The organism is Parapedobacter brassicae (assembly GCF_051400755.1).
GTDB lineage: Bacteria > Bacteroidota > Bacteroidia > Sphingobacteriales > Sphingobacteriaceae > Parapedobacter.
On the sequence record NZ_JBLFFL010000006.1, the window covers coordinates 173,014 to 230,684 of the forward strand.

General features: G+C 50.6%; 46 protein-coding genes (1 of these 46 running past the window's edge). 22 read left to right on the plus strand and 24 right to left on the minus strand.

The annotated features are described in order from the left end of the window. Together ACMGDE_RS16120 and ACMGDE_RS16125 are read left to right on the plus strand one after the other, a co-directional pair. Window positions 1-1,654, plus strand: partial view of a RagB/SusD family nutrient uptake outer membrane protein gene (locus ACMGDE_RS16120; protein WP_436833852.1) — the 3' portion only. Its footprint begins 86 nt before the window's first position; the window shows 1,654 of its 1,740 coding nt (coding positions 87-1,740); its start codon lies off the left edge, out of view; it ends in the stop codon at window positions 1,652-1,654. 29 nt (window positions 1,655-1,683) lie between these two features. Beyond that, complete coding sequence (locus ACMGDE_RS16125; protein WP_436833853.1) at window positions 1,684-2,718, plus strand: Ig-like domain-containing protein; 1,035 nt, start codon at window positions 1,684-1,686, stop codon at window positions 2,716-2,718. Between the two features lie 192 nt (window positions 2,719-2,910). Here the strand turns inward: ACMGDE_RS16125 and ACMGDE_RS16130 are convergent, their stop codons facing one another. Next, a complete protein-coding gene (locus ACMGDE_RS16130; RefSeq protein ID WP_436833854.1) occupies window positions 2,911-3,279 on the minus strand; it encodes a YkvA family protein in 369 nt (122 codons plus the stop codon). Between the two features lie 123 nt (window positions 3,280-3,402). Here ACMGDE_RS16130 and ACMGDE_RS16135 point away from each other — a divergent pair, with 123 nt between their 5' ends. Further along, window positions 3,403-3,723: a hypothetical protein gene (locus ACMGDE_RS16135; RefSeq protein ID WP_436833855.1), complete on the plus strand. Its 321-nt coding sequence runs from the start codon at window positions 3,403-3,405 to the stop codon at window positions 3,721-3,723. 47 nt (window positions 3,724-3,770) lie between these two features. Here ACMGDE_RS16135 and metA read toward each other — a convergent pair whose 3' ends face one another. Next, window positions 3,771-4,715: a homoserine O-acetyltransferase MetA gene (gene metA / locus ACMGDE_RS16140; protein WP_436833856.1), complete on the minus strand. Its 945-nt coding sequence runs from the start codon at window positions 4,713-4,715 to the stop codon at window positions 3,771-3,773. Between the two features lie 83 nt (window positions 4,716-4,798). Then, a complete protein-coding gene (locus ACMGDE_RS16145; protein ID WP_436833857.1) occupies window positions 4,799-5,647 on the minus strand; it encodes a LamG-like jellyroll fold domain-containing protein in 849 nt (282 codons plus the stop codon). 216 nt (window positions 5,648-5,863) lie between these two features. Here ACMGDE_RS16145 and ACMGDE_RS16150 point away from each other — a divergent pair, with 216 nt between their 5' ends. From ACMGDE_RS16150 to ACMGDE_RS16165, 4 genes are all read left to right on the plus strand, one after another. Beyond that, on the plus strand, window positions 5,864-8,524 hold the full coding sequence (locus tag ACMGDE_RS16150; RefSeq protein WP_436833858.1) for a DUF5916 domain-containing protein: 2,661 nt from the start codon (window positions 5,864-5,866) through the stop codon (window positions 8,522-8,524). 76 nt (window positions 8,525-8,600) lie between these two features. Beyond that, entirely contained in the window at window positions 8,601-9,503 is a 903-nt protein-coding gene (locus tag ACMGDE_RS16155; protein ID WP_436833859.1) for an alpha/beta fold hydrolase, read from the plus strand. A 10-nt stretch (window positions 9,504-9,513) separates the two neighbouring features. Next, window positions 9,514-10,251 (plus strand): DNA-formamidopyrimidine glycosylase family protein, encoded by a 738-nt coding sequence (locus ACMGDE_RS16160; protein ID WP_436833860.1) that lies wholly within the window; start codon window positions 9,514-9,516, stop codon window positions 10,249-10,251. Between the two features lie 105 nt (window positions 10,252-10,356). Beyond that, window positions 10,357-11,730, plus strand: coding sequence for a Gfo/Idh/MocA family protein (locus ACMGDE_RS16165; protein WP_436833861.1), 1,374 nt, complete (start codon window positions 10,357-10,359; stop codon window positions 11,728-11,730). A 20-nt stretch (window positions 11,731-11,750) separates the two neighbouring features. Here ACMGDE_RS16165 and ACMGDE_RS16170 read toward each other — a convergent pair whose 3' ends face one another. Together ACMGDE_RS16170 and ACMGDE_RS16175 are read right to left on the minus strand one after the other, a co-directional pair. Beyond that, window positions 11,751-12,620: a class I SAM-dependent methyltransferase gene (locus ACMGDE_RS16170; protein WP_436833862.1), complete on the minus strand. Its 870-nt coding sequence runs from the start codon at window positions 12,618-12,620 to the stop codon at window positions 11,751-11,753. Window positions 12,621-12,710: 90 nt separating this feature from the next. Then, window positions 12,711-13,796 carry a nickel-binding protein gene (locus ACMGDE_RS16175; protein WP_436833863.1) on the minus strand — a complete coding sequence of 362 codons (1,086 nt, stop codon included), beginning with the start codon at window positions 13,794-13,796 and terminating at the stop codon, window positions 12,711-12,713. A gap of 261 nt (window positions 13,797-14,057) precedes the next feature. On the opposite strand from ACMGDE_RS16175, the gene ACMGDE_RS16180 reads away from it, so the two are divergent. Genes ACMGDE_RS16180 through ACMGDE_RS16190 form a run of 3 tightly spaced genes read left to right on the plus strand, consistent with a single transcriptional unit; the run spans window position 14,058 to window position 16,528 of the window. Continuing rightward, complete coding sequence (locus tag ACMGDE_RS16180) at window positions 14,058-14,357, plus strand: Dabb family protein (protein ID WP_436833864.1); 300 nt, start codon at window positions 14,058-14,060, stop codon at window positions 14,355-14,357. A gap of 2 nt (window positions 14,358-14,359) precedes the next feature. Beyond that, the gene (locus tag ACMGDE_RS16185; protein ID WP_436833865.1) at window positions 14,360-15,631 is read left to right on the plus strand and encodes a Tm-1-like ATP-binding domain-containing protein; all 1,272 of its coding nucleotides are present in this window, start codon (window positions 14,360-14,362) and stop codon (window positions 15,629-15,631) included. 36 nt (window positions 15,632-15,667) lie between these two features. Continuing rightward, window positions 15,668-16,528, plus strand: a complete 861-nt coding sequence (locus tag ACMGDE_RS16190; protein WP_436833866.1) for a phosphoenolpyruvate hydrolase family protein — start codon at window positions 15,668-15,670, stop codon at window positions 16,526-16,528. Here ACMGDE_RS16190 and ACMGDE_RS16195 read toward each other — a convergent pair. From ACMGDE_RS16195 to ACMGDE_RS16205, 3 genes are all read right to left on the minus strand, one after another. Continuing rightward, window positions 16,511-17,203 (minus strand): LytR/AlgR family response regulator transcription factor, encoded by a 693-nt coding sequence (locus ACMGDE_RS16195; RefSeq protein ID WP_436833867.1) that lies wholly within the window; start codon window positions 17,201-17,203, stop codon window positions 16,511-16,513. The two genes, ACMGDE_RS16190 and ACMGDE_RS16195, sit on opposite strands and share 18 nt — an antisense overlap. A gap of 8 nt (window positions 17,204-17,211) precedes the next feature. After that, the gene (locus ACMGDE_RS16200; protein WP_436833868.1) at window positions 17,212-18,231 is read right to left on the minus strand and encodes a sensor histidine kinase; all 1,020 of its coding nucleotides are present in this window, start codon (window positions 18,229-18,231) and stop codon (window positions 17,212-17,214) included. A gap of 647 nt (window positions 18,232-18,878) precedes the next feature. Then, window positions 18,879-19,121, minus strand: coding sequence for a hypothetical protein (locus ACMGDE_RS16205; RefSeq protein WP_436833869.1), 243 nt, complete (start codon window positions 19,119-19,121; stop codon window positions 18,879-18,881). Window positions 19,122-19,160: 39 nt separating this feature from the next. Between ACMGDE_RS16205 and ACMGDE_RS16210 the strand changes: the two genes are divergently transcribed. The 4 genes from ACMGDE_RS16210 to ACMGDE_RS16225 all read left to right on the plus strand — a co-directional run bounded on the left by ACMGDE_RS16210 (window position 19,161) and on the right by ACMGDE_RS16225 (window position 26,702). Then, complete coding sequence (locus tag ACMGDE_RS16210; RefSeq protein ID WP_436833870.1) at window positions 19,161-20,945, plus strand: ABC transporter ATP-binding protein; 1,785 nt, start codon at window positions 19,161-19,163, stop codon at window positions 20,943-20,945. Window positions 20,946-21,093: 148 nt separating this feature from the next. Further along, entirely contained in the window at window positions 21,094-22,491 is a 1,398-nt protein-coding gene (locus ACMGDE_RS16215) for an aminopeptidase P family protein (RefSeq protein ID WP_436833871.1), read from the plus strand. A 1-nt stretch (window position 22,492) separates the two neighbouring features. Continuing rightward, window positions 22,493-24,682 (plus strand): S9 family peptidase, encoded by a 2,190-nt coding sequence (locus ACMGDE_RS16220; RefSeq protein ID WP_436833872.1) that lies wholly within the window; start codon window positions 22,493-22,495, stop codon window positions 24,680-24,682. A gap of 358 nt (window positions 24,683-25,040) precedes the next feature. Next, window positions 25,041-26,702 carry a M1 family metallopeptidase gene (locus ACMGDE_RS16225; protein ID WP_436833873.1) on the plus strand — a complete coding sequence of 554 codons (1,662 nt, stop codon included), beginning with the start codon at window positions 25,041-25,043 and terminating at the stop codon, window positions 26,700-26,702. Window positions 26,703-26,710: 8 nt separating this feature from the next. On the opposite strand, the gene ACMGDE_RS16230 is transcribed toward ACMGDE_RS16225, so the two are convergent. Then, complete coding sequence (locus ACMGDE_RS16230) at window positions 26,711-28,603, minus strand: DUF3858 domain-containing protein (RefSeq protein WP_436833874.1); 1,893 nt, start codon at window positions 28,601-28,603, stop codon at window positions 26,711-26,713. Beyond that, window positions 28,600-30,588: a DUF3858 domain-containing protein gene (locus ACMGDE_RS16235; RefSeq protein WP_436833875.1), complete on the minus strand. Its 1,989-nt coding sequence runs from the start codon at window positions 30,586-30,588 to the stop codon at window positions 28,600-28,602. Before ACMGDE_RS16235 ends, ACMGDE_RS16230 begins: the two co-directional genes overlap by 4 nt. A 121-nt stretch (window positions 30,589-30,709) precedes the next feature. On the opposite strand from ACMGDE_RS16235, the gene ACMGDE_RS16240 reads away from it, so the two are divergent. The 6 genes from ACMGDE_RS16240 to ACMGDE_RS16265 all read left to right on the plus strand — a co-directional run bounded on the left by ACMGDE_RS16240 (window position 30,710) and on the right by ACMGDE_RS16265 (window position 37,554). After that, complete coding sequence (locus ACMGDE_RS16240; protein ID WP_090626315.1) at window positions 30,710-31,732, plus strand: rod shape-determining protein; 1,023 nt, start codon at window positions 30,710-30,712, stop codon at window positions 31,730-31,732. Window positions 31,733-31,807: 75 nt separating this feature from the next. Beyond that, window positions 31,808-32,641: a rod shape-determining protein MreC gene (gene mreC / locus ACMGDE_RS16245; protein ID WP_436833876.1), complete on the plus strand. Its 834-nt coding sequence runs from the start codon at window positions 31,808-31,810 to the stop codon at window positions 32,639-32,641. Continuing rightward, on the plus strand, window positions 32,634-33,149 hold the full coding sequence (locus ACMGDE_RS16250; RefSeq protein WP_436833877.1) for a rod shape-determining protein MreD: 516 nt from the start codon (window positions 32,634-32,636) through the stop codon (window positions 33,147-33,149). The genes mreC and ACMGDE_RS16250 overlap by 8 nt, the downstream gene beginning before the upstream one ends. Before the next feature lie 30 nt (window positions 33,150-33,179). Next, window positions 33,180-35,156: a penicillin-binding protein 2 gene (gene mrdA / locus ACMGDE_RS16255; protein ID WP_436833878.1), complete on the plus strand. Its 1,977-nt coding sequence runs from the start codon at window positions 33,180-33,182 to the stop codon at window positions 35,154-35,156. Continuing rightward, window positions 35,149-36,417 carry a rod shape-determining protein RodA gene (gene rodA, locus ACMGDE_RS16260; RefSeq protein ID WP_436833879.1) on the plus strand — a complete coding sequence of 423 codons (1,269 nt, stop codon included), beginning with the start codon at window positions 35,149-35,151 and terminating at the stop codon, window positions 36,415-36,417. The genes mrdA and rodA overlap by 8 nt, the downstream gene beginning before the upstream one ends. A gap of 201 nt (window positions 36,418-36,618) precedes the next feature. Beyond that, window positions 36,619-37,554 (plus strand): sugar phosphate isomerase/epimerase family protein, encoded by a 936-nt coding sequence (locus tag ACMGDE_RS16265; protein WP_436833880.1) that lies wholly within the window; start codon window positions 36,619-36,621, stop codon window positions 37,552-37,554. Here the strand turns inward: ACMGDE_RS16265 and ACMGDE_RS16270 are convergent. Further along, the gene (locus tag ACMGDE_RS16270) at window positions 37,532-37,900 is read right to left on the minus strand and encodes a hypothetical protein (protein WP_436833881.1); all 369 of its coding nucleotides are present in this window, start codon (window positions 37,898-37,900) and stop codon (window positions 37,532-37,534) included. The two genes, ACMGDE_RS16265 and ACMGDE_RS16270, sit on opposite strands and share 23 nt — an antisense overlap. A gap of 5 nt (window positions 37,901-37,905) precedes the next feature. Continuing rightward, the gene (locus ACMGDE_RS16275) at window positions 37,906-40,359 is read right to left on the minus strand and encodes a penicillin acylase family protein (protein ID WP_436833882.1); all 2,454 of its coding nucleotides are present in this window, start codon (window positions 40,357-40,359) and stop codon (window positions 37,906-37,908) included. 83 nt (window positions 40,360-40,442) lie between these two features. On the opposite strand from ACMGDE_RS16275, the gene ACMGDE_RS16280 reads away from it, so the two are divergent. Further along, complete coding sequence (locus ACMGDE_RS16280) at window positions 40,443-40,952, plus strand: hypothetical protein (RefSeq protein ID WP_436833883.1); 510 nt, start codon at window positions 40,443-40,445, stop codon at window positions 40,950-40,952. Between the two features lie 29 nt (window positions 40,953-40,981). Here the strand turns inward: ACMGDE_RS16280 and ACMGDE_RS16285 are convergent, their stop codons facing one another. The 11 genes from ACMGDE_RS16285 to ACMGDE_RS16335 all read right to left on the minus strand — a co-directional run bounded on the left by ACMGDE_RS16285 (window position 40,982) and on the right by ACMGDE_RS16335 (window position 55,821). Then, complete coding sequence (locus ACMGDE_RS16285; protein WP_436833884.1) at window positions 40,982-41,746, minus strand: 3-keto-disaccharide hydrolase; 765 nt, start codon at window positions 41,744-41,746, stop codon at window positions 40,982-40,984. Window positions 41,747-41,758: 12 nt separating this feature from the next. Then, entirely contained in the window at window positions 41,759-43,069 is a 1,311-nt protein-coding gene (locus tag ACMGDE_RS16290) for a Gfo/Idh/MocA family protein (protein WP_436833885.1), read from the minus strand. Window positions 43,070-43,113: 44 nt separating this feature from the next. Continuing rightward, window positions 43,114-43,755 carry a 3-keto-disaccharide hydrolase gene (locus ACMGDE_RS16295; protein ID WP_436833886.1) on the minus strand — a complete coding sequence of 214 codons (642 nt, stop codon included), beginning with the start codon at window positions 43,753-43,755 and terminating at the stop codon, window positions 43,114-43,116. A 135-nt stretch (window positions 43,756-43,890) separates the two neighbouring features. Next, window positions 43,891-44,742, minus strand: coding sequence for an N-acetylglucosamine kinase (locus ACMGDE_RS16300; protein WP_436833887.1), 852 nt, complete (start codon window positions 44,740-44,742; stop codon window positions 43,891-43,893). Then, on the minus strand, window positions 44,739-46,046 hold the full coding sequence (locus ACMGDE_RS16305) for a sugar MFS transporter (protein WP_436833888.1): 1,308 nt from the start codon (window positions 46,044-46,046) through the stop codon (window positions 44,739-44,741). Before ACMGDE_RS16305 ends, ACMGDE_RS16300 begins: the two co-directional genes overlap by 4 nt. 6 nt (window positions 46,047-46,052) lie before the next feature. Continuing rightward, entirely contained in the window at window positions 46,053-48,011 is a 1,959-nt protein-coding gene (locus ACMGDE_RS16310) for a hypothetical protein (protein WP_436833889.1), read from the minus strand. Continuing rightward, window positions 48,004-48,822, minus strand: a complete 819-nt coding sequence (locus tag ACMGDE_RS16315; RefSeq protein ID WP_436833890.1) for an N-acetylmuramic acid 6-phosphate etherase — start codon at window positions 48,820-48,822, stop codon at window positions 48,004-48,006. The genes ACMGDE_RS16310 and ACMGDE_RS16315 overlap by 8 nt, the downstream gene beginning before the upstream one ends. Window positions 48,823-48,873: 51 nt before the next feature. Continuing rightward, window positions 48,874-50,226 (minus strand): aminotransferase class I/II-fold pyridoxal phosphate-dependent enzyme, encoded by a 1,353-nt coding sequence (locus ACMGDE_RS16320; protein ID WP_436833891.1) that lies wholly within the window; start codon window positions 50,224-50,226, stop codon window positions 48,874-48,876. Between the two features lie 16 nt (window positions 50,227-50,242). Beyond that, window positions 50,243-50,917, minus strand: coding sequence for a DUF3823 domain-containing protein (locus tag ACMGDE_RS16325; RefSeq protein ID WP_436833892.1), 675 nt, complete (start codon window positions 50,915-50,917; stop codon window positions 50,243-50,245). Between the two features lie 17 nt (window positions 50,918-50,934). Beyond that, window positions 50,935-52,698, minus strand: a complete 1,764-nt coding sequence (locus tag ACMGDE_RS16330) for a RagB/SusD family nutrient uptake outer membrane protein (RefSeq protein WP_436833893.1) — start codon at window positions 52,696-52,698, stop codon at window positions 50,935-50,937. Window positions 52,699-52,710: 12 nt separating this feature from the next. Beyond that, window positions 52,711-55,821, minus strand: a complete 3,111-nt coding sequence (locus ACMGDE_RS16335; protein WP_436833894.1) for a SusC/RagA family TonB-linked outer membrane protein — start codon at window positions 55,819-55,821, stop codon at window positions 52,711-52,713. A gap of 360 nt (window positions 55,822-56,181) precedes the next feature. Here ACMGDE_RS16335 and ACMGDE_RS16340 point away from each other — a divergent pair, with 360 nt between their 5' ends. Further along, window positions 56,182-56,931 (plus strand): DeoR/GlpR family DNA-binding transcription regulator, encoded by a 750-nt coding sequence (locus ACMGDE_RS16340; RefSeq protein WP_436833895.1) that lies wholly within the window; start codon window positions 56,182-56,184, stop codon window positions 56,929-56,931. 35 nt (window positions 56,932-56,966) lie between these two features. Here the strand turns inward: ACMGDE_RS16340 and ACMGDE_RS16345 are convergent, their stop codons facing one another. Further along, entirely contained in the window at window positions 56,967-57,605 is a 639-nt protein-coding gene (locus tag ACMGDE_RS16345; RefSeq protein ID WP_436833896.1) for a hypothetical protein, read from the minus strand. Window positions 57,606-57,671 lie beyond the last annotated feature (66 nt).

Below are 57,671 nucleotides of genomic sequence, written 5' to 3' on the forward strand. Positions count from 1 at the left end.
ACAGTATGGTCCGGGTGACTCGGAAAGTTTTTGGAAGACAGAAGCGGATGTACGCAAAGGTTTAGATGCGTTTTATGAATATACCAGCATAGAAGAGTGCACCGGACGTGGTACATTTTGGTATGAAAACTGTAGCGACAATATGGTTACCGGACGTATTCATGTGGTATCCGACGGTATTAAAAATTTCACACAAGGTGCGAGCGATGGTTCTTTTGCTACTACCTGGAACGAAATGGTACGTGTAATTACCAAAGCGAATGACGTATTGCGTTATGTTCCAAAAATAGAAACCATTTCGCCGGAGCTTAAAGACAATGCCGTAGGTCAGGGTTATTTTTTCCGTGGATATGGTTATTTGTGGCTCAGCCCTTGGTATGGAGACAATCGTAACGGTGGTATTCCTATCATAACCGAAGAAACAACCATTGACGAATTGGATGCCCCCCGTCCTGCTTCAGTATTGGAAAACTACGATATGATTATAGCCGACTTACGCAAAGCAGGCGAATTGTTGCCTTCATGGTCACAGTTAACCCCTGCCGAACAAGGCCGTCCTCATAAAACTGCTGCTTGGGCTTTTGCCGCACGCGCCGCTTTATACGCAGCCGAATATGATGAGGCTAAATATTACCCTATCGTAATAGAAATGTGTGATAAAATTATCAACTTGACGGGCGCCGATAAACGTGAACTGCATTATTTGGCGGCCGACCATGATTTTGCAGATAAAGCAACCAATTCTTATGGGCTTCCTGCTTCAAACTTCTCCGACTTGTTCAGAATGGAAAATAACTTCTCGAAAGAATATATCTATTCTATTATGGGTAGTGAACTAAGAAGCGGTCCTAAGTTTCACGGTATGAGTTTTGATAACGGCGGTTTTTCGGGCTTCAATACCTGGGGTTATTTTACTCCAACAGCCGAACTTTATGAAGCCTTTGAACCGGGCGACGCACGTCGCGATGCTACTATCATGGCTCCGGGGCAAAGAATCGTTCATCCTACCGGTGCAGGCAGTTTGGTAGGTCGCGAAATTTGGTTGGGTGTACCGGGTAATGCGCCAGAACGGGCAACCGAAGGCATTACTTTGGGGGAAACGACTTCGAGCCCAACGAACCTGCTTAATCGCAAAATGCACTCAATATTTGAAGTAGAAAATGGCTATGGTACAGTGTATAATACCAGTGGTGACTTCCAATCAAACAGATTGGGGACAGTCGTCATGCGTTATGCAGATGTTTTGTTGATGAAAGCGGAAGCTTTGATCTGGACGAATGGTGAAGGCGATGGTGAAGCAAAAGCCCTGTTGAATCAGATTCGTAAACGTGCAGGCTTGCCCGAAAACAGTCCTGCTACTAAAGCCGCTTTGAAAAACGAACGCAGATGCGAATTGGCTTTCGAATTCCTTCCAAGCCGTCATATAGACTTAGTTCGTTGGGGTGATGCTAAAGAAATTTATAGTAAAGCATTACATGGTTATGCTGTTAAGTTCAAGAAAGTCGGCGATGATCCTTATGTATTTGATAATTCTGAAAAGACTGTTGTGTGGCCGGCGCGTAACTTCGACCCAGTTAAGAATCATGTTTTCCCAATTCACACGAGTATCATCGTAAAGAGTCAGGATATCTTGAAACAAAATGAAGGCTGGTAATGAATTGAGGATTTTGAAACAATAACAATATGAAAAAGAAAGTTTTAATATACAGTTTAGGTGGCCTTGCACTGGCATTTTGCCTTTGGGCTTGCGACGATGATTTAGAAATGGCATCGGGAATAACGGTCGATAAAGAGTCTGTTTCAATTATCATTGGGAATAAAACCCAAATCACCGTAGGTAATACACCTGAAGGCTCTTCATTAGACACCCGTGAGATCCAGTGGAAATCGAAGAATGAGGAAATTGCGACCATAACTCAATTTGGCATTCTTACGGGAGTTGAAGAAGGAAATACGGAAATTGAAGTTACTTGGAACGGGAATACCAAGACCATTCCCGTAACGGTTACAGACCCGATTCAGCTGCCTGCCACCAGAAACGGCTCTTGGCTCTTTGATGATGCAAGTAACTTGGTAAAAGCAGAAGTCGGAAATCCGTTGATATACGGACAAAGAACATCGGATACTCGAATTACAGTCGTTCCTACGACTGATTTAAGCGGTTTTTCGGCAATACCAGGACCTTCTGTTCCGTCGGGTAATGGAGCAGTGCGTGTAAAAAAGTGGTGGTTCTTTTCGGCTGCACATGGTATCGCACCTAATGGCGGGGGAGAAAAAGTGAATGAATATACCATTATGATGGACATTCGGTTCGCAGAATCTGCCGGTGGATGGAAAACGTTATTTCAAACAGACATTACAAATAATGATGATGGCGAAGTATTTATAAATGGAAGAAATATGGGTGTAGGAGCAACAGGTTATTCAGAAGGTGATCTGATAACGTATGATACTTGGCACCGTATCGTAATATCTGTAAAATTGGGAGAGCGAATCCAGTACTTCTTGGACGGCACTTTGATTAGAACTTTTGATAATACTGCTTCCGATAACTTATTCAAAGATGTAAGCCGCTTCGCTATAAATCCTACCTGTATTTTTGTTGGGGATAACGATGGAGACGATGGCGAAATTGATGTGGCAGAAATTGCTATGTGGGATATCGCTTTTGACGCTGCCCAAGTGAAGAAGTTGGAAAGATTGATGAATAAACGATAGTTGTAGTTTTTTACTGCAAATTATCCGATTAAATGGATGGACGATCAATCAATCGTCCATTTTCATTTTTAACACAATTTGAAGATATAAATACACCTGGTTCGAGCCCAGGTGGACCACAAAAGTTCATTACTATGGCGTTATTCGTCCCCAAAATAAATATCATTTCAACTTCCAAAGTTCAATGGCATTTTACGTTCCTAGTTTGGCTTGGGTAAAAGCCTTGTATCGCTCGATTTCGTCTGTGAGTTTGGAAACGGCGTAGGCAACAATCGTCACATCATCCATCCACCCCATCAAAGGGATCATATCAGGTATCGCGTCAAGCGGAGAGATAACATAGGCAATCGTCGCGGCGATGATAGACAGGTTCCACTTATTCATGTGATACCGGCCCGCAAACACATCCTTGCCCATTGAAATCAACAGCCGGAATTCATCAACTTTTTCATCCAGATATGCTGATTTGCTTTCTGCCTTAGCCAGGTCATCACCACTGATCTGATGCTTACGGAATAGCTCGAATAGCAGGATTGCTTTATTGAAATAGCCTTTCTTCATGTCTCTATCATTGATAACAGTTACAAAGTTAACTAATTTAGATCAGCGTTTTCCATAGCCGCTTTAAATGCTGATATCGAACGTTAATCCAAATCCCGAAAAAACTGTACCTTCGCGCTAACTATGGGTTTCGCAAAAGAGAGAAAAAAGCTGGAGAAGCTTTCAGAAAAAACTACTGGCCTTCAGCATTATGACGATAAAAGTCTAGCCGTCATTACGGACATATTTGAGCAATATTCACACACGCTAAGGATATTGAAAAACAAAAATGCAGAGGCGTTTAATGACCTTTATTTGAACGAATTGCAACTGATTAAAGAATGCAAAAGATCACTTAAATCAGCGGAAGAAGCGGAAGTCCGTCTAGTTAATTTCATCAAGTATAAAGAGACCTTATTGGATGCGATAACAAAAACAATTCAGGCTTCAACGAATATCGCGTAAATGGAATCGCCATCGAAAAATGCAATGGACCCGGTGAGGATCTGTCACTAACTGTGTTGCTTGATTTCTGCCAGATGCACGATCTCCTTCAAGTCAAACGGGGTTTCCTGATAAACGAAATAATTCAGCCAGTTGTTGAATAGGAGGTTAGCATGGCCGGCCCAACGGACAACGGGTGGGTTTTTCGGGTCGTCTCCCGCATAATAATGCTTGGGCATGTCAATCGGAAGCCCCTTTTCCAAATCTCTTACATATTCCTCATGGAGCGTCCGTGGTGCATACTCCGAATGGCCTGTCAAATAGAACTCCCGACCTCCTCTTGAAGCAATAATAGCCACTCCGGCTTCTTCGGATTTGGACAGGACCGTAACTTCTTCTAAACCTGCAAAATCAGCTTCCGAAATGGTGGTATGCCGACTATGCGGAATGAAGAACTCATCATCGAAACCCCGGAATAATGGATGCCTTTTATCGAGTGCGGTGTGCTTAAAAACACCGAAAGTCTTTTTATCCAATGGAATTTTACCGACATCATAAAAATGGTACAATGCTGCCTGGGAGGCCCAGCAGATATACAGGGTGGAGGTAACATGCTTCCTCGCCCAATCGAAAATCGTTGTGATTTCATCCCAGTACGAAACGTCTTCGAACTCCAGCATCTCCACGGGGGCACCGGTGATGACCATTCCATCGTAATAGTTTTCTGTAACCTCATTAAAACCTTTGTAAAACATTTCCAGATGTTCCTCCGGTGTGTTTTTTGGGGTGTGGGTATCTAAACGAAGAAATTCAACTTCAACCTGTAACGGGTTATTGGACAGCAATCTGATGAAATCGGTCTCTGTCGATATTTTCAGCGGCATGAGGTTGAGTATGATGACACGCATTGGGCGGATATCCTGTGTATTCGCCCGCAAGTTATCCATCACAAAAATATTCTCTTTTTTGAGTTGTTCTATCGCTGGGAGATTGTCTGGTATTTTTACTGGCATGCTATTTTCCTGTACCTGATTTTCAGCAAAAATACGGAGATTTTTTGGGCTTTGGAGATTTTAAGGTCGTGGACGATATGTTGCTAATAGCTCAGGGCATAGTGGCTTTTCAATGCGGCGGCCATTACGTTCAATTCGCGTTGGGTGAGCGGCCGCTCGTATAATAGAAACCTTGCAATTTCGCCTACGAATGATTCTACACCGGGGTGTTCAATGGCGTCCCTCTCCTGGCCGATGGCTAACTTCGACGCATCGGCGGCGGTATCGACAGGGAACGGATGGGTGGCTGCCGGGGTCTCCGGATCATCGATGTACAAGGAGAGCGTGACTACGCCGGTCCCCGCTTCCATGCGCCCGATCAGCAGGTAGTAATCCTCCTGATTGAGCTTCTCTTTGCTTAGCACTTGAGGATTGTTGACATCCCAGCGACCGAACGTCTCCCCGCTCCTACTGCCCATCCACACCCGGTTGTTGTCAGCCAAACCTGCCCAGAATCCCTCGTAATTCCCGCCGTTTCGCAAGTTGCCGAAAAATGAATTTACATCCGGTAGCTCACCGGACTGTTTTCCTGCTTTGATGACACAAAACCAGGTATATCCGCTGCCTGTGACCAGGTGGTCAAATGCGTCCTCTTCTGCCGCTACTAATTCCTGCTTGTTAAAAACGATGGCATGATGTCCGTTCAATTGGTGAATATCCGATTTTAAAAGCGGTCTCCCGGACCCTTTCACCTGACGCCCTTCATCTCTTTTCTCAAACATCTTTACCGGAAATGACGCCTGGTTTACCCATTTATTGACGCGATTATCCGGACCGGTAACGACACCGCTGTCTGCATTCAGGTCGACGATCAGTCCTTTGCTGACGAGCGGGGTATCGATTTTATGGTCAGCTATAACCATCCAAAGGGATAAGAGGGTGAGGAGCATCATAAGGCAATTATTTATATTGGTGTGTCACAAAGAAACAGATATTATGCCGCATTTTCAACCATAGGTCTCAAGCTCGGAACAGCGGATAGGTGGAGCGTGAAGACAAGGTAAAGATAAGGTTACATCGTATCCACTGATATAAATGTACTTCTTATTTAATATTTAATACTTTTGGCCGTAATCATGCAAGGCCTGTAAAAGACATCGGTATCGTTTATGAACTATTATTGTTTCGTGTTTTTCTTTTTTATTATCCAAGCGATATGCCAAGCGCAAGATGAAAGGAAAGAAGTCGTCACGTTTGAAGATGCTTATAAGCGGGTATATCATATTACCAAACTTAATGATGAACGGCCCGCAGTAGATGGCAAACTGGACGAAGACATGTGGCAACATAAAGGGGAATGGTCTGAAAAGTTTTCTCAGGTTATTCCCTTCGAACGTGTGCACACGCCGTCGTGGACGCGTATGAAGATATTCTATGACGATGAGCAGCTCTACATAGGCGTTTATTGTAAAGATGAACACCCCGAGACCATGAACGCGTTTGTCGGGAACAGGGATGACAATAGCAACGGCGACCTGATCAGCATTGCATTTGACACGTATCACGATTACCGTGTGGCCCCGGAATTTAATATAAACCTGGGGGGAAACAAGACCGAACTGACGGTTACGGATCAGCTTTCGGTGAACCTAAGCTGGAATGCGGTATGGGAAGGACGGACGCATATTAACCTAGCGGATTCGTCTTGGACAGCAGAGCTCCGTATCCCGTTTAGCCAGCTGAGGTATAATCAAAAAAATACGGATGGGATCTGGGGATTGCACGTGAGACGCATCATTCGTAGAAATAACGAAGTGCAGAATTGGAGTTTGATCCCGATAAAGAATAATGGGCATGTTTTTTCTTTCGGAGAAATGCACGGCATGACCGATTTGCCAAAGCCCAAGGGAATTGAGTTCCTGCCTTACATGATGGGTAAGCATATCAATGAGCCTAAAATACCCAACAGCCCATTCCAGAAAGGGAGCAAATGGCAAGGAAACGCGGGCCTGGATGCTAAATTTGCATTGAAGGATTTTACGCTGGATGTAACCGTCAATCCTGACTACGGCCAGGTAGAGCTTGATCCATCCGTGATGAACTTGTCTGCCTATGAAGTTTTCTATGATGAAAAACGGCCGTTTTTCCTGGAGGGGAAGCATATTCTAGAGTTTGAAAATAATAGCGACGGCATGATGTTCTATTCGCGCAGGATCGGTGCCATGCCCTCTTATCAACCTCAGGGCATAGACAATATCGAAAACTATGCGAGCACGCCCCGTTTTATTCCCATCATCGGTGCCCTGAAATTGACGGGAACAAATAGAAAAGGGATGACCATCGGGGTGCTGGAGAGTGTCACCGCACAGACTTCTTCAAGGGTGATGCGGAACGGGATATACGACAGCGAGGTAACGGAACCCCTTACGAATTATACGGTGGCGCGGGTGCAGAAAAACTGGGAAGGTAATACGCTATTGGGGGGTATGGTTACCGCTGTAAACCGGAACTTAACCAAAGCGCATCTGCAGGATGCGCTGGTTGAAAATGCATTCACCGCGGGAATGGATGTGACCCATTATTTTGCAAACCGCCTGTATTATGTAGACGCGAAAGGAATGGTTAGCACCTTGCACGGTTCCCCTGACGCGCTGCTGAAAACAAAAATGGATGCCACCCATTATTTCCATCGGGAATCAGGCGCTGATTACCTAAATCTCAGTCCGGACAAACGTGCTTTGCAAGGCACAGGCGGCTACGTAAAGGTCGGGAAGAAGGGAAATGCGCAGTGGAACTTCTCGCAGACGTTCAGCTGGGCGTCGCCGGGGTTTGACCTGAATGACGTGGGGTATATGAAACAGTCGGACTATAAGCTGAATGAGTTGGAAATAGCGTTCCGAAAAACGGATCCCTGGGGCCCTTTCCGGTTTGCAGGGATTAACCTGACCCAGAAAAATGTCTGGAATTATGGCGGGGAGGCGATGAATAATAGTGTGGCCATCCGCTGGCGTAGCTTAAGTATTAAACACCGTGTGGAAATGGATGTGAAGGAATCATTCAGCTGGAATACGGTGGATAGCCGCCGATTAAGAGGGGGACCGGACATGCGGTATCATTCAAATTTTGAGACCAATGTAGTGTTAAACTCGGATCGAGCTAAACGGGTGGTGTTGAAATTGATGTACGACGGCAGGCATTATTTGGATGAGGAAACAGGATATAATCAGATACATCCTAGCATGATTTTCCGCTTAGGGAATCATATCCGCTTGACCGGACAGTTGGACTATGCCTGGAATAAGGATAACCTGCAATACGTAAGCACCATCGTGCCAGCTGACGGTGCCGAAGGTAAAGCGGAATACATCATGGGGCGAATGAAGCAGGAAACTTACGGCGTGACGTTGAATATGCAGGTAAATGTTACCCCCGATATTTCTATTCAGTATTATGGATCGCCGTTTACTTCCGTCGCAAAATATGACAAGTTTAAACTGGCGGCAGATACCCGTTCGCATACCTATGCGGATCGCTTTAGCGAGTTTGCCAGCAATGAAATGGGCTATGAGGATGGCTACTATGTCATTGGCAGCGGCAGCAGCGAACGATCATTCAAAGATCCGAATTTTAGTTTTAACGAACTGCGTTCTAATTTGGTTGCCCGATGGGAATACCTGCCGGGTTCTACACTCTACCTCGTATGGGAACATAGCCAGTCCAATCAGGACGACATTTATTATCCGGGCTGGGGGACTAATCTAGACAGGATGTTTGGGCTGCATGCTACCGATACATTTATGATGAAAATCAACTACTGGTTTAATCTGTAAAGAACAGCGGTTGCCTTAGCTAGTGGAGCCACCGCGGCTAAGCCAAAAGGGCATAAATTTTGAAGCCTTTTTATGGATGAGCAACCCGATTTTGAACAAACGCGTAGCCGTAAACGGAATTGAGATTTATTACCGGGAGGCTGGTAATAAAAAAAATCCCACTGTACTGCTGCTGCACGGTTTCCCGAGTTCATCGGTGATGTTTAAAAACCTGATGATCGCATTGTCAGGCAAATTCCATCTCATTGCTCCGGATTATCCGGGGTTCGGCTTTAGCGACTTTCCGGAAATGAATGCATTCGAATACACTTTCCGGAGTATTGCGGCCTGTATGGAGCAATTTGTCAAAAACATTGAACTGCACGAATTCTTCATCTACCTCCATGATTACGGGTGTCCAATCGGGCTTCGGCTGTGCATAAGCAATCCTGATTGGATCCTCGGCATGATTGTTCAGAATGGCAATGCCTACGAAGCGGGTTTAGGCCCGCAATGGAACGAGACGAAAGATTTCTGGGCAAATCCAACCGAAGAAAAAAAACGGAAGGTGATGTCCTTTTTAAGTAAGGAGGGTGTCAAGATGCAATATACTGCGGGATTGCCGGATCGCTTATTGATTCGGCTCAGCCCCGACCTCTGGACGTTGGACTGGGCACTATTGAGCAGGCCAGGCAATATTGACATGCAATTTGATCTGAATTGTGATTATCAAAACAATATACCGATGTTCGAAAAATTCCAACGCTATTTTAGAAAACATCAGCCCCCCGCATTGATCATCTGGGGTAAATACGATGCTTTTTTTAGCGTTGAAGAAGCGTATTGCTATCAGCGGGACCTACCACACGCGCAACTCCATATCCTTAATGGGGGGCACATGGCGCTGGAAACCAATTTCGAGGAGGTTTGTGGTTTGACAAAAAACTTCATAACGAACGAAGTTGATCATGCCTTAAGCAACCGGCAACGCAAAATATAAGGGGAAGACTATGCCCGAAGGACCGTCAATCGTGATCTTGAGAGAAGCTGTAGCGTCCTTGCATCTGGAAGGAGAAAAGATCCGTTCCGTAGAAGGCAATAGTAAAATTGACCAACAGTTATTGCCGGGGCAGACCGTGCTTGGCTTCCGTTCGTGGGGCAAGCATTTTTTGATCTGTTTCTCAACCTTTACCCTTCGGATCCATTTCCTTTTGTTCGGAAGTTACCGCATCAATGAACGAAAACCGTCTCCAGTCAGATTAAGCTTACAGTTTGCAAACGATGAACTGAACTTTTATGCATGTTCTATAAAGCTCATCGAAAAACCCGTGGATGAAATCTATGACTGGTCGACTGATGTAATGGCGAAGGAATGGAACGCTGCGATGGCCTTAAAAAAGCTAAAAGGATTGCCTCAAGTGCTTTGCTGTGATGCCTTGCTGGACCAAGATATCTTTGCCGGAAGTGGTAATATCATCAAGAACGAAGTGCTATTCCGTATCCGGGTGCATCCCCTGTCTACTTTGGGAGCCTTACCGGAAGCTAAGTTAAATGAAATGGTGCGGGAGGTTCGGCAATATGCCTTCGAGTTTCTCCATTGGAAGAAGGAATTTACCTTGAAGAAGCATTGGTTGGCGCACACCAAAAAAACATGCCCCCGATGCCACATCCCTTTTATCAGAGCCCATACGGGCAAAACTAACAGGCGGAGTTTCTTTTGTGGCAACTGCCAGGTGCTGTACACATGAGATTGGCAGCATGGCAGCTCATCACGGATATAAACTTCCATTTTTCTCCAGTCGAATGCTGATTTTTATAAATTTATCCTAATTTTATAAAAAACAACGTTAACGATGAACAAAAAGCATTCGACATCACGCAGAGAATTTCTGCTTACGGCCGCGACCGCGGCCATCGGTGTGCCGTTTATGTTAGATGCCTCGGCTAAAGCATTTGCTGCATCACCAAATGGAAAACTCCGGCATGCCTGCATCGGCGTCGGCGGCATGGGCGCTTATGACCTTCAAAACTTCAAATCTCATCCGAATGTAGCGATCGTAGCCTTGTGTGATGTGGATGAAAATAACTTAAAAAAAGCCGCGGAGATCATTCCGGGCGCACGCCTTTATACGGATTGGCGCGAGCTTCTCAAAAAGGAGAAAGACAATATCGACTCGGTCAATGTCACGGTACCTGACCATAACCACTTCGTCATTGCGATGAGTGCCATTCAGGCAGGCAAACATGTGTACTGCCAGAAACCCATGTGCCATGATGTTGCCGAAGTACGGGCCTTGACACAGGCATCGGTAAAAGCGGGGGTAATCACCCAATTGGGCACACAGATCGCCGCTTCAATTGGTGACCGAACGGCGGTTCAATGGATCAAGGAAGGCATCATCGGGAAAGTGAAACATGCTTACCTCTGTTCAAACCGTTCGGGGATTGCGGGATACCGGCTCACCGGACCGCGACCTGCACAGGGTCAGGAGGTACCCTCCGGTTTACATTGGGATCACTGGATCGGCACGGCTCCCATGCGGCCTTTCGCAACAACCATCTATCATCCCGGGATATGGCGCACTTGGCAGGATTTTGGCACGGGATGGTCGGGAGATATCGGCTGTCATATCTTTGATGCCGTTTGGAAGGGACTCGACATGAAATCGCCTATATCCGTAGTCGCGGAAGTACAGAAATCCTGGGAAGACTCGCCTGAACGACGGGGTGATACCTGGCCGCAGGGTAACCACATCACTTGGGTATTCCCCGGCAATGCGCGAACGGAAGGGACATTACCGGTGGAATGGTTCGATGGCGAATTCTACCCGCCTGAAGCGGTGCGCGCCTTGTATGACTCCGAAAAATATCCGGAGGAAGCAGCAATGCTGATCGGTACGGAAGGCGCACTGCTCATCCCGCATGGAGGAACGCCGGTATTGCTCCCCGAAAGCAAATTCAAGGATTATCAGTACCCATCGCTGGAAGAACGCAATCATTACCATCATTTTGTAGATGCTTGCTTGGGCGGACCAAAAACGGAATCGCATTTTGCCCAAACGGGACCCATGACGGAGGCAATCCTGTTGGGGACCGTGGCCATACGGGTACCGGGGCAGGTATTGGAGTGGGATGCGACGGGCATGAAATTCCCCAATTATCCTGATGCAGACAAATACCTGCGACGCACATACCGAGAAGGTTGGCAAATCAAGGGATTAAGTTAAAGATGGATGTTGAACCCAAGTCAGTTCTTTTCACCGACAGCTACGATCATTTCGCAGGGACCAATAAAACCAGTCGCCGTTTCAAATTTTTCCAGCGCCTGTTCAATTTCATTCCACACGGCTTGTTTTTCCGAGTCAGTCAAACCGCTCATCATTTGGTGTAGCGCGCCGAATGACTCTTTCTCAAATTGTACGCAAGTTTTTGCTGTCGGTAGCAATACAGGTGAATCAACCAGCACGGAAGTCACATTGCGGAACCCGGCTTGGCCGAAAGCCTTTTCAATCACACCGCTGGCTCCGAGGCTGAATGGCCCCGGCTGGCCGGCTACCGGCGGCGGAAGCTTTGCCCGGTTGCGGATGATTGAAACGGGTACGGAAAAAAATTCATTTTTGTCAGGTGTCGAGTAAACAATAGCCGCTGCCTTGCCACCGGGTTTGAGCACGCGTAACATTTCCCGCAATGCTTTCTGCTGATCGGGGAAATAGATAAGGCCGACCCTGGAGATCACGGCATCAAACGTCTCATCCTGAATGGTCAAATCTTCCCCATCCATTACCCGTGTCTCTATATTGTTCAATCCGGATGTTTTCGCTAGTTTTTGCGCAAATGCCAGTATATCGGGGGATATATCGGTCGCCAGCACATACCCTGAGGGGCCGACCCTTCTGGCTGCCGCTACAGATTGCTCTCCGGCGCCTGCCGCCACATCCAGCACGCGATCATCGGCAGCGATATCGGCCATCTCCAGCATTTTTTCGGTTGCTTTACCAAGCCACTGATGGAGCAGCGGACTCCAGCGATACCAGGCTTCTGCTGCTGCCTGCCACTGTTCAAATGTGGTTCGTTTGTATTTGGCAGCGTCAAACTCAAGTGATTTTGTTGTTTCCATGTTTGTTTTATTTGAAATCAAAATTAGCAGAACAGCTGTGTGCGGTCTACCAGTTTTGGTTCAAATAATAGCACTTTTGAATCAACATAATCATGATATGGAAGAACTGAGCTTTGCAGCCTGGAATGGAAGCATGCCGAAACGCTTTTGAAAACTTTTTGCAAAATAGGAAGGGTTACTAAACCCCGCTTCGAATGCGATTTGGGCAACATTTCCATAATTATCCCTGATCAACCTTAGCGCCTTTTGCATGCGTAGCTCCTGTATAACGCCGTTTGGAGAACAACCGGTGAGAGCTGTTATCATTCGGTATAGTCGCGATCTGCTCATACCCATAGCATTAGCTAAACCGTCGACCGTCAAGGCTCCCCTAGATAGTAAAGCGGCTGACGTTTCGAGGAGAAGGTTTAAAAATTGCTCGTCTTCCCGGTTAAGGACCTTCGATGCATTTTTCTGTCCGAAGTTTTGCAAGCTGATCTCTTCTGTCAGTTCTTTCACTAGCGCGGAAATAAGAACCTGGTTGTTCTGCGCAATATCGCAAAGCCGGTTTGCCAGTTGAATCGCATCGGCAAAAAGATCATGCTGTGCCGTAACGGGCGCTCCGGCACTGATGCCGATGCGAACGTCGGTTGTTTGATCAGTCAGTTTTTGAACGCATTGTATAATACCTGACGCACATTCAATTGCCGATCCGCCAGTGGTAAATACGATCGTTTTGCGGCTGCCTGGCCTATTGACCAAACGGCCATGGGATTGCCTGATGACGTGACGAACATTTTCCTGCAAAATGGAATGCCCTGTAATGGAAATAAAATCAGCAACAAGAATAATTCGGTATCCTGCGTCCAGTGTGCCATCCGCCATCTCGACAATATCAAATTTATTCGCTTTAGTTTCATCTCCCATGAAGGTCATGTAATCGCCTCCCTGCAGCTCGATCACATTACAGGGCATATTACCGTGTGCCTCTCGATGTACCGCAGCGCAGGATTCCTTATCTGGCGCCTCCATTAAACAAAAAACCAACCCGGCTTCTTCGTTGATCCAATATTGCAGAAACTTGACATCATATTTACGTTGCACGGCTAAGTCCGCAATATGATTACGCTTAATTTCATCCACCGTCGGTTTCACTTCATAATCAGAAGCTTGATGCAAATCCATGAAAAGCGGCATATCTTTATACTTTGTTCTAATTTAGAAATAATACTTGAATGTTGCGATTGCGCTCATCTTTTTGTAATATCTGTATTTAACAGCGGACAGCACATAAGGATATAATTTGACTATAAAGAGACACTATATCGTGGCTTTTTTATGGCTTTCTCCTGTATTTTTGCTCCAACGATTATAAAACTATACCGGTTGTGTTGTTCGTTATTCAATGACCGACTGTTTAGCCGCGCAACGGGTTTAAGAATAAAGAATCAATAAATTATGGTCAGACATTTCGGAGTTTTCCAGTTTAAGAAAAATATAGGTGAGGCCCAGATTGCGGAATGTTTCCGTACGATGAAGGCTATGGTCGGAGAGATTCCCGGCCTACTGGATATGGAATATGGACCCTATAGCAGCCCGGAGGGCATGAACGATGGTTTCACGCATGGTTTCCTGATGACATTCGACAACGAATCCTCACGCGATTCCTACCTCCCCCACCCCATCCATGGACGGGCGAAGAATGTGGTGGTCCCCTGCCTTGAACGGGTGGTTGTATTCGATTTCGTAGTCAGGTAGCGATGGACGGGAACAGGAAAGGCGCGGGCGCCATCGTGATGCTGGGCTGCTTTGACACCAAAGGGGAGGATTTTGCCTTTCTGCGGGATCGTATCATCCAACAGGGACAGACCGTTTTCAGCATCAATGTGGGAATCAGGGGGACTACGCCGCTTTTCCCCGTAGACATCGAGGCGGAGGAAGTGGCCGCCGCTGCGGGTTGCACGTTGGGCGAATTGAGGGCGGGTGATGATCGCGGTGTGGCCGTGGAGGCGATCGGCCGCGGGGCGGCCGCGATATTGAAGCGCCTTGTTGACGCCGGTGCGGTGGTGGGTGCCGTGGGAATGGGCGGCGGCGGTGGCACGCATATCGCGCTGACGGCTATGCAGGCGGTTCCCTTCGGTGTCCCCAAGGTATGCCTAAGCACGATAGCCACGAAGGATTTATCACAACAGGTGGGTAGCGCGGACGTTGTGCTGGTACCCGCGGTGGTCGATATTGCGGGGCTGAACAGCATCAGCCGTGTCACCATCGGACATGCGGCATCTGCCATCTGTGGGATGGTTCGGGGCCGATCAGATGACAGCGAGGCTTCCGGACCGGAGCTCAAGGGGCGCATCGCCATCAGCATGTTCGGCAATACGACGGCCTGCGTGAATGCGTGTACGACCCTGCTGCGCGGCATGGGATATGAGGTCTTTTCGTTTCACGCCAATGGCGCTGGAGGGCGCACGATGGAGTCATTGATCGATGGCGGGTATTTCGATGGCGTATTGGATATCACCACCACGGAGCTGGCAGATGAACTGTGCGGAGGGATATGCAGCGCGGGACCGGACAGGCTTATCGCTGCTGCCCGGACGGGCATCCCGCAGGTGGTGGTTCCGGGTTGTCTGGATATGGTTAACTTTGGGACGTTGGGTAGTGTGCCGGCACATTACGACGATAGGTACCTGTACAGCTGGGCTCCCGATGTCACGCTGATGCGTACCGACGAGGAGGAGAACCGGGTACTCGGGGAGCAGCTTGCGAAGAAAGTGAGTGCCTCGCCAAAAGGAACGGCGGTGGTGTTGCTCCCTTCGAAGGGCCTTTCGCAACTGGATGCGGATGGAGGCCTGTTTTACCGTCCGTTGGTCGACCGGGTGTTGTTCGATTCGATACGCGGGCATCTGGACGGCGGTGTGGAGGTGATGGAGACGCCGCTACACATCAACGATGAGGAATTCGCTTCAATGGTGGTTGAGACCATTCTGCGCCTACTCGGTGGAGCACGAAAAGGGAAAAAAATAACATAATGGATTTACGAAAAAGGATATCAAGAAAGCATTATTATGGCCAATAAATGGACGGGGAAAGGTAACCCCTACACGAAACAGGAAGTAAGGGACCGGCTCAAAAAGACATTGGACGTGGGCAAGGCAATCATCGTCGCCGGTGCAGGAACGGGAATCAGCGCCAAGTTCATCGAACGGGGCGGGGCGGATATGATCATCATCTACAATTCCGGCCGGTTCCGCATGGCGGGCCACGGATCGACGGCAGGCCTGATGGCCTACGGGGATGCGAATGCCGAGGCACTGGACATCGGGGAGTTTGAAGTGCTGCCCGTGGTCGACGAGATACCGGTGATCTGCGGCGTGCACGGTTCGGATCCGCGGCGTCGGATGTGGCACCATTTACTGAAGGTAAAAGACATGGGGTTCTCGGGTGTGAACAATTTCCCGACGCACAGCATCATTGACGGCCACTTCCGTCAGGTGCTGGAGGAGACGGGCATGGGCTTCGAGAAGGAGGTAGAGATGGTGGCGTTGGCCACGAAAATGGATCTTTTCTCGATCGTATACGTTGCCACGGCTGAGGAGGCCCGCCAGATGGCCCATGCCGGGGCTGATGCGATCATCTCCCATGTGGGGACCACCATCGGCGGATCGATCGGGGTAACGGGTGCGACCTGCAGCATGGACGAGGCGGTCGAGCGCACACAGGAAATCATCGAGGCTGGAAGGGAAGTCAACCCGAATATATTCTTCCTTGCGCACGGCGGACCGATCATGAGCCCTGCGGATGTGCGCGTGGTGCTCGACCGTACCGATGCACATGGGTTTGTCGGGGCGTCCTCTTTGGAGCGGATGGGTGTGGAGCGCTCGCTTGAAGATTTGACCAGGGAATTCAAATCACTTACGGTAAAATAGCGAATCGATATTTTCTTTGTAAGTATCGCTCCATGGTATTTCGATTTCACCGATGCAGACGAAGTCCCTTTTTATGGTCGTTATTTTGGATACGGATACCAGAAAGGATTTATGTGTGCGAATAAAGGCACCCGGGGGAAGCTTGCCTTCCATCGCTTTCATGGTCATCCGGGTAAGCACGGGTTTCGGAGACGAGTGCAGGTGTATCTTGATGTAGTCCTTCAGCCCCTCGATATAATCGATATCTGCCATGACGATTTTTACCCGGGTGTATTCTACGTTGACAAAGAATTCGAGGGGGGTGCCAATATCGGAAGCATGCATGTTTTTCAATCTGAACAGTTCATCCGCTCTGTTGCATGCTTTCAGAAAGCGTTCGAAACCAAACGGTTTCAAAAGGTAATCGACTACCTGAAAATTGAAACCTTCCAAAGCATATTGCTCGTAGGCCGTGATCAGCACCACCATGGGAGGAGCGCTCAATGACTGTAAGAACTGGAGCCCATTCAACCGGGGCATCTGAACATCCAAGAACATCAGGTCCACCTTCCCGGTCTGTAGCGTTTCCATGGCCTGGAAAGCGCTTTTGCAGGATGCGATCAGCGTTAGAAAAGGTACCTGACGGATGTTGTCCTCCAGCAATTCACGCACCAGCAATTCATCATCAACAATCATACAATTCATCATAACAGATTCAAAATTAGGGTAACATGGAAGCGGTTATTGTGGTCGGTAATGGAGAGGTTGTGTTTGTCCTCATACAGCAGGTTTAGCCGTGACTTGACATTGTCCAGTCCAATGCCTGAGTGCTTATCCTTGCTCGCGCCTTCATTGTCGAATTTATTCCATATCTGGAAGGTCAATATTCCACCGCGCACCAGTAGTTTGATGTCAATGTGGGGCTGATCTGCATAACCCGCCCCGTGCTTGAAGGCATTTTCTACAAAAGGGATCAACAGCATGGGTTCAATTGCATGTTGGCTGGCCTCCACATCGCAGTCAACGTTCCAGTCCACCTGTACTTCGTTGCCGAATCGCAGTCGTTGCAGGGCGATGTAGCTATTGAGGTATTCCACCTCCTTATGGAGTGCTATTTTCCCTTGCGTATCATAAAGCATATAACGCATCAGGTCGGAAAGCATCAACAGCGATGCCTCTAGCCTATCGGATTTCTTTCTGGCAAGGGAAACCAGGTTGGTTAGCACATTGAACAAGAAATGGGGACTGATCTGCGATCGAAGAAATTTGAGTTCAGTGGATAGTTGTGCGGCGTTCCGCTGCTGCTGTTCCCGTTCTGAACGTATCTTATCGATTACCATACGGTATACCACGCTGATCACAAAGATGATGACCGAGGGTATAAAAACGAACTTATAGGACGCTTGATTACTAAGCGTATCTGGAAACCAGGTGATCAAGATCCAGAACTTCAACCGGACCGAAAACATGACCAGCAGTGCGCCCGCTACGATGTAAAGCCACCAAAACCGCCTGGTAAACAACTTTGGGTAGAGATAAAATGCATTGCCGTAAAAAATAACGACATGGATAATCCCGGTTATCGTCAAAAATAGTCCGGGAAGGTAACCTATCTGATACCCGGTATCTGCCGAGGAAACAAAATAGGGAAACAGTAGAAGCAGACTCCAAATGAGAATGTGAAGGATGGTATTGATGTGCTTATGCTTAAACAAGACACGCATGCTTGAGTCAAAATAATTTACGTAAAGATAATTTTATTTGGAATAACCGGGGATGCAGACCGGCATTGAATATACAACGCGGGAACATGTTGCGACAAAAGCGTGATATGTATAGACGTCGGGATCGGGGTAGCCAGAATTCAGCAACTTGTCGCAACATTTGACCTGCTGGTCTATTCGCTCGATTGCGAAGGTATTTCACCTATAGTTTTGTATTGTTGCTGGTCGGTAAAGGAAAGAAAGGACATCTTTCGTTGACCTATAGTAACGATTGACATTTAATAGTTAAGATCATGTTTTTCGGAATTTTCATTTTGACACGCCTATTATTGGTTGCCAGTATGGTGTTTATTGTAGGCTATGTTTTTGGTTCGTTCGCAAAGAGTAGAACACTTACCAAGATTACCAAAGTAGCAACGATCCTGATGATCGTGATACCCATTCTCACGGGTATTTTCTTTATCCGTTCGGGAGGAAGGTTCCATAGCGGAGATCATCAGGCTAATCATGCATGCCAATTTCAGCATCCAGATTCAACCCTGATTAATAAATAACGTTGGACATTCTTGATAAGAACGCATGAAAGGAGCGACAGAACGAAAAATCATTCGTTGGGTGCACATCCTGTTAAGCATACCGGTACTGGGTTATATATACGGGCCGGTTGCTTCTTTAGCATACCCAGCCTTGGTTACTAAATTTATTTTTTTGCCGATCATTGTGCTCTCGGGTTTCTGGCTTTGGAAAGGGCATTGGATTAAGCGGCGGTTTAGAAAGCATCCGCGATAACCGATCAGGCTGTTCGCGGGAATGACAAAACTGCCGTTTTCTGTCTGCCTGTCGTAAAAAATCAGGTTGTATTGGGCAAAAGTTGCCGTTTCTGCTGACATGTCGGAAAAATGGCGGCAAAATTGCCCCTTGTTTTTTGAATGAAACTACTATTATCTTACCTGAGCAGACATAAGGGCCTGATTTTCTTGGCGCTGTTGCTAGCGGCCGTTAACCAAGTCTTTTCCCTGCTGAATCCTTATATTCTGGGCAACCTGATCATCGACCCGTATGCCAATAAGGCGGCGGAGTTCCGTGCACAGGGTGCAGATGCGGCTTTCTATAAAGGTATCACCATTGGCCTGCTGCTGATCATTGGCGTGGCCATGGTGTCGCGCATAGCCAAGGCCTTCCAAGATTATGTCGTTAATGTCGTGATCCAAAAATTCGGCGCCCGGCTGTATACCGATGGCCTGCAGCATGCGCTGCGGCTTCCCTTCCAGGATTTTGAGGACCAGCGCAGCGGCGAAACGCTGTCCGTATTGCAGAAAGCGCGGGCAGACTGTGAAAAGTTTATCACCAACTTTGTCAATGTGTTGTTTGCCACGCTGGTGGGCATCGTCTTCGTGGTGATTGTATCGTTCCAGTTAAGCCCTTCGCTGCCGCTGATCTACCTGGTCGGCGCGGTAACGCTGGCGTTTCTAACCAGCTACCTGAGCAGGAAAATCAAATTTATCCAGAAAAATATCCTCCAAGAAACAAATGCATTGGCCGGCTCAACCACCGAATCGCTGCGCAATATCGAACTGGTGAAGAGCCTGGGGCTTACCCAGCAGGAAATAGGCCGACTGAATACCACCACCATGAAAATCCTGCAGCTGGAACTGCGAAAGGTGAAAAGCATACGGGCCGTAAGCTTTGTACAAGGCACATTCGTCAACTTCCTGCAGCAGTGTATCATGTTTGCCCTGCTGTTCTTTGTGTTCGGGGACAAGATCACGGTAGGGCAAATGATGATGATGCAGTTCTATTCATTTTTCATTTTCGGTCCGCTACAGGAGCTGGGCAACATCATCATGTCATACCGCGAGGCAGAAGCCTCATTAAATAACTTACAGGAGCTGTTCGCCCGGAAGCCGGAGTTTCAGCCGGCCAATCCGGAAAAGATCAACGCCATCATCAGCCTGCGGTTTGACGACGTGCGCTTTCAGCACCAATCGGCCACTAGACCGGCGCTGGAAGGGATATCTTTCGAGGTAAAACGGGGGGAAACCGTTGCTTTTGTGGGTCCCTCCGGCGCAGGCAAGACAACGCTGGTGAAACTGTTGGTAGGCCTGTATCACCCCAGTGAAGGCCATATTTTTTATAACGACTTCCGGGGCGACCGCATCGATTTTGAGGAACTTCGCCACCAGATTGGCTTTGTGACGCAAGATACACAACTGTTTTCAGGCACGATCAGAGAAAACCTCCTCTTTGTAAACCCGGGGGCTACGGATGAGCAGATCATGGATGTGATGCATAAAGCGGCTGGACAAAACATCCTGGCACGGGCGGACAAAGGGTTGGATACGGTGATCGGTGAAGGTGGACTGAAACTGTCGGGCGGCGAAAGGCAGCGGCTGTCCATCGCCCGGGCGCTGTTGCGGCAGCCGCACCTGATGATCTTTGATGAGGCCACCTCTGCCTTGGATTCGATCACGGAAGAGGAGATCTCCAACACGATCCGTCATATCACGGCCGAGCGCCAGCACATCACGATCATGATCGCCCACCGCCTGTCGACCATCATGCATGCCGACCGCATCTTTGTACTGGAAAAAGGGAAAATCGCTGAAACAGGCAGCCACGCCGCATTGCTCGACGCGAAAGGACTGTATTACGCCATGTGGCGGCAACAGATCGGCGAGCGCAAGGCGATAGCGGAGCCGCTCACGTTAGCTTGATCAGCCACCTGCCCCTCAGCCGAAACCAGCTCGAGCGGTCTTTGCAAGATCGCCGGCAATTTCCGCAAACAATTAACCAAAAAACGGTTAACCGTATTGCGTGATAGTGCTTACTTTTATCCGCCATATTTTAGTAGTTTTGGCAATCATGTTTAGTCAGCACACCTACATATCCCGCCGGGAGATACTGGCAAAGAGGGTTTCATCCGGAATCGTCCTGCTGCTGGGTAATGGCGAAAGCCCGATCAATTTTCGGGACAATACTTATCCTTTTCGGCAGGATAGCACATTCCTTTATTATTTCGGTATCCAGTCGCCTCATCTGGCTGCTATCATCGATATCGATGAAAATCGTACGAATATTTTCGGCGACGAGCTGAGCATGGATGAGATCATCTGGATGGGCAGGTTGGAGACCTTGCGGGAAAAAGCTAACAAGACGGGTGTAGTCCATACCCTGCCGTCCAAGGAGCTTGCACGGATCATCCGGGAGGCACGGCAGCATCAGCGGATGATCCACTTCCTCCCACCCTACCGACCCGATAACAGCATCCGGCTATCGCGGCTGTTGGAAATCCCCGTGGAGCAACTCACGCAATCGGCTTCGGTTGAACTGATCAAGGCGACCGTCGCCCAGCGGTCGATCAAGTCTGCGGACGAAATCATCGAAATCGAAAAGGCCGTTAACACGAGCGTGGATATGCATTTAGCGGCTATGCGGCTGGCGCGGCCGGGGATGACCGAACAACGCCTGGCAGCGGAGGTCGACTATATCGCCCAGCAGGCCGGAGGCACGCTCGCCTATCCTACCATCCTGACGGTGCGCGGCGAGGTATTGCATAACCACTACCACGGCAATGTACTGGCCGAAGGACAATTGGTACTGAATGACTCGGGTGCCGAAACGGCCATGGGCTATGCCGGTGACCTGACACGCACCTTTCCGGCGGGCAGGCAGTTTACGTCCCTGCAAAAGGAGGTCTACGAGGTGGTACGCCATGCCCTTTGGACCGCTACCGACGCGCTTAAACCCGGTATCCGCTATCTGGATATCCACTTCTTGGCGTGCCGCACCTTGGTAGCGGGACTGAAGGAGGTGGGACTGATGCAGGGGAATGCGGATGAGGCGGTTGCTGCCGGTGCGCACACCTTGTTCTTCCAATGCGGCACGGGCCACATGATGGGGCTCGATGTGCACGACATGGAGGATCTTGGCGAGCAGTATGTGGGGTACACGGAGGAGTTGCCGAAGGACACCACCACATTCGGACTGAAATCGCTGCGTATGGGTAAGGCACTGGAAGCTGGCTATGTGCTGACGGTGGAGCCGGGCTTGTATTTCATCCCCGAGCTGATCGATCAATGGAAAGCGGAAAACAAGCTCGCTCCTTTCATCAATTATCGTATGGTGGATCACGTTAAGGACTTTAGCGGTATCCGCATCGAGGATAATGTCGTCATCACCGATACGGGGCATCGGCTATTGGGAAAGCCGCTGGCCAAAACGCCGGCGGAGATTGAGGAAATCAGAAATGAAGCGTTTTAATATGAATCATACACGACGGAATTACTTGCGTGGATCCTACATCACGGTATTGCTGGTGTGGGTATGCGGCGTGGCTCAGGCGCAGTTTGGGCAGCGCACCCAATGGTCGGCCGACGGCCAGGCCATTATCAAGGCGGTACAGGGGGAAATCATCCAGGAAAAGGTGACCGATCCCGAGCAGCACACGGTTTTGGTAGCTAAAGCAGACCTCACGCCTGTCGCGGGCGCGGAGCCTCTGGCCATCAGACGCTTTTCCCTCTCGGAGGATGGGAATAAGGTGCTCATCAACACCAACACGAAGCGTGTATGGCGGTATGATACCCGGGGCGATTATTGGGTATACGACCGGCAGGGCAAGACGCTCAAGCAGTTGGGTGCGGACCTCCCCGAATCATCGCTCATGTATGCTAAGCTATCGCCCGATGGACACCGGGCGGCTTATGTGAGCGGCCATAACCTTTATGTGGAAGACATCGGCACCGGGAAAATCACGCCGTTGACGGATGATGGCACCGACCGCATCATCCACGGCACGTTTGATTGGGCGTATGAGGAGGAATTTGGCTGCCGGGATGGTTTTCGCTGGTCGCCAGACGGCAAGAAAATCGCCTTCTGGATCATCGATGCGCGCACCATCCGCCATTTCTTGATGATCAACAATACCGACTCGGCCTATTCGTATACCATCCCTGTGGAGTACCCGAAGGTGGGCGAGGCGCCTAGCGGTGCGTCTATCACGGTGGTGGAAGTCGCTACCGGCGATACCGTCCAGATGGATATACCAGGAGATCCCGTGCAGCACTACCTGCCGCGGATGGAGTGGGCCGCGAACAGTGACGAACTGATCATCCAGCAGCTTAACCGCAAACAGCAGGAAAGCAACATTTATATCGCCAGCGTAGCCGACGGCCAGTGTACACGCATCTACCGCGAAACCGATGATGCATGGATTGACATCAAAGCGCGGTGGAACCATGACGATCCTTCGGGATGGGAATGGATCAATAAGGGGAAGGAATTCATTTGGGTGAGTGAAAAGGACGGCTGGCGTCACCTCTATCGCGTTGACCGCCGTGGCAAGGAAAAGCTGATCACTGCGGGCGACTATGATGTCATCGATATCACCTTGATCGACGAATCTGGCGGATATGTCTATTTTTCGGCTTCGCCGGAAAACGCCACGCAGCAATACCTTTACCGCGTCAGGTTGACGGGCGGCAGGGCTGAGCGCATCACTCCAGAGGGATTGGCGGGCACGCATCAATACACCATCTCTCCCAACGGCAAGATCGCCCTGCATCAGTTCAGTAACCAAGCCGCCTTACACCGCGGCCACGTGGTCAGTCTGCCGAACCACAAGACGCTTGTAGAAGGGCAACGCCATGAAGTGCCGGCAGGTACCCCCAAGGCGGAGTTTTTCAAGGTCACCACGGCAGATGGCGTGGATATGGATGGCTGGATGGTGAAACCCGCCAACTTCGACCCTACCAAGAAGTACCCCGTGGTGTTCTATGTGTATGGTGAGCCCGCCGGACAGACCGTGATGGACACCTACGGTGCCGGCAGTAACCGGCTTTATCAGGGCGATATGGCGGCTGACGGGTATATTTACATGTCGGTGGAAAACCGCGGCACCCCCGCTCCTAAGGGCCGGACATGGCGCAAAGCCATCTATAAAAACATCGGCATCCTCAACATCCGTGATCAGGCCATGGCCGCTAAGGAGATCCTCCAGTGGCCATTTGTCGATTCCTCGCGCGTGGCGGTATGGGGTTGGAGCGGCGGCGGCTCCTCTACGCTCAACCTGCTCTTCCAATATCCCGAAATTTACAAAACGGGCATCGCCGTGGCCGCTGTCGGCAATCAACTGATGTATGACAACATCTATCAGGAGCGGTACATGGGTATCCCCCAGGAAGACCGCGAGCCGTTTATCCAGGGATCGCCCGTGACCCATGCCAGACACCTGCAAGGCAATCTGCTGTATATCCACGGCACCGCTGATGACAATGTACACTATCAGAATGCCGAGTTGCTGATCAATGAACTGATTAAGCATAATCGGCAATTCTCGCTGATGTCTTACCCCAATCGGAGCCACGGCATCAGCGAGGGGGAAGGAACCGGGGAACACCTGTCCACGCTGTATACCCATTTCCTCAAGCAGCATTGTCCGCCGGGGGGACGGTGATTAGCGGTGGGTTTTTGGTCTATTGCTCCACGTCTGGATCCGGGGCGCTTCGCTGCCGCCTCCTAGGCCGTGTCTGCAATAGACATAAACTAGAAGGGGATGTGAGGGTTAGCGGTGGGTTTTGGTCTATTGCTCCACGTCTGGATCCGGGGCGCTTCGCTGCCGCCTCCTAGGCCGTGTCTGCAATAGACGTAAACTAGGAGGGGATGTGAGGGTTAGCGGTGGGTTTTTGGTCTATTGCTCCACGTCTGGATCCGGGGCGCTTCGCTGCCGTCTCCTAAGCCGTGTATGCAATAGGCGTAAAACAGGCAGGGATGTGTGGTTGGTGAAATTGAAATATCTAATGTAAACAGAAAATATGAAGAAGCTCCTTATACTCATTGCCGTACTGGCACTGGCACTGCAAGTAAGTAAAGCCCAGCTGTTTGTGCCTGCAAACAAATTGTTCAGCCGCGCGGATTCGCTGCGGGGGCAGCTTACGCCCTTGCGGACCTGTTATGACATCAATTACTATCACCTTGATGTCAAGGTCGATCCCGACAAGCGGTACATCAGTGGCGCGAACCTGTTCCACTTTACCGCCACGGAAGACTTCTCTCGCTTGCAGGTTGATTTATTCGATAACCTGCGTGTGGATCAGGTGCTTTACCACGGGCAGGAATTGCCGTTTAAGCGGGAATACCATGCCGTATTTATCGATTTTCCTGAGCCCATCCGCCAGGGCCAGGTCGATTCCTTCACGGTACGCTATTCGGGCAATCCCATACAGGCGAAGCGGGCGCCGTGGGACGGCGGCTTTGATTTTAAAAAAGACAGCAACGGCAAGCACTGGATCGCCACCGCCTGCCAGGGATTGGGGGCCAGCGTGTGGTGGCCCAACAAAGACCACCAATCGGATGAGGTGGATAGCATGCTGATCAGCATCAGTGTGCCTAACGGACTGACCAACGTATCCAACGGACGGTTTAGGGGTAGCACGGATCTTGGCGACGGCTATACGCGCTTTGATTGGTTCGTGAGCAATCCCATCAACAATTACAATGTGGCCGTTAACATCGGGGACTATGTACATTTCGCCGATACGTTCAGTGGTGAAAAAGGCGTACTCGACCTCGACTATTGGGTGCTGCGTGAAAACGAGGCGAAAGCCAAGCCGCACTTTGACGCCAATGTCAAGCCCATGCTCCGTGCCTTCGAGCATTGGTTCGGTCCTTACCCCTTTTACGAAGATGGGTATAAACTGATTGAAACGGCTCACTTGGGCATGGAACACCAAAGCGCGGTGGCCTACGGCAATAAATACCAAAACGGCTACCTCGGTCGGGATGGCTCCGGCACGGGCTGGGGCGATAAGTGGGACTTCATCATCATACACGAGTCGGGACATGAATGGTTTGGTAACAACATCACCTCCAATGACCTCGCCGACATGTGGATACATGAAAGTTTTACGAACTACTCGGAGTCGCTCTACATCGACTACCACTTCGGTAAGCAGGCCGGACAGGAATACGTGCATGGCAATCGTCGAGGCATTCAGAACCTATCCCCCATCATTGGTGCCTACCAGGTAAATAATGAAGGTTCGGGTGATATGTATCAGAAGGGCGGCGTGCTACACAACATGATCCGCACCATCGTAGACGACGACGAAAAATGGCGGCAGATCCTGCGTGGTCTCAACAAGCAGTTTTACCACGGGACGGTCGACTACGAAGACATTGTGGATTACATCAGTCAGCAGTCTGGCAAGGACTTGTCCAGCGTTTATGCCCAATACGTACGCCATACGAATATTCCTACCCTGGAGTTTTACTTCCAGCCCGATGGAAAAGCATTTTGCCGCTGGATTGCCGATGTGCCGGATTTCAGCATGCCGGTGCGGATACGTGCCAAAGGTGGCGAATACCAGTTCATTCAGCCCACACGGCGGCTCACACCTATTGCGATTCCGGGATTGACACGCGAAAACCTTGATGTCGACACGTTCAATTTCTATATCGGCGTATTGGTCAACTAACTTGCAGTTTATCGCTTGACCAATACGGCTTTATAACCATCAAGTACGTTCACCCGGTTGATGAATGCGCAGAAGTCCGAATAACGCTCCGGCGGAAATGTACCTTCATTGAGCACGAATTTGCGGTAGTACAGTATCCGATCAGCCTCCTGCTTGACCGAGGCCTGGTAATACCCAAAGGGGCTATCGATTTCTTCCTGCATCGGTCCGGTCATCAGGTCGTATCCTTCGGGCAGCACATAGGTAAGCTGATCTTCGTCGGTATAGCCCCGGTTGATATACACGGGCAGCAGGCGATTCTTTACATCGGGGACGGTGCCCTGCCGGTTAAACCCGTTGGCAACCAAAAAGACACGGCCGTCGTTTTCAGGAGCATATCGATCCAGTGTCACCTCAAACCGCTCCATCATGATCGGCACACCATCACTACGCTTCTCGTAGTCAATGTCCCCGAAACGAATGTGGTCAATGTCATATGCTTCTTTCAGCAACTTCACTTGCGCTGTCCCACTGCTCTCGGCGATGTCCAGGTGATTATCGTATTGCCCCGCAGCAAACTCGGTCTCCACGGTGCCTGTGAGCGTTCCGTCGCTGCCAAGGGTCAATGTAGCCTCCCGGCGTTGCGTACTTGCTTCCACACCGAAGCGCGGCGTACGCAATAGTTTACCGCCCTGTGGTGTACACGCCCACACCAGTCGGTCATCCGTGAACGACCCCAAAAACCCGAAGGGAATGCGCTGACTGGTGCATTCCAGCCAGGTGGTATCCTTTTCAAACGGCAAGCAAAGGATGACGTGATTGCCCTGCTCCATCCCAGCAAAATCAGGTTGTATGCTGCGTTTGGCATTGCCCGCTTCGACGATGCAATAATATGAGGGGATATCCACCGTCTTCAGCAGGGCCTGCATGTAATTGACCAGCCCTTTGCAGTCGCCATACCCCAATCGATCCACTTCGGCGGCGGCCATGGGTTTAAGGCCGCCGATGCCGATCTGTATGCTGATATACCGGGTTTTACGTTGCATATATTCATAGAGTGCCTTGGCCTTTTCTTTATTAGAGATCAGGCCTTCCACCAAACGATTGACCTCCTGCACCGTCCCCTCCGGGAGGGCCTGCCCATCAGCAAGCAGTGCCTCATATTGCCACCGCCCCAGTTCCTCCCAATTCGTATAACGCCCCTCCCGCTTATAATAACTAAAATCAATGGGAGCGATCCTTACGGTTGTCTTATAGGTTTCCGGATCAGGACTGTATGGCTCATACCGCTGCGCGGGGATATCCGTGACCCGCCAGGTCATCGCCTTCCGGCCATCGACCTCGCTCACGGTCGGTTCACCGTCATAATTTGTCGCTTTGACACGCACCTCGTCCGACGGCGCGCATATAAACGTATATTCACTGTGTTCAACCGCTACATCCGCGTAAGCATCAGGCCGCCAGGCAGGAATGACCAGGTTTTGCTTGACCTCTACCTCATACACGTATTCAACCGTATACGGATAGTCAGTCATCGCCGGCAAGAAATGCTTCACCCGGTCATCTTCATACAACGAAAAATTACGCACCGCACTCTCGTCCTGAAAATCCCGCTGGCCAAACTTGCCGATCGGATAGCCTTCGCCATCAAATACTTGTCCCGCGATGCGCTTGATTGCCGTATTCTTGTCGTAATAAATCACCAGCCGCGCCTTATCTTCGCCGCCTCTACCGAAGACCGTCACCGCCTGCGTGACCTGATAGCGGACCCTGTTAGGTGCCAGCATGTCTACTACGATCGTTTCATGACGCACCACGGCAGCTGCCCGGCTGCGAAGCGCGGCGGGAATAGCCGCAACGGCATACTCCTGCGCGTACGCTGCGCAGGCGCTCATCATCAGCAAAAAACAGATTACCCTCATCTTTCCCCCGCTTGCTGTAAAACAACGTCGATTTTTTCATGCTGGATGATCCGACTGAAAAATTCCTTCAATGCAAAATAGCTTTCGGGGGAATAGACGGCTTGATTCAAAGCCAGCAACTGCGAAAATGAAAACGTATCACCCGATAAAACGGTTTCGGTGAGGTACCTTCCCCCCTTGTCTTCCAACACCATCGTGTAGTCATCCGGTTTTGACTTCATGTCATAATTTCCCGGCAGTTTGATCGTCATCAGCACCCGCTGCTCAGTGGCCGTGCCCATGTCTACCGGATAGGTTCGTTCATCCAGGTTAAACGGATTTTTGCCGATCCGGTTGAAAAAAAATGGATTGAAAAAAATTTCCGTTGCGCCGAGCCCGTCGTACAGCCTCCTCTCCACGTCATAGCGCTCGATCAACCCTTCTTCTACGTCTTCAGCACCACTGACCTCCCCATTAGCGATATCGAAGTGGGCCTGTTCCTCATCGACATGGTCGATATACTCCTCGATGCTGCCGTAATTCGCCAGTTCCCGGCGCTTTCGGTGTGCCGCGTAGCCGTGGCTGTGGATCACCAGCTTTCCGGTGAGTGTGCCGTCGGCAAGCAGCTCCCCTGTAAACGTATATTGGGTGGTGGAGCGTTGCGTCGATTTCGGTTCGATCCAATAGGACGGCTTTTGGAGGTTTACTACCCGCGCCTTGCCGTTGATGCAATGCAAGGGCAGCAGTCCGAACGGCAGTAACGGATCCGCCGCATCCAAGAGGTAATAATCGTCGCCGATATTCACTTTAGCCACCACATAGTTAAAATCACTCAGCACCGGGTGCACATCGTTGACCACGCCATTATCCCGAGTGGACAAGATGACCGCCTCCGCATCCAATCCCGCCGCGAGCAATCCGGCAATCAGCGCCAGGTTGATGTCGCCGATGTTGCCCGACCGATGATCGAGCGCGTGTTTGATGTTGTGTTCGCTATATTTCCCCAAATACCGGTTCCATTTGATGTTTCGTTGAATATACCGGTATAGCGCTTTGGCTTTACTTAACTCATCGGGCGCATCCTTTAGGATGTTCGGAAGCAGGTCTTTAAATACCTGATCACGCTTCATCTGTCCACCGAAGTCGGGATCAGTGACCAGTTCGCGATCGACATTGCGCCATTCCTTCGTGATCTTGATATTGGCGCCACTGAGTTGATAGATATCTGATAGTTCAAAATAAATAGCTGATTTAAAGTTCCTTGCATTTGTCATATAATCTTCTGATACAAACGCTGGTATGTCGCGCATACCGTAGGTCATGTGCGAACAATCGAGGTCGCGCCCCGCAATACGAAAACCTCCCCTATCCAATTTGGCATCTTGGGTGCTCAGCGGATACGGTCCACGCAAGATCACGTTATAGGTATACATCCCAGGGATGATCGCTTCAAACGTGCTGTTGATTTTCGGGATATCCTCCTGCAAATACCAGGTCTTGAAATTGAAAATATGCGGCGAAACCAAGCGGTAGCTGTATTCGATAATACTGCCATCTTGCAAATCCGGAAACGTAAATTTGACATTGGTCAGGTACCTGCTCGCCTCCTCCTTGAAGATCTGCCCCTTGTCTAACGGTACTGAAACCAGGCGACCGTCGACGACGTTGATGGTTACCGCTTTGATATCGGTGATCACATCCACCCGTTCACCGGTCTCGTCTTTATGGGTTGGGATCACGATATCGGCATAATCGTACGCGTCCCGGTTGAAAATCTTGATCCGTACATGATAGTCTACGATGAGTTCGGTAAACCCTTTCGTATCGTTATATACCATGAAGGCCTTACCGTATTCATTGATTACCGCTGCATTGGAGAAGCTATCCAAATCGTTCTTAGCGAGCTTGACATCGCCGGGTTCGAGCGAGCCAAACGCAAAATCCTGGGAGTACGTATGCCATTGACATAGCATAAAGAGCGCCGTGGCTAAGTAGGTTTTGATCATTGTTAAGGTCAATAAATTCAGGTGTCAATATAAATCAGAATAATTCAGCTATTGCTCGCTAAAGTTATCAGTTTTTTTGGTAGGTTTGCACATTATTCAAAATTCTTATAAAAATTGCCGAATGGGCTTGTTTAACTGGTTTACTCAAGAAGTTGCTATCGATTTAGGTACTGCCAATACACTCATTATCCACAATGACAAGGTGGTTGTAGATGAACCTTCCATTGTCGCGTTTGACCGCACCACCAACAAAGTAATAGCGATCGGCCGCCAGGCCATGCAGATGGAAGGCAAGACGCATGACAATATCCGTACCGTAAGGCCGTTGAAAGATGGCGTTATCGCGGACTTCAACGCTGCCGAGCACATGATCCGGGGCATGATTAAAATGGTCAACAACGGCAAGGGCTGGTTTTTCCCTTCGTTGCGCATGGTCATCTGTATCCCATCGGGCATTACGGAGGTCGAGAAACGGGCGGTACGTGATTCTGCGGAGATTGCCGGGGCCAAAGAAGTTTACTTGGTTCACGAGCCGATGGCTGCGGCAGTAGGCATTGGCATCGATGTAGAAGAACCCATGGGCAATATGGTCATCGATATCGGCGGTGGTACCACGGAAATCGCCGTGATCGCGCTTTCAGGCATCGTATGCGACCAGTCTATACGGGTGGCAGGCGATAATTTTGACTCCGACATTGTACAGTATATTCGCCGCCAGCACAACATCATGATCGGCGATCGCACGGCCGAGAAAATCAAAATCGAGGTCGGATCGGCCTTACCCGAATTGCAAGATCCCCCTGCCGACTTTGCCGTGCAGGGCCGCGACCTGATGACGGGAGTGCCTAAGCAAATTACTGTTTCCTATACAGAAATTGCACATTGCTTGGATAAATCCATCTCCAAAATAGAAGAAGCGATCCTCAAAGCGCTGGAAATCACGCCGCCTGAGCTATCCGCCGATATTTATCAAACAGGTATCTACCTGACCGGCGGCGGCGCATTGCTCCGCGGGTTGGACAAACGCATCCAGGCCAAGACCAAGTTGCCTGTACACGTGGCGGAAGACCCCCTGCGTGCTGTGGTACGGGGCACCGGCATCGCGTTGAAAAACATAGGGACGTTCAAATTTTTGATGCAGTAGGCGATGAGCAGGTAGCTATTGGCTATCAGCCCTAAAGCTATAAGCAGCGCCTAAGGCTTAAAAACATAAGCGAGCATGAAGAACCTCTGGCTGATTCTCACAAGGTATAATGCATTCTTCCTGTTCGTGGTGTTCTTTGGATTTGCTTGTTACCTGGTGATCCAGAATAATACCTTCCAACGCGCTTCTGCCGTCAACTCGTCCAATGAGCTGGTAGGCAGTGTATACGCAAAGATCAGCGCCTGGAAAAGCTACCTGCACCTCGGCGAAGAGAATACCCAGCTGGCCGAGGAAAACGCGGCCCTCAGGGAACAATTGCAGCAGTATACCACGCCCGATACGGTGGTGCAGGGAGCCGTCAACGACACCTTGCGGGATGTCCGGTATCACTATATCGTATCCAAGGTGATCAACAATAGCATTCACCAGAAAAACAACTACATCACGCTGGACAAAGGGCGGAAACATGGCATCGAAAAAGGCATGGGAGTCATTTCCAGCAACGGCATCGTAGGCATCGTGCTGAATGTATCGGAGCATTTCTCCACTGTCCAATCGTTGCTGCATACCGGGACCCGCGTCAGTGCGGCGCTGGAAGACAGCCAGGCGTTCGGATCGCTGGTCTGGGGTGACCAATACGATTCGCGCATGGGCACCCTCAAGGACATCCCCAACCATGTGAAGGTCAGAAAAGGCGAACTCGTCTATACTTCCGGTTTTTCCCTATTCCCTCCCGGTATTGCAGTGGGCAAGGTAGTCGAAACGGGTGTTTCGGGCGGAGACAGCTTCCTGGATATCACGGTTGAGTTAAGTACCTCATTCCACAACCTGCAGCAAGTGTATGTCGTGCACGACTTACAAGCGGGGGAAAAAGAAACGCTGGAATCCGAAAACGACGACAATGGCTAAGGTTATTCTATACAATATCGCCCGTTTTGCTGTTTTGATCTTGATACAGACTTTCTTGTTCAAGAACATCGGCTACTATAACCTGGCCTCCCCCTTTCCTTACATCCTGTTCATTCTGCTACTCCCCGTTGGTATCTCCAACTTTTTCCTATACTGCCTGGCCTTTCTTATCGGCATCACCGTGGATGCCTTTTATGACACCTTGGGTGTCAACGCCGCAGCTTGCGTAGCCCTCGCTTGGGGGCGTATCCTGTTCATCCGTGTCAGTCTCCAGACCGACCATTATGAGAAATACGTGACCCCCAACTGGGGCACCGTACCCTTCAGGTGGTATTTTCTCTACACGTTCGTACTCACCCTATTCCACCACACCATCCTTTTTTCGCTGGAAACCTTTACTTTCCATCAATTCCATTACACCTTTATCCGTATCCTATTAAGTTGTATATTTACCGTCACAATCATTTTGTTGTTCAGTCTACTGTTTTATCAGAAAAAGCAGCGTTAATGCTGCTCTATGTCATCTACTATAGCGTTAATGAACGGTCTTTTTGAAAGGAAATACATCATTCAGGGCATTTTTATAGCGGTAGCTGCCATTATCGCCGCGCGGTTGTGCTATTTACAACTGATTGATGACTCATACCTGCTTTCGGCCAACAACAATGTGCTGCGAAAAATGGTCATCTACCCCGCACGGGGTGTGATCCTTGATCGTGACGGAAAAGTACTCGTACAGAACGAACCCGTCTATGACCTATTGGTCACCCCAAGGGAAGTGACGGAACTGGATACCGCCTTGCTGTGCGAATTGGTGGGTATCGATAAGGAGGGCTTCAACAAGCGGATGGCCACCGCACGCAGCTATTCGCCATACAAAGCTTCGCAGTTCGAAAAACAGATCCCGGCTACGGCCTATGCGAAATTGCAGGAACACCTGTATAAATTCAGGGGATTCTATGTGCAAAACCGGACGGTGCGCAGCTATCCCGACAGCATAGCTGCCCAGTTTCTGGGATACATCCAGGAGGTCAACGACCGGGATATTGAACGTTCCAAAGGGTTTTACCGGCCGGGGGATTATATCGGGGCCAGCGGCGTGGAAAGCGCCTATGAGGAGCTGCTGCGCGGACAACGGGGTGTTAGAAACGTGATGGTCGATGCCTTCAACAGGCCGAAGGGCGTCTTTGCGGAAGGCAAATATGATACCCTGGCGGTGGCCGGAGATGGCTTGGTTTCCTCGCTTGACAAAGACCTGCAGGTCCTCGCCGAGAAACTCATGCGCAACAAGATCGGCAGCGTCGTCGCCATTGAGCCCGCCACGGGCGAAATCCTCAGTTTTGTAAGCAGCCCCAGCTACGACCCCAATTTGATGGTGGGGCGCCAACGGGGCAACAACTACATGAAACTGTTGTATGATCCCTACAAACCCATGTTCATCCGCCCCACACAGGCCCAGTATCCTCCCGGCTCCATATTCAAGGTCGTGAGCGCGCTCACCGCCCAGCAGGCCGGTATGATCGATGCCAATACGGTCTTCAATTGTCCCGGCGGCTACCGCTACGGCCGCGGCGCCATCATGCGGTGCACCCACGTCGACGGATCGATCCCCTTGATTACCGCCATGCAACGCTCATGTAATACCTACTTTGGCTATACGTACGCCCGGATGATTGACCACCGCAACCTAGCCACGTCCGAAGCCTACACGCTGTGGCGCGATGCCGTGATGAAATTTGGCATAGGCGGGGCGCTCGGCATTGACCTGCCCGGCGAAAAGGGTGGTTTGCTGCCCACAGCTGACTTCTACACCAAGCGGTATGGCAATGCCAAATGGGGATCGAGCTACAACATATCCCTATCCATCGGACAGGGGGAAATGGGCATCACGCCCCTGCAAATGGCCAACATCATGGCCATCGTGGCAAACCGCGGTTACTATTACCGTCCGCATCTCATCAAAGGTATCGGTGAGAAGAAAATCGTCAAACCCGAATTTACCGAGAAGGTTTCCGCCGGTGTAGACGCCAAGTACTACGAACCGGTGGTGGAGGGCCTCAGTCGGGCCGTGAACATGCCCGGGGGTACGGGATACGCGGTCCGCATTGCTGATATCGAAATGTGTGGTAAGACCGGAACCGCCCAAAACCCTCACGGAGCGGACCATGCCGTATTCTTTGCTTTCGCCCCGCGAGACAACCCCAAGATCGCCATCGCGGTGGTTGTTGAAAATGCCGGATATGGTGGCACCTGGGCTGGCCCCATCGCCAGTATGATGGTCGAACAGTACCTCAAAGATACCATCACCTTGCCGAAATATATTCAGGATCGTATATTTAAAGCTGACCTATTACCAAAACCCAAGGTTGAGGAACCTAAGGTTGAGGAACCCAAGGTTGAAGAACCCAAGGAGACTGTCAAGTCAGCTTCTAAACGGAACACGAACCTCAAGAAGGACCCCGAAGAAAACACTTTTTTTGTTCACCATAGTGTTGTAGCAGGCAGGTATGAGTAATCAACGGAATAGATTATTTGGTGGTGATGTGGACTGGTTCACCGTGCTCCTTTGGCTGTTGCTGTGTTTAATCGGCTGGTTCAATATCCACGCGGCCGTGTTTGATCCGGAGTACCCCGGCTTGTTCAGCATGAATACCAATTATGGCAAGCAATCCATTTACATCTTTTCGGCCATCCTTATCGCCATCTGCATCCTGATCGTGGATGCCAAATTCTACAGTTCCATTTCCCCGGTTCTGTATGCCATCACCATCCTGCTGTTGATAGCTGTGCTCATCGTCGGGCGCAATGTAGGCGGTAATCAAGCCTGGATACCCATCGGCAGCTTCAGGTTACAGCCTTCGGAGTTTGCCAAATTGGCCACCTGCCTGTTGCTGGCTCGGTATCTGAGCGCCAATAGCAATAAAAACCCCAACCTCAAGACCCTCTTCTTCGGGAGCGCCATCGTGCTGTTCCCCGTCGTGCTGGTGTTACTCCAACCCGATACGGGGTCGGCATTGGCCTTCTTTGCTCTCGTTTTTATCTTCTACCGCGAGGGGTATATCTCCGGACCGTGGTTGCTGATCGGAGCACTTTGCATCCTGTTGTTTGTGCTCACCCTGGCGTTCAACCAATGGGGGGTGATCGGGGCGGTCGCCGTGATTTGCGGATTGGGCATCTATTATTTCCGGAAAAAACGGAAAGTGATCGCCATGCTCATTGCGCTGTTCGTCCTTTCTTCTGCATATGTCTTCTGTGTCGAATTTGTCTACGCAAATGTCCTCCAATCTCACCAACGCAACCGGATAGACGTGATACTGGGCAAGATCGATGATCCCCGCGGACAAGGGTACAACCTCAACCAGTCGATGATCGCCATCGGGTCGGGACAGTTCTGGGGCAAGGGATACCTGCAAGGTACTCAAACGAAATATAACTTCGTGCCGGAGCAGAGTACCGATTTTATCTTCTGTACCATTGGCGAAGAATGGGGGTTTGTAGGCTCTATGATCGTCATCAGCATCTACCTGACGCTGTTGCTGCGCATCGTCAACATCGCCGAGCGCCAGCGTACAGCACTTGCCCGCATCTACGCTTACGGGGTAGCCTGCATCCTTTTTTTCCATTTCGCCATCAACATCGGCATGACCATCGGCATTGTGCCCATTATCGGGATTCCCCTACCTTTCATCAGTTACGGCGGCTCATCGCTCTGGAGTTTTACTATTCTGCTCTTTATTATGATCCGGTTTGATGCCAACCGGAAAGGGATCGCTTAGTTTGGTATCTTAATACCAAATGCGTGGCCCTGCTGGGAGCAGGGCACTACGCAAATGGCTGCACACATGAATAACGACAAATTTAATAGATTATTAACAAATTCCTATAGTTTGTGTGATTTTTTTTAAAAATATTAGCAAGACGTTATCAATCTTGTTATCCCATGCCGAAATACCTGTAGATTTCCTATCTTTATCGCCATGGACCGTAGACAATTCATCTCATCGGGAGCCGCGGCGAGCGCATTGCTGGCCAGCCCACTGCCAAAAATGGCCTATGAAACGCAGGAAAAACGATATCAAAACGGGGTGAGCCCCTGGCCCATCTGTCTGGATACGGCTACCATCCGGCCGGCCTCCCTGCGTGAAAAAGTACAGATCGCGGCCAAGGCGGGATACGATGCCATCGAGCCCTGGGATAGTGAACTGGAGGAGTTTGAAGCCAAAGGCGGCAACCTGAAGGAACTTGGTAAGGAAATCAAAGACCTTGGACTTTTCGTGCCCAGCATCATCGGCCTGTGGAATGCCCTCCCCCCTACGCCGGAATTATTCGAAGCATCGCTGACGGATACCCGCCGTCGGATGCAGATGGCTGCCGACATCGGCTCCCAACATATCCAGACCATTCCGAACACGGTAGGCGATCCCTACGACCAAAAGTGGGTCGCGGCCCGCTACCGCGACATCATCGAACTTGGCAAAAACGATTACAACCTTGAGGCAGCATTGGTCTTCGTCAAGTATTTCCCATTGAAAACACTCGGTCAGGCCGTGGCCGTGGCGCTGGATGCCGATCATCCCGGTGCGCTGGTCATCCCCGACACGTATCATATGTACATCTCCGAAGGCGGATTTAACGGATTATCACTCATCAACGGCAAGAGCATCGCCATCTTTCAATTTTCCGACGCCCCGGCAAGTCCGGCGATCGGCCAGCTTGACGACAGCCACCGCGTATATCCCGGCGATGGGATACTGCCGCTGGTCAAGGTACTACAAGATCTCAAAGCCATCGGCTTCGACAAGTGTGTATCGCTGGAGCTCTACAATCCCGGCTATTGGAAGCAAGATCTGCAACAGGTGGCCGAGACTGGTCTACAGAAAACCCTGGCCGTCATCCGCGAGGCTGGCGTATAAGCTGCTTCACTTTTGCTCCCGCCAGTCCCGAGAAACCGCTGACCGGGACGATAATCAACGCAGCGATCAGTGACACCAGCGCCGCACCGGGCACTTGCGCGAGGGACGGTACGCTCGCCGTGAAAATACTGGCTACCTTGTCCGTCATTGCCACACCCGTCGTCAGGTAAACATACAGCATATAGCCCAGCCACACGGTGATCCCCGCCAGCGCCGATACCCAGAACGCGCCGACGGTTTTCCGCGGCAACAGCCAACAGAGGAGAAAACAAACCGGCGCAATACTCCACCACGGACCAAAAAAAGACAGCAATCCGCCGATGAGCACAATCAATAAGTATAGCATATCATCTAATTTGTCGGTTTCAATGAAAGGCGATGCCGCAGCCGTTCAGACGCCTCATCCACATTTTTCATAAACAGCAGGGTATCCAACGCGCCCATCGTCCATTTATCAATCATATTGTCATAGTATTGGCTTCCCGGATTGCCCGATTGCCCGCCCGGATACAGCCCATACGCCACAGGCCATTCTTTGTCCAGCTGCACCACCATCCGCCAGGAAGGACCATGCGTACCCGTGGTGGCATTGACAATACCGCTGCCGCCCCCGTTGACGATATCGCCACGTCCAAAAGCGGTAAAATTAGGCACCAGGTGCATGATGCGTGTACGCTTCACCCGACCCCAGGCCCAATGCTCAGCAGACGGTTCGCCATACCGCTCACGCAGCTTCGTTACCGTGGTATTAAAACTCTTCTGGATGATATCATCGGCCGTCTCCACGGTGTCCGCCGTATGGATGTCATCGAACCATTTGGCATCCGGCTCGTTGAGGATGAGCGCAAAAGTGCGGTCAAGGCTGGGAAACATAAGTCGTTCATCGGGTGGAAACTCATCATTCCAAATGGCGATAGGCAAGTCATCCAGCCAATTTTCAAAGATCGTCGCTCCGATGGCATCAGGGTCGTTGACGTGATTCCACCGTTCGAGGATGTCATACTCAGCCGATAGCTTGATTGTCTCGTCCGATGCCAGGGCTGTCAGCAGGCGCGGCAAAATCCGCCGGGCATCCACGTTATAGTTGTCGTTTTGCAGGACGCGCAGGCTATCGGCCGTCGCACCTGTCATGGCTTCCAAGCGTTCGTTGATGCGCAGGGCCCTGCTGGAATGCGAAAACTTCCAATCGAGGTAATACGGGTAAGTCGTATCCGTAGGAAACTGGTTGGCGGAACTCACAAAGCCCCGGGGCGGATTCCTCACTGTCGGGTTTTGCTCCTTCGGGATCCAGCCCTGCCAATCATGCGCCGCCAGCGTACCGTCCAGCAGGTATTTACCTTGCCCTTTCCATTTCAGGGGCAGCTTGCCGTTGGACGTGATGGCAATATCATTCGCATTGCTCGAAAAAATAAAATTCTGCGCCGGGGCGGTAAAATACGTAAGCGCCTTGCGGTAATCATCGTAGCCTTTTGCTCGGTTGAGGTAATAGAACGCCAATACATCTGCCCCATCGGTTTCATTCGTGATCCAGCGCATGGCATACCCCACCGGGATGCCCTTTGCATAGTTGGCGCTATCGGCCTCATGGTACACCACCGGTCCGTGATGCGTGTAGTACAGCGTATCATACCGCACGCCCTCCCCTTTCAGTTTGAACGTTTCGATGTGCATCGTCGTCGGCATCCACTTCCCGTCATGCCAATATTCCGCAAACGTCGCGTCGCGGAAACGGATGCGGTAGAAATCCATCACATCCGATCCCACGTTGGTCACGCCCCAGGCCACGTCCTTGTTGAAACCAATGACGATGGCCGGCGTACCCGGCAATGCCACGCCGTATACATTCACCGTAGGCGATGAAAGCTGCATCTGGTACCAGATCGAAGGCAGCGTCAGTTGCAGGTGCGGGTCGTTGGCCAGGATGGGCAGACCCGTGATTGACCTGCTGCCGCCCACCGCCCAATTATTGCTCCCTACCTCGGGACGCGGCTCCGGCACCCGGTATGCCAGTACGTTGCTGTCAGGTATCGCGGCCACCGCATCCGGCACAGCGGGAGACGCCAACGGCGAAAACCCCCAGTCCGTGCCTTCAGGCACGATGGGCGACTCCACCGACGGATAGCTGGGAAAGAGGTCCGCCACCACGTCGGGCCCGTACTTGGCCAGCACCTGGGTTAGGCGGAGATCGTTGCTTCCCCCATTCAAAGTGTTGCGCATGTTCATCAGCATCAGGATGGATCTGTAGGGCGACCAAGGTTCCGGCTCATAATTCAGTAACTTATATTCCACCGGCAGGTCTTTATATGCCAGCTGCGCTATATAAGCGTTTACCCCCGCGGCATATGCCTCCAGCATCCGGCTGGCAATGGTATCAGCCTTCAGCTTTTCCGCAATGATCGCTGCGGAACGGGCCATGCCGAGGCGGCGGTTATAGCGATCATATTCCAATGCAGCGGCGCCGACCACCTCCGAGAGCCTGCCCGATGCTACCAACGTATAAAATTCCATCTGCCACAGGCGGTCGCGCGCAATGGCATATCCTTGGGCAAAGTAGAGATCTTCGTCATTTTGCGCAAAAATATGCGGTACGGCATTGTCATCATACCGGATGACGACTTCATCGGTGATACCATCCAACGTGACCGCCATATCCTCCGCACCGGGATCAACAATGCCATTTTGCAGGAAACCATGGAAGGGGTTGAACACCTTACCCAGCGGCGGTACCGTCCCCCAAGAGCGGCTGAACACATAAATGAGGCCCAGGGCAATCACCAATGGCCAAAAATACCTAATGAATCTCATACGTTATTTAGGTACTTATTAGTGAGTTATTTATACCCTCAAACTTACTGAAAGTCGGCCACACAAGCAAATCGATCACCGCCATGGTTATCCACACCCGTCTTTGCACGAAATTTGCAGCGTATTTTATCATGGACAGCAATACACTTTTTAGATTGGGTTTTGGATGGATGGCAGCGTTATCCATCGTAGTTAGCAGCGCCTGCAATCCACCAGCGACCACTCAGCGTACCGATAATGCAAGCGCGGATAGCACGGCGGTACCAGCCGCGGTAGCGGAGGCCGTCACTTCCTGCTACCTGCATACCCGGGGACGGGACACCATTATGCTTCAGCTAAGCACCCGCCCCGATACGGTTTCCGGCACCCTGAGTTTCAACAATTACCAGATCGATGATAGCCGGGGCACGGTCGCCGGCCGCTATCATGGCGATACGCTGATCGTGATGTATGACTTCCATGCCGAAGGCACGCATAATATTCAAGAAGAAGTATTTCTCAGGCAGGGCAGCATGTTGATAAGAGGTGCGGGCGACCGCAGCAAGATCGATTTTTCGACAGGTCAGGTTTTCCAACCCGTGTCTTGCAGATAGAGAAGAAGATCTTATCACGACAACTGGACTCAGTCTACTGATTCGACCGTCTGCTCAGCACTAGTAACGCCGGGAGACAGCTCCACGATGCGCAGGTTGCGGAAATGAATTTCAGCGCCTTCTGATTCCAGGCAGATGTATCCTTTTTTGATCGTTGATTGGCTTATTCCATTGACGAATTTGCCATTTACTGATAATTTGATGGTACCATCAACGCAAACGACCTCGTAGTAATTCCATTCGCCTTTACCCTTGCAACGGTTTTCTACGGATTTACTGCGTTCACCGCGCGGATTATCCGGCACGGTAATCACGCCTCCCACGCCAAACAGCTCGCCATGTACGTAGGCGATTGGCGGTGTTTCACCGTTCCGTTTATTCTGGTTAACCCAGTCGAGCTCCAGCATTTGTACTTCTACCCCACCCGGCAAGCGGTTTTGTTGTCCCGGTTTGGCGTCGCTCCACATGAACATGCCGGAGTTGCCACCAGCTTCCATATGGCGCCACTCCACGGTAAGCACATAGTTTTCGTATTGTCTTTCCGAACGCATCACACCGATGGGTTGGCCGCTGCATATCAACAAGTCGCCCTTCCGCCGCCATGTGCTGGGCTCGGTATTCACATTAATCCACCTGATGTCTTCCGTTTCATTTCCTTTATCCGACAGTAATGCATGGTAGCTACCCTGCGTTCCAAATGTGATGCTCCTCTCTTGGGCGAGGCCTACTGTTGCCGTGAGCAAGCCGGCAAGCAACGCAGCCGCATATCGGCATTTTGCAAATTGGTTATCCATACGGGCGATACATTAGATGACCAGACCAGTCCCCGGCTTTGCTACCGGAATCGCCTGCGCAGCCATATCCATATGGTAAGCCTCAGGAAGGGGGCCCCAGGTCCTTTCCGATTGCAAGGCCTGCTCCCAAGTGACTTCCTGGCCGCTGTAAGCCGCCAGCGTGCAAAGGATGGCGGTCATGGTACTGTTGGTCATCCATTCCCCGTCATTAATCGGGCTCCCTTTGCGGATTGATGCAAACAGCTCATCGTGTTCCGTTTGGTACATATTATTGTTGGGACCTTCATATTTCCAATCCTGTTGCGCATGAATTTCGTACCGGCTTCCGATCTCGACCGCCATTTTTCCTTTGGTGCCGATTACATCCACGCTGTTCCGGTTGGTGCAGCCTACCTGCTGCCGTGCGAAATGATATCCCTGGGCACCATTGGCATACCTCAGTTCGACCGAAAAATGGTCGAACACGTTGCCGTATTCTTCCGCTACGCGAACCTGCCTGCCTCCGCTGCCGATCGCTTTCGCCGGTGGGACATCGCCCATTGCCCAGGCCATCATGTCTACGCTGTGCACGGCCTGTTCTACCAGCAGGTCGCCCGAAAGCCAGTTGTAATAAAACCAGTTGCGCAGCTGGAACTCCAGGTCCGACCACCCCGCCTGACGGGGCTTCAGGGTCAGATCCCCGCCATACCGGAAGGACGACAGCGACAGCACATCACCTATGGCTCCGTCCAGCACCTGTCCGAAAACCGCCCTATTGGGGTTGGCATAACGAAAACAGAAACCTGAAACCACGGCAAGATTCTTTTCTTTGGATTGCCTTACGGCTGCCATGACCCGCCGTATTCCCGGTGGATCAATGGCCACCGGCTTTTCGCAAAAGACATGTTTATCGGCTTGGATGGCGGCTTCCAGATGCAACGGCCTGAAAACCGGAGGCGATGCCAATAACACCACGTCCACACCGGCATCGATCACTTTCTGATAGGCATCAAATCCCACAAACTTGTTTCGGTTCTTCACCTTCATCTTCGAAGGTTCGATTTTCATCAGTGCATCATAAGCCGTCGCGATCTGGTCTTCAAAAATATCACCCATGGCCACCAGCTGCACATCCGGATCCGCCTTCATCGCCTGGGCGGCAGCACCCGTACCACGTCCTCCGCATCCGATCAAGCCGATCTTCAGCACCTTTTTCCGTTGTGGAAACAACTCGTTTGAAAAACCCAGTGGGTTCGCAAGCGGCATGATTGCCATTGCCGTCCCGGCTGTTTTGATAAATGCCCGGCGGGATGTTTTCTGGTAATCGGAAAGTGTATTCGTCATCAAAGTTATTTATGTAATCAATCGTGTGATTTCGTACGATCCATCTAGTTCAATTCCCTAATCCTTATATTTCTGAACCATGCCCGGTCGCCGTGATCCTGTAAGGCGATTTTTCCTGTATTGGAGCGCTTATAATCCGGAAAGTCTTTCCATTTTCCCACTTTCTTTTCGGTATTCCAGGCGTCGGTCCCCTCTTCAAACTCCACGATCTTTTGCCCATTCAGCCAGTGTTCGACATGTCCATTGTCGTATACGATTTTACTGGAATTCCACTCGCCCGCAGCATTCAGTCGCTTTTTCGTCGTATCTGCAGGATTCATGGCATAATTGGCTCCCGCTTTTTGCCAGTCCTCTAGTACGCCCGGGAAGCCGATGTCATCGATCAGCTGGTACTCCGGCCCCGTTTCGTAGGGCGCTTTATATTTCGGATCTTCCACGACATGGTACATCAATCCTGAATTACCGCCCGGCGCTATTTTCCACTCCCATTCGAGCTCGAAATTACCGAATTCCTGCTCGGTGACTATATCACCTCCGGTATCGTTGCCGCCGGTCTTGCCGAGGCAGGTAAGCACTCCCCCTTCTATTACCCAATTGTCGACCGGTCCGGATTTATTGAATCCATGCCATCCTGCCAACGACTTTCCGTCAAATAGCAATCCCCACCCGCTGTCAGGTGTGTCCATGTGTTCTTGTTGTTTTTTCAAACCGTTAAATGTACAAGAAAAAAAAAGAAAAGCGATGCAAGTTGACAAAACCCAAGATCTGTTGTTCATAACGCGTAAATTGATTAAAAACAGTACATAAAATAATAATTTAATTCACTCCGTCGAATGGCTATGATAATCCACTAGCTGCTCGATAACAGACCGGATTATTTTGCCGGTTTTCATTCCGTACCGTCCTGCCGTGGCTTCGAGCAACTCACGGAAATGAAAGCCAATGGAGCCGACACAGTTGAAGCTGTATAATCCGTAATCTGGATATGCACTGACCAACTGCGCGAAGAATGTGTCGAACGCATCGCTAACAACCTGCCTCCGATAGCTGTCAGGCACCGCCTGGCTGTCCAAAAACCTCGCAAACGACGCGCTGTAACGATTCGGTTGACCGGAACTATACAGTTGTTGCATCACATCATCCTCCTGCACACGGTAGGCTTGCATAAAAGCATCCCGTATGGCTGGGGGCATCCGGTGCCGCAGGAAATCGACCAAAATACGTTTTCCGATCGCCGCGCCGCTCCCCTCATCGCCGAGCAGGAATCCCAACGAATCGATGTGATACACGATCGTTTTACCATTATAGAGGCACGTGTTGGTGCCGGTACCCAATATAGCCGCAAAACCGGGGGAATCACCGAGCAGTGCGTGCGCAGCAGCCAACAAATCTACCTCCACGCGGATCACAGGGCAATGGGCAAACACTTGCGTCAACGCCTGTTCCATTTGCGACCGCTTTTCCCCCTGGCATCCCGCGCCGTAGAAATATACGGCTTCGACAGAAGACAGCTCCGGATGTTTTTTCATCTCTCCCGTCATACTGGCGAGGATGGACGGCGCATCCATAAAGAATGGGTTATACCCCGTGGTCGTAAAGTATTGGGTTGCCGCTCCTTTGGACGATATGGCCCAATCAGTTTTGGTAGACCCGCTGTCTGCAATCAGGATCATCGGTCAGTGCCTCCCATCCGTTTGGTACCAAGCCGATAACCGTATATGGCATACCAGCCGATAAACACATAACAGGGAATGACCAGCCAATAGGCTTGCTGGGCGTCAAACTGATCAGCGAGCCAGCCATACATCAGTGGGATAACTGCCGCACCCGAGATCGCCATCACCAGCAGCGATGAGCCGATTTTGGTAAACCTGCCAAGGCCATCAATCGCCAACGGCCAAACCGAAGGCCAAATCAACGAATTAGCCAGTCCCAGCAGCGCAATAAACACGATGGACACAACACCGCCGGTAAAGATGGCCGACACGCCGAACACGACGCCCAATGACGCGCAACCGATCAACGCCACCCGTTGGGAGACGTATTTGGGAATGCAAACAATGCCGATCAAGTAACCACCCAACATGCCGATCAGGGTAAACGAGGTAAAGAACTTTGCCGTGGACAACGGGATGCCCAGATAAGCACCGTAACTGATAATCGTATTCCCCGCGATCACTTCCACGCCTGTGTAGGCAAAAAGCGTCAAAACCCCAAGTAACAGATGCGGAAACTGGAAAATGCTCGTCTGCGAGGGTGTGCTGGACTCGGTTGTCGCCGAGTGATCGTCAGCAGACGTTTCATCGATCTCCGGGAGGCCAGAGCGAAGCACCCCGACCGCTAAGGCAAGCAGTAACACCGTAATAAACAGATAGGGGGCGATCACCTGCCGGGCTAACCGGTCAAGCGTCGCTTCCGTTTCCGTAGCAGACAACTGCGATAGGCCCGCCTGGATCGCATCGGCTTCACTCAAGATGACCGCTCCGAGCAAGGCCGGGGCGATGATACCAGCGATGCCATTACTGACCCCCATGATGCTCATCCGCCTTGCCGCGCTTTCGATGGGCCCCAGCACCGTTACATAGGGATTCGATGCTGTTTGCAACACCGCCAATCCCGCACCCTGTATAAACAGGCCGACCAAGAATATCGGGTAAGCCCGGTAAAGTGCAGCCGGTACGAAAAGCAGCGACCCAACGGCGACCAGCAACAATCCCAGCGACATCCCTTTTTTAAAGCCAGTGATTTTCAGCAACCAAGCAGCCGGCACCGCCATCACGAAATAAGAAATATAGAAGGCAAATGCCACGAGATAGGATTGAAAATGATTCAGTTGGCAAGCCAGTTGCAAGTATGGGATCAATACCGAGCTTAGCCAGGTGACAAATCCGAAAATAAAGAACAAGCCACCGATGATGATCAACGGATGGATCGCAGTCTTTGGTTGCTGCGATATGGTAGGCGTCAATTCGGCCATGTGCGGTTATCGGTTTTTTGTTTTGATGGATTCTATAATGGTTTCGTACACGTTTTCGGGGAAGATATTCGGTTGTCCATACCAGAAGAACGAATCATTCCCTTCATATATCCCCGCCTTAATGTGCTTACTCGTAGGAAGGTAACTGGATACATCGTTGCTATATCCGGCCACGGTCACCAATTTATCGGGCCATAGCGCCTTGATGCCCAAACTATACTCAGTGGTTGTTTCCCTGGATACCCCTACAAGCTTCCAATTGCCGATATTAAGGGTCTGTATCAATACGGGCATCGTAGCCGGCATCCGGTCTGTCGCGTAATACAGAAGCATCAGATCCGCCCAGCGCACATTTTTCTCGGCCGTCACGTCACCTTCGTGCCCTTCATTCGCCGCACGGAATTGTTCGATCTTGTCTTTCGGCCACGGACGGCTGTCAAAATGAACCGTATCTACGAAAAAGCTGATCTCGCCGGCGATGCGCTGCATCTGTTGGCGATCGAGCACATCCGTTACGGCCGCAGCCAATTTTCCGGCGGTAATCCGGTGATCCCCATCCGTCGGATTAATGTCGCCGCCGCACCCCTGCAGGAACATGGCCGACCTCACCCGCGAGTGATGAACGAGCATTTCACGGGCCACGCCCGGGAAGTTCGGACTGATGGTAACCCCTTCCTGCCCCGCATTGTTAAATACCGGGTGGCATCCGGCCAAGAATACCACATCATCTTGATCATCATGCGCATAGTCTACCCGGAGCACATCCAACGATTGGTCATAAGGCAAGTCATCACCGGGTAAATTGCGGTTGTGGCCAATGGCCACCTCCGATTTTCCGAGATAAAGATCGGCCGGTTGCATCGTCTTGGTTGCTTGCCTGACGGCGGCCAGGATACCGGCTTTCACAACCGTATGGAGATACAGGCTATCCGGCTTTTGGCAGTGGGGGGCCCAAGTGGGCCATTCCTGCGTGGCAGGGGCGAAATGCGTGTGCGAGGCGTTGATCAGCACCGCCGATGGGTCAATACCAAAGGCTTGCTGGATATCCTGCTTGACAGCCGAAACAAAATCCCCATCAAAGCCACAGACATCAGCGCTCAGGATGGCGACAAGGCTTTTCCCGCGTTGAACGACGAGCGCTCCGACGGTGAGCTGACGGGTACTGGCATGTTGTGCCTGGTATGACAGCCCCCCGGCATCCACCCCCCAAAACCCGCTGTCCGAGACTGCCAGTAACCGGATATCCTGACGGTACGTGGTTCCGTTGGGTACCGCGACCCTGAGCCAGTTGCCATCAGAGCTGTACTTCAGGATTTCCTGGCCCTCAGTCAGGACATAAAGGCCGTTGTTGTTTGCCATCACATCGATTGCCCCCTTGCATTGCGCCAGCGGACTCCATGCCAACCGGCCGGGCCCATCCTGCGCTGTCCACAGCGCGCCCGAAGCGTCCAGCACAACCAGGCGTCCCACCCAGTAACACAAGGATCGGGGCGTCATTTTCACTTCATCCACATGCTTCCACTTCAATGCACCGCGGGTGGGCAACGAGGCGACCAACAATTCACGGCGGGCATTCAGGGCGTACAGCCCGCGCTTTCCCGCAGCCAACAGCTCGACGTGCTGCGCTTGCTTTAGCTCCACGGCAGCGCCTTCCCGTGCGCTTACATCGCTCCTCCACACGCGCCCCTCGCGGAGCGTAAACCACATGCCGTCCGCAATCGTGGCATCGGTGACGGCACCCAACTTCCCCTGCTCCTTCCATTCCAGCGAAAACCGCCCTTCACGCGGGGCGCCGTAGCCAGCCAGGGTCAACGAGAGGATGTTATCTCCCGGTTCGATAGACGCCTGCCCTTTACCTGCCCGGTACTCCACTTGAGCCGATACCACCAATGGAAACACAACGGAACACCCGAGCAGCAAAAAATAAAAGCCCCTAACCAGGGGATCCCGAATAACGCTATACATGTTTCACCGAATTATCCAGCGCCTGCTTGACGCTTCCATATTTCAACAATACCGCTTTTGCAGTTTCATAATCCGCGATGCCCGATTTCTCCATCAGCATCCGTACCGCACGGTCCGTAATTTTGTCATTAATCAATGCGACGTTCACCATGCTATTGTCTTCCACCCTTCCCAATTGGACCATGGTGGTGGTGCTGATGATGTCCAAAATCATCTTTTGGGCCGTGCCGCATTTCATCCGGGTGCTTCCGGTGACAAACTCCGGACCGGTAATGACTTCTACCGGAAACTCCGAGGCCGCTGCAATGGGTGAATCAGGGTTGCCGACGATGCTGCCGGTCGAAATGCCCTGTTCCCTGCATCGCTGGAGGCTCGCTAGCACAAAAGGGGTCGTCCCGCTCGCCGAAATACCGACCACGACGTCCTTCGGGCTTACGTTCGCTTCCTGCAACCGCGTCCATCCTTCTTCGGTGTCATCTTCTTTCTCTTCCAGCGCATCGACCAGCCGATCAATGCCTCCGGCAAGAATGACATTAAACACCCCCTTCGCCACACCATAAGTAGTAGGAAGCTCGATGACGTCCAGTACAGCCAACCTGCCGCCACTGCCGGCGCCGACATAGAACAGGCGGCCACCGGCTTTGACCTTTTCCACAATCACCTCAATTAACCGGATCAGCTGGGGCGACGCTTTCGCGATCTGTCCGGCGACCGTCTGGTCCTCCTGATTGATCAAGCTGACCAGTTCGTCAACTGATTTTTTTTCTAAATGTCTGTAATTAGACGGGCTTTCTGTCACTCGTAAATCCATGCGTTTTCTTTTTTTCCCTCAATTAATATAGTATGGTTCAAAGCATTGGTCTTATGCCTTGGCGATCTCCTTAGCGTGCTTCTGAATCTTCCGGATAGCCATTGCAATCTGTTCCATATTTTCCCGCGTGCCAAGCAGCATCGTCTGGAAGAACCAAAGCGATTGCTCACCGGTCAGCTGATCGTTTTGCGGACATTCATTGCGCTCCAACCATTCCTTCATGGTCTTCTCGCCATAAATCTTAAGATAATGCGGATTCGTCGCTAAACCGGTAACGTAACTGTCACGGTTCATTTGGCCGTAACCCACCCCACATGGGATTCCCTCGGCATTGATCGCTTCCACAAACTTATCGCGGCTCAATCCATTGAAATGCTCCTTCATGTAGCGGAACATATATAAATGGTAAGCGCTGCGGGTAGTGCCGGAATAAAGTTTTGCCGGTTCGATTCCCGGAATTTCCGCTAACAGCTTGTTCAGGTAGTCCGCGTTTTCGGTGCGCCGCTTTACTTGGTCCTGCAGACGCGACATTTGGGCTAGCAAGAGGTTGCCTTGAAACTCCGTAAGCCTCATATTCGTCGCCCTGGTGCCGGTACCCGTCCCGTAGGACGTCGTGGTTCCGCCCTGGCCCTGGTTATGAAAGGTATAACATGCCCGCGCGAAATCCTCATCGTTGGTCAGGATAGCCCCGCCCTCCGCACAATTGAGGTTTTTGGATGACTGGAAGCTGAAGGCACCGGCCAACCCGAAATTGCCCACCTTCTTTCCTTTCCATTCAGCCAGGTGCGCCTGGCATGCATCCTCGACGATGGGAATACCGGTTTTTTCGCCTAAGCGCATAAACGCGTCGATGTCTGCCGGCGATCCACCGATGTGTACCGGCATGATCGCTTTGGTTTGCGCGGTAACCGCAGCCTCCGCCTTTTTCGCATCGATCTGAAAGGTTTCCATGTCAGTATCCACCAATATGGGCAGCGCATAGTTGAGTACGACCACGTTGTACGTGGCAATAAACGTGTATACCGGGATGATCACTTCGTCGCCCGGGCCGATGTCCATCGCTCCCAAAATTGTCGACAAAGCGGCCGTTCCGCTGGATACGCCCAAGCAATGATTAGCACCCGTTAACTGTGCGTAGGCCTTTTCAAAATTGGCCATCACCTGACCGTCGAGACGACCCCACCTTCCGCTTTTGAGCACAGCCAGCAGTGCTTTTTCTTCCGTTTCGTTAAAAAGCGGCCATGATGAAAACCCTGTACTATAGCTTTTACTCCCCCCCAGAATTGCTGGCCGGCCATCTTGCATGCTTGCGAACGATAGTTTCGGGAAGCCTCCCAAGGCGACACCTGCCCCGGCCATCGCGGCCGTTCCAATAAAATTTCGGCGATTCAATTTATTTGTCATAACGATTATCAATTTGCTAATTAACTGGTTGTATTTTTTGTGGACTATAATTATAGTAATTCCCCGGATTATTGGTGCGCGCGAATGCCCGAATATAATTGATCTCCCCGCTAACCAATCCGGTTATCGTATACGTTCGCTCACCGGAAAGCAAGCCTTCGGCCTCCACCTGTTCCTCTTGAAACTTATTCGCGCCGACGCTCAATATGTTGGGATGCTCATAGGTATTCCATGCAATGCCGATTCGGGACAGTATTTGCGCATCATTTACTTTTTCATAAGCGACCTTGACCGTTGCTGTCGTACCATTGACGGCAATATCCGATATCCAAACCCGCACATGAGGGGTCACCTCAATCTCCACCTCGGTGTCACCACGCATGGCCAACGCCACACGCTCGGGATTTACCGGCGTAAATGGTCCCACCGCGGTATACGTATAATCGCCTGCGAAAACCCGTGAATTTACAAAAGTTCCATCCGGATACGTTACCAAATTTTGGGGTTGGGAATCGCTATATTCATATAGCTGCACAATCGTGCCCCCATTTATTCCGCCGGATTCCACCAGCTCTCCCGTTTCAGCGTCTACCACGCTACCCGAAAGCGTCAAGTCCGGCATTTCGTAATTATCGAGTTCGCATCCTGCGAACACGATGGCCATTGAGAGGCACATAATGATCTTATTCATCGTATTGGTCGTTATCCTTACCATCCCGGATTATTTACAATTTGTCTGTTCGAAGCGCTGTATCCTGCAAGGTTGCTATAGTAGTCCCGCTCCTGGAATACGCGGGGTTGGCCATTATCCAATGGTGCCCCGCTCACCCGTTTGAAAATATACTTGTAGTCACTACCGGTATATTTCAAATAAGGCCATAATCCACTGACATAGGTATTACGGAAAATATCCGTCCCGATGCGGTAGCGTTTAATATCCCAGAATCGCTTGTCCTCAAACGCCAATTCCACTTTGCGTTCGTTGCGAATGCGTTCACGTGTCAACTCCGCAGCAGTAAGCGGCTTTATCCCTGCACGGTTCCGTACCTGATTGATGGCATTCAATGACGCTGCCAAGTCAATATCCGCCTCAAACGAAGCTTCGGCAAGCGTCAGCAGTATTTCGGCATAGCGAAAATCGATGTAGTTCTGCGTCGAACGAGATTCCGGCACAATGCCGCCTGCCGGATCGAGGTACTTCTTCAGGTAAAACCCCGTCTTGCCCACATCGCCCAGCGTATAGGGACCTTCCCGGCCTACCTGCAACATGCTCGGATCGGCTTCAAAGGGTGCATTTCGGGTACTATAGAGCGTCCCATCGGTGTCGTATATACCCCTGTATATCTGTACGTTTCGGCCAATAAAAGGTGATTCAGACCGCAGCACGGTTGCCGTAAACCGGGGATCCTTTCCAGCGAACAATTCGTCGGGCGAATCAAATTCTTTTCCTTCGAAGTCCAACTCGCCAGTGCGTCCATCGATATATTCATAAGACTCCACCATGGATAGTATCGGTGCCTGCGAATTGCCGCAACATCCGGGTTTGAATCCGTCGGGAAGGTTGAACGTGTCATAGCTGTGCATTTTATCCGCACTATAAGCTTTTTGGAATATCACTTCTTGGTTATTCTTCTGGAGGAATATCGCCTCAAAATTTGCCGCCGGATCACCTGATTTCGTTTCCGGATCGTATAAATTGTCAAAAAGCGCGAACTTCTCAGAATCGACAATATATTTGGCCGCTTTATACGCTTCATTGAAATACGCATTCGCCTTTTCGGCAGGTATACCGACCAATCCATTCAGTTGGACCGATCCGAATTTCGCAATGGAACCGGCATACAGCATCGCCCGGGCTTTCAACGCCTGGGCAGTGGCCTTTGTTGCCCGGTTTGCGCTGCCAGCGTCCCGCTGTTCGGGCAAGTCTGCCGTCGCTTCGTCCAGTTCCTTCATCAAAAACGCATACACTTCATCCTCTGTGTTTCTAGACACAAAAAGTGCATCAGGGTCATCAAGCGACTGCGCTTCCAGAATCAAAGGCATGCCCCCGTACTTCTTGACCAAGTCAAAGTAATAATACGCCCTGATGAAACGGCATTCTGCGGCAATCCTCCTTTTCTCCTCCTCAGACAGCACGCTGCTGCCGATTTGCGCCAAAAGGACATTCGCCCGGCGGATCCACGTGTACATATTCGTGTTCAACGTGAGGCCGTGGTCGCCGTAGTTATTCACCACCGTAATACCTGCATATGGATGCGACGCTTCATCCGTCAGATTAGATTCAAATGTGTTGCTCCTCGCGTGACCTATCGGGATATTGTCATAAAGGGCCACCAGATACAGATCGATCAACGCAGCGGACGACCAAACGTCCGCATCCGATATCCGGTCCATTGGTTTCCTGTCCAGTACATCCTTGATACAGGACGATAGCAATGTAGACAGCAATACGAATACTATTTTAATTCTCATCTTCGTAGCGATTTAAAAGGTGATGCTGACACCAGCATTGTACGTTTTTTGCTGCGGATAGTAGGATAGCCTTCCGGTAGGGGCTTCCGGATCCATGTAGTCCATACCGGTAAACGTCAGCAGATTGAATCCGCTCAACGTAAACGCCATATCCTGCACGCCGATTTTGGAAAATGCCGAATGCGTAAACCGATACGTAATGTTTAACGCTTTTAGCCGGATATAAGACGCATCTTGCAGCCAAAAGGAAGACACCATTTTGTTATTCGGGGCGCCGTCGTTGATGGTCGCGGGATATTTGCCCGGAATCCATTCCGAGTTCGGGTCATTGATATCTGCGCGCCGCCACCGGTCCATAAAGTAGGCGTACGTGCTCATATCGTTGGCAAACGGCTGCACGAGATAATGCTCTTGATACATACTGAATTTAGCCGATCCCTGCCACAGCATTGAGGCAGACAGGTTCTTCCAGCTCATCCCCATGTTGACACCGAAGTTGATTTCGGGATTATATCCCCGTCCGATAGGCTGATAGTCATCCCCATTGATTACACCATCGCCATTGAAATCATCATATTTAATGTCCCCGGGACGCAAGGTCGAATTGGAGTAGCCATCTTGGATAGGTGAGCTTTTGATCTCTTCATAGGATTGGAACTGGCCGATTGCGCTTAGACCGTTGAATCGATTGGTATACCGGTTCTGTTCGTTGCTCCGCCAATTATGGTATTGGGAATTAAATGCTCCTTGCTCGACATGGGTAAATTTTGCCCGTGTAAAGGATACATTCCCGCTAATATTGTAGCTGATTTCATTGACATGATGACGGTGCCCTAAGATCAGTTCAAACCCCCTCACCAGGTCCTCGTTCAAATTTTCGTCAGGCAAGGTTGCACCAAACGTGTTCGGGATCTGCAGCGCCCGCTTCGATAAAATGTTCTTCCGCCACCTGCTGAATACTTCAGCTTCAGCCGTGAGCAATCCGTTCCAAAGGCTGAGATCAACCCCCAAGTTGAGCATGTTGATCTCTTCCCAGGTAATATTGGGATTAGCAATCCCGGCATCAACCAATCCATTGGTGACCGCCGTACCGCCCAGGATGTAAGAGGAAGAAGGAAACACATAGCCCGTCAGAAACTGGAAATTACCCGTATTGTCATTGCCCAACTGTCCATAAGAAGCCCTTAGTTTCAGGTTATCGATGACCGAGACATTGTTCTTGAAAAACGCCTCGTCAGAAATCCGCCAACCTGCTGAATATCCCGAAAAATACCCCCACCGGTACTCGGGCGGGAAGCGAGGGGAACCATCATAGCGGAAACTGTATTCCAATAAGTACTTACCCTTATAATCGTAATTGAACCGGCCCACAACACTCTGCCGGCCGCTATCCCCCGCGGTACCCCGGTTTGTCTGGTCCAACGCAGGACCGGCAAAGATCTGGTCGATAGGCACCACATAATTGATCCGGGTACCCCCTATCGAACTGGAAATATCTTCCATTTCCTCATACAGCACCATTGCACTTACGTTGTGATCTTCTTGGAAACTCCGGTTATAGTTAAGCGATGCCTGAATCCGCGACCCAACCATTTTCAGGCTATTGAGATCCAAGGTATTGCTTTCGCGCGCGCCGGTTTGCGTTGATGTCGCTGTGACCGGATCCCACGTATACAGGCCGTATTGCTTCATCCATTGTTTGCGGTCTTCGAAATACAAATCCCGCACGCCTGTTATCTTAGCACTCAAGCCCGGTACAAATGGGATTTTATAATCAATGGTGAGATTACCCTGGATGGCATTTACCTGATTGCGGATATAGCCTGTCAGATCCCGGTCCAGATACGCGATCAGGCCATAGTTGCTGTTCTGAATCTTGCCATCCGGCGTATATGGATTTACGATCGGCCATTGATATTGCATCCACGAAGCCATCAAATAAGCGTCTTGCACCAAATTATTCCTGTTTTCCGTCCGCGCGCCAAGGTCCAACGAGACACTCAAGCCGTCCGTGATCTGCGCATTCACATTAGACCGGAAATTGTACTTTCTATAATCCTGATTACCCCCTTTCCACATCGCTGCCTGATCCGTCTGTCCGAGCAAGAAAAAGTATTTAATGTGCTCGCTGCCCCCCCGGACGGTAGCATTGTGCTGAACCTGAGGCGTATAATCCCGCACAAACAGATCGTAGTAATCGACATTCGGATAATTCAATGGGTCGCTTCCATTCCGGAACTTTTCGAGCTCCTCATCGGTATACACCGGCGAGCCACCACTATTCACGGCAGCCTCGTTTTTCAGTATCGCAAACTCCTCTGAAGTCACGAAACGCGGATAGTTAGTGACGTGCTGCAATCCATAATTGAACGAATAATTAAACACCGGCTTACCTATGGTGCCTTTTTTTGTCGTGATCAATACCACACCATTGCCACCGCTGACCCCGTACACTGCGGTAGACGCCGCATCCTTCAATACCGTAATACTCTCAATCTCATTAGGATCCAATCGGGAAAAATTTCGCCCCACTACGCCATCGACCACGATGAGCGGAGCACCGAACCCCCGAATATTAAAGCTTACATCGTCATTTCCCGGCTCGCCGCTGCGCTGTACAGCCATCAATCCAGGAAGGTTTCCAGCCATCAGTGCACCCACGTTGGCCGCCGGAACGATCGATAGCTGCTTGGCATCCATGGTCGCTACCGCACCGGTCAGATTCGCCTTTTTCTGCGTACCATAGCCTACTACCACCACCTCCTCCAATGCGCTTTGGGCACTCACCAATGTAACCTCTAGCTGGTCTCTGCCAGCGATAGCGATTTCCTGCGGTTCATATCCAAGATACGTAAACAAAAGCGTATCCGTCTGAGCAGCATTGATGGTAAACTGCCCCACGTCATCCGTTGTTGTACTGTTAGCGGGTTGATGTTTGACAGCGACCGACACCCCGGTCAATAATACGCCTTCTTCATTGGAGGTCCGGCCATTGATTCGCGTTTGCTGCTGGGCCCAGCCGACATGAACCTGTACGACCAACAGCAGCGCCATGCTGAATGTTGCAAGAACACACCCGCAGGCAGGGGGCCTCAAAAGTTTAAATGTCCATGGTCTTTTCATAATTCCCGTGGTTAGTTAGGGGGGTTAAAATCATTTATTTAGTCAGTAACCGATTCCATATGCCGTTATTATGCCAATTTCAAAATGTAAATAACCGCATATTAAACGCAAATATATGATGATGCTTTGAATTACACAAGAAATCATGCAAAATAAACGATATAATAATGCAGAAAACTTGCACATCTAACTAGACCACTCCCACAAACCTGTAAAAAATACCGCCAAATTTGCAACAACAGGTAATATCAACTATTTTTGCTTGACATTTGCGGTTTTTACACACGAAGCCGCAAGGCCAAAAATTTATATTAAATCGAGCATTAATTTTCAGCGCTTGCGAAAGTAAGTTCATCCGTTATGAGAAAAGATAAGCGACATGCCATTATTTTGAGGGAGGTAGACCTCCACAATAAAGTGCTTTCCGTAGATTTAAGCGAACAGCTAAACGTTTCTGATGACACCATCCGCCGTGATATTAAGGAATTGGCATCCGAAGGAAAGCTGATTAGAATACACGGCGGGGCTGTCGGCAAGTCCTTCGTCACGCCGTTCAATGCCGACAATGTGGTATATGCTGCCGATGCCAAAGCCAGGATAGCGCATAAGGCTCTTTCGCTGATCAAAAACAGCATGGTCATCCTTACCGAAGGTGGCACCACGATGCTTGAGCTCGCCAAGGTCATTCCCGCCAACCTGAAGGCCACCTTCATCACCATCAGTCCACAGGTAGCGATCACCCTCGCGCAGCACGAGAGCCTTGATGTCATCAGCATCGGCGGAAAGCTGCTGAAAAATGCCAACCTCCACGTCGGGGCGAGCGTCGTCAATCAGTTAGCCGGTTTAAAAGCCGACCTCTGCATCCTCGGCGCCAATGCGTTCTCCTCCGAAGAAGGGCTTACCGACCTCGACTGGGAAGTGGTGCAGGTCAAAAAGGCACTTATCCGGTCGGCCAAGAAAGTCGCCGTCATCAGCATCTCCGAAAAGCTCAACACCGTGAAGTGGCTCAATATCTGTTCGGCAAGCCAGGTGAGTTACCTGATTACCGAACTCGATCCTACTGATCCGTTATTGAGCCATTATACCCAAAAGAACATCACGGTGCTGTAGCGTTTTGTCAACCGAGCCGAACCAAATGGTTGCCGCTATCCATCCTTCAAGCAGTCAGGCGGATTGCGGTTATGATATTTCGCCAATATCCAGAAAGGTTGATTGACAGAATCTGACGGCGTACAATTGACCTCTTTATTGGCTACCGATTCTGAACGGGGATTATTCGCTACCTCAGACCGAACGACAAATTTTTTCTCCAGGCACCTGATGGGCTTTTGATCCACGAGGTAAATCCGTCGCTCTGTAATGTTGTCTTTAGTTGACCCTTCAGGACCGGACTCAAATGCCCACGACACCCTATTTAGGTAAACGAAAAACAGCGTGCTGTCTTGTACGAAGTAGTAATCTACAGCAGAATGATGGTCGTATTCATTGTATCGATGCACAATCATCCGAAGGCGACCTTTTTCCGAAAAATAACTTACCGTTCCGCTTTTTTCATTATAACATGAGTATTTGAAAGATGCTGAGTCCAACGTACCTCTTTCTTTTTGTGCGACGATAGCGGCGTATGTGCGCTGTATATCCTCAACCGTGCGCGGTACTTGGTCAGATGTTGCCGAAACGATAACAGGCGCAGTTGACATGTCTTTCATTTGGCCCTGTTCGGCTTGCCCAGCTCCTGTGTTGGTCCGCTCTGTACACGAAGCGGCAAGTAAAATTGTTATCAAATAAACCAGGTTTCTACGCGGTATTATGCTGTATTCCATAACATTATAACGCTATTTGGATGATTT

What these genes read in the sequence shown, in the direction of transcription:
- ACMGDE_RS16125 (WP_436833853.1), top strand. Translation starts at nt 1,684, where the DNA reads ATGAAAAAGAAAGTTTTAATATACAGTTTAGGTGGCCTTGCACTGGCA.
- ACMGDE_RS16130 (WP_436833854.1), bottom strand. Translation starts at nt 3,279, where the DNA reads ATGAAGAAAGGCTATTTCAATAAAGCAATCCTGCTATTCGAGCTATTC.
- ACMGDE_RS16135 (WP_436833855.1), top strand. Translation starts at nt 3,403, where the DNA reads ATGGGTTTCGCAAAAGAGAGAAAAAAGCTGGAGAAGCTTTCAGAAAAA.
- metA (WP_436833856.1), bottom strand. Translation starts at nt 4,715, where the DNA reads ATGCCAGTAAAAATACCAGACAATCTCCCAGCGATAGAACAACTCAAA.
- ACMGDE_RS16145 (WP_436833857.1), bottom strand. Translation starts at nt 5,647, where the DNA reads ATGATGCTCCTCACCCTCTTATCCCTTTGGATGGTTATAGCTGACCAT.
- ACMGDE_RS16150 (WP_436833858.1), top strand. Translation starts at nt 5,864, where the DNA reads ATGAACTATTATTGTTTCGTGTTTTTCTTTTTTATTATCCAAGCGATA.
- ACMGDE_RS16155 (WP_436833859.1), top strand. Translation starts at nt 8,601, where the DNA reads ATGAGCAACCCGATTTTGAACAAACGCGTAGCCGTAAACGGAATTGAG.
- ACMGDE_RS16160 (WP_436833860.1), top strand. Translation starts at nt 9,514, where the DNA reads ATGCCCGAAGGACCGTCAATCGTGATCTTGAGAGAAGCTGTAGCGTCC.
- ACMGDE_RS16165 (WP_436833861.1), top strand. Translation starts at nt 10,357, where the DNA reads ATGAACAAAAAGCATTCGACATCACGCAGAGAATTTCTGCTTACGGCC.
- ACMGDE_RS16170 (WP_436833862.1), bottom strand. Translation starts at nt 12,620, where the DNA reads ATGGAAACAACAAAATCACTTGAGTTTGACGCTGCCAAATACAAACGA.
- ACMGDE_RS16175 (WP_436833863.1), bottom strand. Translation starts at nt 13,796, where the DNA reads ATGCCGCTTTTCATGGATTTGCATCAAGCTTCTGATTATGAAGTGAAA.
- ACMGDE_RS16180 (WP_436833864.1), top strand. Translation starts at nt 14,058, where the DNA reads ATGGTCAGACATTTCGGAGTTTTCCAGTTTAAGAAAAATATAGGTGAG.
- ACMGDE_RS16185 (WP_436833865.1), top strand. Translation starts at nt 14,360, where the DNA reads ATGGACGGGAACAGGAAAGGCGCGGGCGCCATCGTGATGCTGGGCTGC.
- ACMGDE_RS16190 (WP_436833866.1), top strand. Translation starts at nt 15,668, where the DNA reads ATGGCCAATAAATGGACGGGGAAAGGTAACCCCTACACGAAACAGGAA.
- ACMGDE_RS16195 (WP_436833867.1), bottom strand. Translation starts at nt 17,203, where the DNA reads ATGATTGTTGATGATGAATTGCTGGTGCGTGAATTGCTGGAGGACAAC.
- ACMGDE_RS16200 (WP_436833868.1), bottom strand. Translation starts at nt 18,231, where the DNA reads ATGCGTGTCTTGTTTAAGCATAAGCACATCAATACCATCCTTCACATT.
- ACMGDE_RS16205 (WP_436833869.1), bottom strand. Translation starts at nt 19,121, where the DNA reads ATGTCAGCAGAAACGGCAACTTTTGCCCAATACAACCTGATTTTTTAC.
- ACMGDE_RS16210 (WP_436833870.1), top strand. Translation starts at nt 19,161, where the DNA reads ATGAAACTACTATTATCTTACCTGAGCAGACATAAGGGCCTGATTTTC.
- ACMGDE_RS16215 (WP_436833871.1), top strand. Translation starts at nt 21,094, where the DNA reads ATGTTTAGTCAGCACACCTACATATCCCGCCGGGAGATACTGGCAAAG.
- ACMGDE_RS16220 (WP_436833872.1), top strand. Translation starts at nt 22,493, where the DNA reads ATGAATCATACACGACGGAATTACTTGCGTGGATCCTACATCACGGTA.
- ACMGDE_RS16225 (WP_436833873.1), top strand. Translation starts at nt 25,041, where the DNA reads ATGAAGAAGCTCCTTATACTCATTGCCGTACTGGCACTGGCACTGCAA.
- ACMGDE_RS16230 (WP_436833874.1), bottom strand. Translation starts at nt 28,603, where the DNA reads ATGAGGGTAATCTGTTTTTTGCTGATGATGAGCGCCTGCGCAGCGTAC.
- ACMGDE_RS16235 (WP_436833875.1), bottom strand. Translation starts at nt 30,588, where the DNA reads ATGATCAAAACCTACTTAGCCACGGCGCTCTTTATGCTATGTCAATGG.
- ACMGDE_RS16240 (WP_090626315.1), top strand. Translation starts at nt 30,710, where the DNA reads ATGGGCTTGTTTAACTGGTTTACTCAAGAAGTTGCTATCGATTTAGGT.
- mreC (WP_436833876.1), top strand. Translation starts at nt 31,808, where the DNA reads ATGAAGAACCTCTGGCTGATTCTCACAAGGTATAATGCATTCTTCCTG.
- ACMGDE_RS16250 (WP_436833877.1), top strand. Translation starts at nt 32,634, where the DNA reads ATGGCTAAGGTTATTCTATACAATATCGCCCGTTTTGCTGTTTTGATC.
- mrdA (WP_436833878.1), top strand. Translation starts at nt 33,180, where the DNA reads ATGAACGGTCTTTTTGAAAGGAAATACATCATTCAGGGCATTTTTATA.
- rodA (WP_436833879.1), top strand. Translation starts at nt 35,149, where the DNA reads ATGAGTAATCAACGGAATAGATTATTTGGTGGTGATGTGGACTGGTTC.
- ACMGDE_RS16265 (WP_436833880.1), top strand. Translation starts at nt 36,619, where the DNA reads ATGGACCGTAGACAATTCATCTCATCGGGAGCCGCGGCGAGCGCATTG.
- ACMGDE_RS16270 (WP_436833881.1), bottom strand. Translation starts at nt 37,900, where the DNA reads ATGCTATACTTATTGATTGTGCTCATCGGCGGATTGCTGTCTTTTTTT.
- ACMGDE_RS16275 (WP_436833882.1), bottom strand. Translation starts at nt 40,359, where the DNA reads ATGAGATTCATTAGGTATTTTTGGCCATTGGTGATTGCCCTGGGCCTC.
- ACMGDE_RS16280 (WP_436833883.1), top strand. Translation starts at nt 40,443, where the DNA reads ATGGTTATCCACACCCGTCTTTGCACGAAATTTGCAGCGTATTTTATC.
- ACMGDE_RS16285 (WP_436833884.1), bottom strand. Translation starts at nt 41,746, where the DNA reads ATGGATAACCAATTTGCAAAATGCCGATATGCGGCTGCGTTGCTTGCC.
- ACMGDE_RS16290 (WP_436833885.1), bottom strand. Translation starts at nt 43,069, where the DNA reads ATGACGAATACACTTTCCGATTACCAGAAAACATCCCGCCGGGCATTT.
- ACMGDE_RS16295 (WP_436833886.1), bottom strand. Translation starts at nt 43,755, where the DNA reads ATGGACACACCTGACAGCGGGTGGGGATTGCTATTTGACGGAAAGTCG.
- ACMGDE_RS16300 (WP_436833887.1), bottom strand. Translation starts at nt 44,742, where the DNA reads ATGATCCTGATTGCAGACAGCGGGTCTACCAAAACTGATTGGGCCATA.
- ACMGDE_RS16305 (WP_436833888.1), bottom strand. Translation starts at nt 46,046, where the DNA reads ATGGCCGAATTGACGCCTACCATATCGCAGCAACCAAAGACTGCGATC.
- ACMGDE_RS16310 (WP_436833889.1), bottom strand. Translation starts at nt 48,011, where the DNA reads ATGTATAGCGTTATTCGGGATCCCCTGGTTAGGGGCTTTTATTTTTTG.
- ACMGDE_RS16315 (WP_436833890.1), bottom strand. Translation starts at nt 48,822, where the DNA reads ATGGATTTACGAGTGACAGAAAGCCCGTCTAATTACAGACATTTAGAA.
- ACMGDE_RS16320 (WP_436833891.1), bottom strand. Translation starts at nt 50,226, where the DNA reads ATGACAAATAAATTGAATCGCCGAAATTTTATTGGAACGGCCGCGATG.
- ACMGDE_RS16325 (WP_436833892.1), bottom strand. Translation starts at nt 50,917, where the DNA reads ATGAATAAGATCATTATGTGCCTCTCAATGGCCATCGTGTTCGCAGGA.
- ACMGDE_RS16330 (WP_436833893.1), bottom strand. Translation starts at nt 52,698, where the DNA reads ATGAGAATTAAAATAGTATTCGTATTGCTGTCTACATTGCTATCGTCC.
- ACMGDE_RS16335 (WP_436833894.1), bottom strand. Translation starts at nt 55,821, where the DNA reads ATGAAAAGACCATGGACATTTAAACTTTTGAGGCCCCCTGCCTGCGGG.
- ACMGDE_RS16340 (WP_436833895.1), top strand. Translation starts at nt 56,182, where the DNA reads ATGAGAAAAGATAAGCGACATGCCATTATTTTGAGGGAGGTAGACCTC.